Genomic DNA, 57,671 nt, shown 5'->3' on the forward strand with positions numbered 1-57,671 from the left:
GGTAAACACTTTGGGATGGTTGGATTAGGGCGCATCGGCCAGAAGGTGGCTGAATATGGTCAGGCCTTTGGTATGCAAGTGGGTGCTTTTGATCCTCTGACCCATAATTGGAAAGAGGACATATGGCGTGCGCCTTCTCTTTCCGAATTATTGAAATGGTCTGATGTTCTTAGTCTGCACATACCATTGAATGCCGATACCCATCAACTCATTGGAAAAACGGAATTGGCATTGCTGCCCCAAAATGCAGTACTGATCAATACATCACGCGGACAATTGATCGATGAGAATGCTTTGATCCAAGCGCTGGAAAGTGGCCGGTTGGGCGGTGCCGCCCTTGATGTCATCGCCAATGAACGCGATGCAGCCCAACGTAACAAAAGTCCCTTACTTGCATATGCCAACCAACACGATAATCTGCTTATTACTCCGCATATTGGAGGGGCAACCTACGAATCAATGGCCAAAACCGAAGTTTTTATGGCTCAAAAACTTGTCGATTTTTTATTGGCAAAAGAAAAATTACTGTAAGAGGTATTCATGCGAAAAATATGTGTTGTTATTACCGCCCGACCCAGTTATGCACGCATAAAAACGGTACTGGAAGCCGTTCAATCTCATCCTGATCTTGAGTTGCAATTAATTGTAGCTGCCTCTGCCTTGTTGGAACGCTATGGCCCGGTCATCGATGTTATTCGGGCAGACGGTTTTGAACCTAATGCGGTGGCGCATATGGTAGTTGAAGGGGAGAATCTGGTAACCACTGCCAAATCGACCGGTCTCGGTCTGGTAGAACTGGCGACGGCCTTTGACAACCTTAAACCGGACGTGGTTGTCAGTATTGCTGATCGCTATGAAACCATTGCAACCGCCATAGCGGCCTCCTATCTCAATATCCCGGTGGCACACGTTCAGGGTGGTGAAGTGACGGGTTCTATTGACGAGAAGGTGCGCCATGCAGTTACCAAACTGGCCAATCTGCATTTTGTTTCCAATGAATTGGCTGCCAAGCGAGTGGTCCGAATGGGCGAAGATCCCGAAACGGTATTTGTTACGGGTTGCGCCTCTGTGGACCTTGCTGCCCGGGTGCTATCAGAAGGGCTGGACGGTTTTAATCCCTTTGAGCGCTATGCCGGTGTCGGGCATGAATTTAATCCTGAAAAGGGGTATCTGGTCGTCATGCAGCACCCAGTGACCACTGAATACGAGGATTCATTGGACCAGATTACTGAGACGTTGACTGCCATTGAGGAACTTGCGCACCCGACCTTTTGGTTTTGGCCGAACGTGGATGCCGGATCAGATCGAATTTCGAAAGGCATTCGACATTTTCGTGAAACCCACGAAATCCCGTATATCTATTTTTTCAAAAATCTGTCACCCGAGGACTTTCTGCGATTATTGATTGGTGCAAAATGCCTCGTCGGCAATTCAAGTGTTGGTATTCGTGAAGCGTCTTTCCTTGGTGTACCGACAGTCAATATTGGTAATCGTCAGATCGGGCGTGATCGAGGACCAAATGTGATTGACACTGGATATTCCGCCGAGGCGGTAACTGATGCCATCAAACAGCATCTGGTCAATGGGAAATACAATACCTCCAGCCTGTATGGAGACGGAGCGGCCGGAAACAGAATTGCCGATTTGCTGGCAACTGTGCCGCTAAAATCTGATAAGCGGCTTGTTTACTAAGTAATACCTGATTTTTTTTTCACCATCGGATGAAACTATGGCGCTAAGTATAGATCAACAAATACAGGCCAAAATTCTTGCGGTCATTCCGGCTCGGGCCGGCTCAAAGGGCGTCCCTCGAAAAAATATTCGTCCAATCTGCGGCAAGCCTTTAATTACCTATACGATTGAAGCAGCGTTGCAAGTCCAGCATTTGTTTCACCGTTTGATCGTCAGCACCGAAGATGAAGAGATCGCTGCAATCGCCCGTCAAAATGGTGCCGAAGTGCCTTTTCTACGTCCGATTGAGCTATCAGGTGATGATGTTCCCACATTACCTGTCTTGCAACACGCCGTGCGTTTTGTGGAAAAGCAGGATGACATTATCCTGGACTGGGTACTTTTGCTTCAGCCGACGGATCCCTTGCGGCAGGCCGCAGACATCGAAGCAGCTTTGGAACTATCCCAGCAGGACCCCTGCGATTCGGTTATCAGCGTGGTGCAGGTGTTTTCCACCCATCCCATATTAATGAAGCGCATTGAAGACAACCAGCTTCTGCCGTATTGCATTGAGGAAAAAGAAGGCACGCGTCGCCAGGATTACAAACCAGCAGCTTATATGCGCAACGGAGCCATATACCTGACGCGACGAAAGGTTCTGATCGAGCAGAACTCGATCTGGGGTCAGGTCATCCGTCCTTACGTTATGCCGCCAGAACGGTCAGTGGGAGTGGATAGTGACCTGGACCTTAAGATGGTCGAAGTGATGATGCGTGAGAATCACAAAAAACCATAGCGGCAAAACCTTTTTTTCATTTAATAAACTAGTCATCTGCTTCCGGCAGCGGTGCAAAATAATGGTGCCGCTAAAAGAGTTATTTAGGCAACCAAATTTTTTAAATGATGAAAATAGTGCAAACGATCAACGTTTGAAACAATGTAACAAACGCCAGTGAAACGCGACGGCTGCGAAAGGATAAGAGATCGATATGTGCGGTATTGCGGTTGGCTGCGGTGATGGTTGGAATCGCAGGCAACTAGAAGATATGGTTGCCATCCAAAATCATCGGGGCCCAGATGATAGCGGGCTGTATATCGACGAGCGCCATCATATCGGTTTCGGTCATTCGCGCTTGAGCATCATAGACCTCTCCAGCGCAGGACATCAGCCGATGAATTCAGCCGATGACAGTTGCTGGATTGTATTAAATGGAGAGATATACAATTATCTGGAACTTCGTTCGGAGCTTAGGTCTTATCCCTTCAAAAGCCAGACTGATACTGAAGTTATTTTGGCTGCGTATCAGCGGTGGGGGACAACATGTCTTGAGCATTTAATCGGTATGTTCGCCTTTGCCCTTTGGGATAGGAAAAAGCGAAAACTATTTGTTGCGCGGGACCGATTTGGTGTCAAACCGCTTTACTGGTATGACATTCCGTATGGCGGTGTGCTTTTAGCCAGCGAAATCAAAGCTTTGCATGCTGCAGGCGTTGCCCGCAAACCGGATCCAATAACCTGGGCAACCTATTTGTCTTCTGGCATGTATGATCATGGATCTCGCACGTTTTGGTGTAATATTCAGCAAATTCCTCCTGGTGGATGGCTGGAATGGGATCTTGAGAGTGGTTATCAAATAGGGACATGGTATGATCCTGCGGATGCTGTCAAGGCCCTAGGGCCAGATGAACGAGCGGATAACGTCGTGATCGAAGAAACCATTGCCCTATTGGAAGAAACGATTGCACTGAGGTTTCGTTCGGATGTTCCCGTCGGTATTTGTCTATCGGGCGGTTTGGATTCTTCTCTTTTGTTGGGTTTGGTTAACCGATTTCATGGTATGGATTCGGCGGTCAATGCATTCACGTTTTATTGCGGGGATCCAAATTATGATGAAACACCGTGGGTCGAGCTGATGCTTAAAGATACCCAGCATCCTTGGCATCCCTGTCTGCTTGATGCTGAGATGATCCCGCACCTGGCGTCTGAAGTGCAGCAGTTTCAAGACGAACCGTTTGGCGGTTTCCCGACCCTGGGAATGGCACTGGTCTATAACCATGCGCGATCAAAAGGTGTCACCGTTTTGCTGGATGGAAACGGTATGGATGAGGGGTGGGCCGGATATGAATATTACCAAAAAAGCGCCAGCATCGATGCTGCCAAGGGACCTGTTCAGGGAACCCGATCCCCAACAACCCGGCCCGATAGCTTGCAACCAGAGTTTGCTGAGCAGTCTGAATCTTTTCAACCCCCAACGCCATTCGGCAACCCACTCAGAGATCTTCAGTATCGGGATATTCGACATGCCAAGATTCCGCGTGCCATGCGATTTAGCGATCGCGTTTCCATGATGTTCTCGCGTGAAGTTCGCGAACCGTTCTTGGATCATCGCATTGTGGAGTTGGGACTGCGACAACCCGAGTCGCGCAAGTTGAAAGAAGGACACGGAAAATGGCTCCTGCGCCAGGTTGCGCGAAACTTGCTTCCGGAAGGGGTGTATGAAGCACCTAAACGACCGGTGCAAACGCCTCAGCGGGAATGGTTAAGAGGGCCTTTGGCCGGATGGGCTCAAGAACTTATCGAAGACGGGCTATCCCATTGGGGGCGGGAATGGCTAAACGAAAAAAAAGTGCGTGCTGCCTGGCGTTCATTCTGTGAGCATGGCTCAGACAATAGTTTCCCCATCTGGCAGTGGCTCAGCATCGGACTGATGAGTCGGGCGAGTGACTAAAATGTATTCTAAATTTTCGCGCTACTTTTGAAAAAAGCGTTAGTCACGGGTCTACTTTAAAACTTTACCTCCTGCGCATTTTAATTCCTTTTATACAAGCAATTAGAATGCAACCGCACGATCCAGAACCTTTTGATATTCTTTGCCGGTTGCGGATTCGATCGCATTCAGTTCCTCTGCTGATAGCGTCTTGTATCGATTCAATGAACCGAGCATAATCCCGGGATTTTCAATGGTGAAACTGGTGTTTGCTGCAATCGGTTCATTATTAAATGTTGGCGTTAATAAGATCGGGTTAAAGTTGATGTTTAAAAAATCAGCTAGATATTGCATGACACGCTCTGTATGGCCGATTAAATCTTCGAAACGAATGATAGCCACCAAGGGCCCATAAAGCGCTTTATTTTGAACCATTGCCTGCGCATTTTGGATCCACTGACCCGATGCTTTTTCGATATCTTCATATTTCCCTTTTTTATCGTTGTGCCGATGCGCCGATGGGAACCAGTTTTTGGGGTCTCTGATGATTGAGACCAGACGGCCATCCGGATAATCTGCAAAAAAGGATTCAATGCTTTCGGGCACCATTGCCAGTCTAGGCGTAAATCCTGTGATATATTTTTTGGTCCCATAAGCGTTTTGGTAATTGAGCCAGGCACCGAAATAAGAGGTCATATAAGCGTTGAGGATCTCACGCTGGCTTATGGATCCGATGGAATCCAGGTATTGTAAAAATAGCATTCTTTGCAAAGAGGGCGGAAACATGAATGCAAATGTCTTTTCAGACTTATGCCCTTTTTTATAGCCTTCATTAAAGTGTTTTATCACATTGTCTTCAAAAAGCAGGTGGAACCATTGCATCGGGCGGTCATTGAGATTGATCGGCGGCCAGATGTACTTTTTGGGATGCCCAATCATTAACTCGTCCGGATGGGCATATATTTCCGGGTGACCATCAAAAAGCTGGCTGAGAAGCGATCCACCGGAGCGCTGGATCTGAGAGATAAGTGCGATGGGCGCCGTTATCGGTATCATATTGTCCAGACATACCTGATATAGCTGTTTTAAATGGGATCGGCTTTCACGCAGCGCGCCATGGCGCGTCTTCCTGTGAGACATCTTTTTTTTGTATTTTTTTAAAACCATAATAACATCATCTTTTAGCCATGAACTTTTGACAGAATTTTTTTTATCTCGCCGGGTTTATGCAATCTTAGGACGTCACGCCCGAATCCTTTGCAAAGCCTTGCCCAGTCATAGGCTGTCGCATACCCGAATTTTGAGGCATACGATCTCGTGATGTAGTTGACCAGATGAGCTTGATCGGCATCCAGCGAATCCCGCCATTTATCTGGATCGTTTTCCCGGATGCTCTGTAATACTAAATTATTATTTTTCCAGAATTCATGGTCTGATACAATCTCGTTGGGGGCAATGACATTTTCAAGTAATCGACGATCGTACGGAATATTTAAAAATTCACAAATTTTAATTAAAGAGGACTTATTATCAGCCGTTAGATCTTCATATCGAACGACGATGACGTTATCCTTGCTTTCTATTTTCAGGATCGCCGCGGAGATTTTATTGTATAGCAGCGCTAAGCGAATGAGCGACTTTTTTCGTTTTGGATGTTTCCTTAAGCGCGAACTGACGATATTTTTGGGCTCGCGGATCATGCAAATGAATTTGGCGCTCGGGTAATAGCTGCATATTTTCGAATAGAAAAATATATGCCTAGGCGTTTTTTCCAGAAAGGTATTTTTTTTATCCGGGTTGAACTGCCCAATCACGTATTCAAATACTTCTTTCTGGGAGTTTAAGTGCCGGAAAGCGTCTTCAGCCACCTCTATTCTAGCTTTGCGGTATAATATCCGACGAATGGTTTGGCAATCCTTCTGACTCAAGTCGTTTTCGCGAAGCCCATAAGTCGCCCTTGAAAAAAAATGGGTTTCAGGCATGGGAAAATAGTTGCCCGTATTGCTCAAAATCCCCTGAAGCAGGGTCGTTCCCGATCGGGGCATTCCCACAATGAAAACCGGGTCCGTATACGTCGGATCTATGGTATGTTGCGGCATCTGGTAATGATCTTATATCTCAAATTGATAAGGCGCGCTGGGGCGATCTCATTCCCTCGGGTGTCCATTAAGCCTGGCCAATCTTTAAAATAACTTTTAAATGCTGCTGTGATTTTGCCAGCTCCCATGCGGTCTTGAACTCGGATAACGGCAGCACTTTATCAGTAAAAGCGCTAGTTGCAATCTGCGGTAAAAGGTCGATGGCCATTTTAAAATGCCTGGCAGCGCTGCCCACCGAACCGACCAGCATTTTGTCATAGGCGACGATACCTTCAAACGTATACTCCTGACGGGCATAGGGCAAGCCCAGCAGGAGAATTCGAGCACCGGCCGGGCTTTGGTTTAAAATAGCATCCAACGCCTGTGGGTTACCGGTGACTTCTAATAAATTCTCAAATGCCTGTAGCTCTGACAAATCTTGTGATACGTGAATATCGGAATCGTTAAAATAATTGAGCCGGGTGCGATTGCGATCAAATACCGTTACATCATGTCCCCAGTGCGCAAGCACTCTAGCGCACAGGTGGCCCAGGGCGCCGGCGCCCACCACAGCACATTTTTTGGGCGACTTTTTGACTTTCCAGGTCCGTCGAAACCGTTTGAGACCTTTTAGGGCCACGGCCAGCGGTTCGCACAGACAGGCGGTTTTTAGGTCGAATTCCGCCGGAATCATATGGGCAAACCGCCCAGGAACGATAACATACTCGGCATAGCCGCCGTTGCGGCCGATAACGCCCAGTTCGGTCCGGTTTTGGCAGGCAATCCAATTTTCCGCCAGACACGCCGGGCAGGTGCCACAACTCTGAATACACTCCACAACCACCGCATCGCCAACTTTTACATGGGTGATATTGGATCCCACACTTACCACATGGCCACTGAATTCGTGTCCCGGAACTATGGGATATTTGGCCAGACCATTTTTGTAATATCCCAAGTGGCCTTCATAAATTTCGATGTCGGTGGCGCATACGCCTTCATAGGCTACTCGGATCAAAATTTCTCCCGGTTTAGGATTCGAAATTGAAATGTCATCAACGGATGCTCGCTTCGGTCCGTGGATGACGACCGCCTGACATGTTCGGTCAAAAAACATATCTCTCCTGACATTCTGGTTTTCAATAATAGAGCGGCTCAACAACCCTTTGATGGTGCCGATACTTTTGTTGGTCCGAAAGAAAAGGGTTTCCCGCGCAAGCTTGATCTTGTTGTTTAAGCCGACAGCGTTCTGATCTGATGAAGAAAAAATGTAACCCAGGTCAAAAAAAAGACGCGTGCTCTCCAAACAAGGGGTTGCCAATGCGTGCCAGATATTTTGGATCCCAATCCAGCGTGCGGCTGCCGCTTCCCGGAAATATCGTCGTCTGATCTGGCGCCAGTTTTCCTCATGGATGTGGTAAAGGGATGCTTCGGGTTCATACACGACCCGATAGTCTTTTTCCATCCAATATTTGGCCCACTCAATATCCTCAAGGCCCAACAGGTTTTCATTAAACTGTCGCTCCCGCCACAGGTCCTTACGAATGGCTGAATTGGCGTTGTTGGCAAAAAACCGCGGCGGGCGCAATACTTTTCGTTGCGGACCGAAAGTGCGCCGCATGTCTTGAATTTCGCCGAATTTAGAGCTGGATCCGCCCACCTGTCGCCCATACACCATAGCTGTTTTCTGATCACGCAGCGGTGCGATCAGTTTGCTGACCCAATGTTCATCAACCGGCAGCGTGTGAGCAGACGCAATGGCAATATATTGGCCGCAGGCCACTTCAATCCCGATGTTCAAGGAGTGGCCAAAGGTAAAATCATGGCTTTCAATGGGCAGCAGCATATCGGCCTTTTGGGCGGCAATTTCACGCGTCCGATCCCAGGAACCGGAATCGACAATGATGGTCTCAAAATCCTGTTGGGTTTGCAGGCGCAGCGCTTCCAGTAAATCCGGCAAATATTTTTCTTCATTAAACGTCCGGATGACAATCGATATTTCAGGGTCACGCATTCTATGCTCCTGCTGCTTTCAAGCCTTTAAGCAGGTTTTTAACCGTGTTCTCGTGGACGCGCTGCCATGCCTCCGGGCTGCTATTGGCATTGTGAGGCGCCAGAAGGCAGTTTTGCATGCTGCGCAATGGGCTATCGGGCGGCAACGGTTCGTCCTCAAAAACGTCCAGGGCGGCGCCGGCAATCTGGCCTGCTTGCAGGGCCTGAACCAGAGCGGGTTCTTCCACGACGGGTCCCCGGGACGCATTGACGAGATAGGCACCAGGCCTCATTAACTCCAGACGCTGTTTATTGATCAGGTGGTAGGAAGTTGGATTTAAATCCGGATTGAGGCTGACAAAATCGGCATGGTTGAGCAGCTCTTCCAGCGAAACCATTTCAATTCCCGTCTCTGACAGAAAGTCATCCGGCGGTTGTACGGGGTCATTTCCCATCACCCGCATCCCGAAAGCAATTGCACGGCGCACCACGGCTTTGCCGCAGTCGCCAACCCCGATTACACCCAGGACGCATTCGCGCAGGGATACCAGAGAAGGCTTTTCCCAATTTCCTTGGCGGATATCTCTATCCATCCATGGCAGTTTGCGGGCAAATGTCAGGATATATCCTAATACGGTGTCCGCCACGGGCTCTGAGAAGGCATTTGGTGTTCGATATACTGGAATGCCGCGACGCCGCGCTTCTTCCGAATCGATAGAGTCAATGCCGGTCCCCCATTTGGAAATGACCTTCAGGCGGTTGGCCGCTTCCAGCACGCGCCGGGTGATGCGATCATCACCACAGATGATACCGTCAATGTCTGCAATAGTTTCAAGCAATTCGGCTTCACTTAAGCGCTCGTTCACATCGGCGGCAATCAATTCAATCTCCTCCGCAGCCAGTCGTTGGCGCCAATCTTCAATGACCGGGATAAAATACGGTGCAGAAACCAAAACTCGCCATTTCACTTTTTTATTGAACCTCCATCAATGCGAATTGAGTTAAAACTTAATTCGCAGTTATTGGTTATTCGTTACAAGCCAGAAAAGCTTGATCATCGAAAGTATGTTTGAGATGTCGATATGCTATTTTGCTTTAGCTGATATTCACTCTATTAACGAATAACAAATCACAAGCCGCTTTTAATCGAATGTGATCAATCAATTGAAGATAGATATTTGTGCGTTAACGGATCTGTGCGCAACAAGCCTTCGACCAATTCCAGATCTGCCGGGTTATCCACCGCATGGGTGGCAAATGCGGTTTCAACCATTTTAACCCGATGGCCATGTTCAATGAAGCGCATCATATCAATGGATTCAGCCACTTCCAACGGTGTCGGATCGAGCCGAGTAAATTCCTGTAAGGCCGCCGCCGTAAATGGAATCACACAAACCTGTTTATAGGACGGTATGTGGTTAAAATCCTGCAGATGCTGCGTCGGTATCGGTTCACGGGACATATACAGGGCGTACCCCTGGTTGTCCATGACCACTTTGATGGTGTTGCGATCCTCAAATTCTGTTTGACTTTTAATTTTAGCCGTTAGATTCACGCAAGCTAGTGGTTCATGAACGTGCAAAAAAGGTGCAAGCGATTCTGCGATCATCTCAGGATACGTCATGGGCTCGTCGCCTTGAATCATTACCACCACATCTGCATCCATATCCGCAGCAGCCTCTGCAACGCGATCACTGGCCCGTTCATGGGTGGGGGAGGTCATCAGCGCGCGGCCGCCAAAAGCCTCAACGGCATCAAATATGTCTGTGTCGCAGGTGGCCACATATACTTCTTCGAGTGCATCGCATAAAATGGTCCTGCGGTAAACATGTTCAATCATGGGACGTCCGAGAAGGGTTGCCAGCGGTTTTCCCGGAAATCGTGTTGATCCCATTCTGGCCGGTATGATGGCAACGATTTTCATAGCCAATTTCCGCTTTTTCTAATGAAGGTTAAAATATTTTCTTAACAACTAAAAGGTTGCGCGTATTTCTGTTGTTTATTTTTCAATTAAGACCGCTCTGGCCGGTGCGCCCTCACTGCCGGCCAATTTAAGCGGAAGGCATATGAGGTCGTATCTCCCGGATCTGACCTGACGCAGATCAAGCCCCTCTAATATAATGATACCGGCATCCAATAAGGTTCGGTGTGTCTGCGGTTCAACATCGTCATACAGCTGAATGGATAAATAATCGATGCCAACAAGCCGGATACCCTGGTCGACCATCCAGTCTGCCGACGCAGCGCTTAATGCCACAAATTCCGGATTGAATTTATGGTCCGGATGGTCCCATAAGCGCGAATTCTTTGTTTTGAGGAGCAATCGTTGGGTACTGGGGGGCAGTTCCTGGGCGTCCAACTGCTCCGGTGTAATCACATCGATCTCCGGCAGTTCAACGACCACAGCCGGCCCCATCAGCACATCCAGCGGCAATTGTTCAACGCTGGCCCCGTTTTCCACAAAGTGAAGCGGAGCGTCGACATGCGTACCAGAGTGCACGCTGCAGACCAGCCGAGTGTCATTGCTGGTATCTCCTCTTGACAATGCATGATAGCGTTCCAAGACAATCTGACGATCGCCGGGCCACACTGGCAAATGGGGACTAAGGGGTACCGAAATATCAATAATTTTCATTCGACCTGATGCTCACAGTTTAAGATAAACTGCTGATAATCCTCTAAAACAGCTCTTTTTTTCTGGCCGCCGTATATGATTTCAGAAAGAAATTTTTGTACATTCTCATCTGAATAAGGCACCATTTTTTTGTCGGCCTGCAATGTTCGTAGCGCTTTTTCAAGTTCAGTTTCATCATTAATCTGCCAGCAGGCGCCCATCTCCTCGTACAGGGTCTTATTGCCGTGCAGGTATTTTAAGTACAGAACCGGTTTGTCCTGCACAAGGGCCTCGATCAGAATGCTGGAGGCTATCACCAGCGTAATATCCGCCCATTCACACAGCTCCACAGACGAGATATCGGCGACATTTTGCAGTGGGAGATTTTCGTAAAATCCGGCTTCTTTGCCGGTACGGGTATGCGGTTTGACCACCACTTCGATATCATCCAGTTGCGCCAGCAATTGAAATGTTTTCAGCATCCGTTGCACATCGATGCGGAAGGCAAAGCGGGTGGTCATAAAAACGACTTTTAGTCTGGCAGACCGTTGATGGCCATTTTTGAGCATTCTGGGCAGAATCTGCCTGTTTTGCGCCATCCATTCGTCACAATAGCGTGTGCTGCCAAGGGTAAAGATCTTGTTTTCCTGAACACCGGAATCCACGAGGTATTGTTTGCGCTGCGGGTTCTGGATAATAATATAGTCAAAGGCATTATATTTGGCATATCCGCGTTCCTTGGTGGCGCCTTGCTTATACAGGTCATTGCGATAGATAAAAACGCCGTGTGGCAGTGCAATGACGGGGATGGATGTTGCCTGTGCCGCCTCAAGCAAAGTGCCAACCACATATTGGCGCGGTCTGACGTGATCAAAACAAAGTACCTTGGCACGGGTGTGCTTTAAAAAACGCTGCGCCCATGCGTTTTGGTAAAAAGATGATTTTAATATGAGGTAGCTTAATTTCCCCATCTCGCGCGCACATTTGCCCAGTGTGTTGCGGATGACAACCGGCCCGCTGTGCTGATGCCGGGTGAATCTTTTTTGCAGCCGGTAACTGCCGATCATAACCGTGTGGATTAGCCGTTGGACATATCCCCATTGATCTTTAAGGGCCTCATAAAGATAGCCAACCGGAATGCCGTTGGTGCGCAAAAAGGCCAGGCGATAATCACTATGAATATCATATTCCGGATCAATACAATAGACAGACACCGCATAACCGTCCTGATGCATTTTCCATGCAATCGGCGTTATATGATCAATGTCATTAAAGGCTCTGATAAAGAATAGGTACATGCTAAATATTTTGTCATCTGTTTGATGACAACAAGGCGCGGTAGCTCTAAAATGGATTTGACCAAATTTGGCAAATGGCCTGAACTGCCTGATTTTAGCGGCCAATCTAACGTTATGGCCTCATTTTGTCAAGTATGGGACCATCTCTTGTAGGTCAAGAAAAATCAGTCGGATGTTCGGTTGAGTTCAACCCTGTTTAATTTTAGCTCGGCTTTGCCCATTGAGGGAATGATGCCGCTAATCTGGAGAGGAAGACCGCTGGTGGGTTCGATGAAGACGACGATGTCCCTGTGCAAGCCCAGAAAGGAAAAATTTTCGGCCTCCCCACGCTCTTCAAGCAGAGAAGTGCCCGATATGGCAAATTTGAGGGCTTTGACGGTGCCTTCTATTCGTTGTTCGCCGCTAGGTCCTTTTTCAGAATACTTTACCTTAATGGGCTGCAGGCCTTGATTGCGTATCTGAACTCGGTGTAGCTGCCTTTTGCCAAACGCACAAAAGGTAAACGGTGCGCTGTCATTTGCCACGGCCATCGAGTTGAGAATATAGATTAGGACAGAGCGCTCTGAAATTAATGAACATCTTTGCTTTTTGGGGTTATACGCATAAAAGCTGTCTTTGGTATCTGTCCATTGTTCGGGCGCCAGCCGGGCTTGATTTTTATTTTGGGGCTCAATCCGATGCCGATAAACCCCCTGTTCGGTAAACCGGTATGCTTTTTTAAAATCATCTTCGCCGCGCCGCATTCGGATACGGCCCAGCGCTGATGCGTCCAAAGGATCGAACCAGATCTGGTTTTCGATGTTGACTGCGGAACGAAATCTGGGATCGATGGTCGTATGGATGGTCAGTTGGGCCACTTTGGGGGACTGTGGATGAATGGGGTCGCCATGCGGCGGATTCAGCAGCACAGCCTTAAGCTCGGAAGCTGCAACAGTACGCAATCGGATATCACTTGACACCTCAACCCAGAATTTTTTGGCGCGAAACGACAAATCCGTCCAAAAAATCTTCTGGTCATCCAATTTGAGATCCGATTTGGGCTGTGCATGCGCATGACTGCCAGGGGCCAAAAGGCCGCCCATTACGAGACAAAAAACGATCAGGGTGTATCGTCGGTTAAAGCGCATCCGAGTTACTCCTTTTACGACTGGAATCGATCGGTCCTGACGACACCACCCCCATTTTGGTTCGGGCGCACAGGGTGTCAGAAAAATAGACGTTTGATAGGCAATTGTCGTTGACAGAATAACCCATTTATTTGGCTAACCATGAGCATTGACGAGCTGGGTCAAGCCCAGTTTGTCAAGGGTGCTTTGCTGCGGTTGCCCACTGTCCGGATCCCAGCCCATGGCCTGGCGGTATTCCCGGGCCAGGTTGTCGACGTCGATGGTCACACCGGCCACCGGGCCCTCTTTCTGGGGCGGCAACCCGACCATTCTGTCGGGTAATTTGATATCAGCAGGCATAATGCCTTCCCGCAGATTAAAGCATTGGCGCAGTGTCTGGATACGGGCACCGGTGGTCAGGACTTCATCCACATTCAGATTCCAGCCGGTGACGGCGTTGAAAAATTCAACCAATGGGTAGTTACCAAAAAACATCATCGGCATGATACACACGCCGGCGCTGGAGCCTACCTGAAGATAACGCGAGGCGGTGGCGCTTAAGGGACCTTTGCCGCTGTAGCTGTACTGATCGTATTGACCGATCTGCAACTCAGGGTAGGGCGCCCATTGTCCGGGACCGGCGTCGATGCGGGCCATGGGTGCTGCGGTATGACGGCCCGGGGTGGGATCACACACAAAACCGGTGCCGCGGCTGGGAAGATATAGGGCGTTATGCAAACCCGGTTCCTGACCTCCCACGTGCATGGCAAATGGGTCCGCTTTCTTGCCCAATTTCTCGGCTGCGATTTTAACGCCATCGGCCAAAATGTCACCAAATCCTTCACGGGCGATCATTTTGGCGGTCATCTCGATCATGGCTTCGGCATTGCCCCAGGTAAGCGCAATACCGTCCGTATCTTGTGTGCTAATAATCTCGTTTTCGAAGCATTCCATGGCAAAAGCCAGCGCGGTTCCTGTGGAAATCGTGTCCAGCCCGCTGCGGTTGCACATGTCGTTGAGTTTAATGATTGATTCAAAGTCATCGCACATGCACATGGTGCCAAAAGCGCCGATGGTTTCATACTCGGGTTTATGGGTTTCACCCACCGGGTACTTGCCTTTATCGACGTTGAAAATGCCGCCGCAGGCAATCGGGCAGTTGGCACAGCTATATTTGCGGTTCTGATAGGCGATAATGGCATCTGCATCTGCGATTTTTTCCAGATTCGGAAAGGACTGCTCGCCGGTATGTTGCCAATTTTTGACCGGGGTTACACCCGAGGCGACACCGCCACCCGTAATCCCGCAGGTGCCATGGTCCATCAGTGTTTGTGCAAATCCTCCCATTTCCTTCATTTCTTTGATGAAGGTTTTGCGCAATGCCGCCAGTGCGTCTTTGTCGGCGATGCGGGCTTTGCCGCTGCCGCGCACGGCAATGGCTTTGAGCTTTTTGGACCCCATGACCGCACCCACCCCGGAACGCGCAGCAATGCGTCCGGCGTCATTGACAATTCCGCTAATCAATGAAAGCTTTTCAGAAGCCGGGCCGATGGCGGCAATGCGTATCTTTTTATCACCGGCTTCCTTGCGAATGGCGTCTTCAGTGTCAACGGTATCTTGGCCCCAAAGATGAGCCGCATCTTTGATCTCAATGCGGTCATTGTTGACGGCTAAGTATTTGGGACCGCTTGCCTGACCGTTGACAAAAATGGCATCCCAGCCGGCGGCCTTCAACTCCGCTCCGAAATAGCCGCCGGAATTGGCATCGCCCCAGCCCCCGGTCAACGGCGATTTGCAAACAGCCATATAGCGCCCCCCAGTGGGTACTTTCGTACCCGTCAATGGGCCGGTGGTAAAGCCCAAATGGCTTTCAGGGCCCAATGGATCGATGCCTTTTTTCTGACGCTCAAACAAGATCCGGGCACCCAAGCCTTGTCCACCGATATAATTTCTGGCCAATTGTTCGTCTAGCTCGACAACCTCAATTTTGTCTGTGGTTAAATCGATAAAGCCTATTTTGCCTGCATATCCACCAGCCATTAATTGCCTCCTTTAAGGGTTTTAGTTTTGGTGTATGCTTTATAACCTTAAATGCTAGGACAGTCAAAATGTTTCCTTGCCAGATTCTGCAGGGTGATCCCACCTAATTTATATGTGGCCATTTTAATGTCTTGAGAACCGGAGTAAATGCTGATTAATTGACGGTTGTACGGGGATCACAAACTATCGACAACCAGCCTGCGATTTGAAACGCAGCAGAATGGGTGTCGGTGGGACGACAATACGGTCTTCCGGCCCTTGAACAAGAGGTTGGATAAAGGGACGTAAAATGGGATCCTGTCTTTTCCGGGTTACGCCGGATGGGGGATTTCCTTGGAAAAATAGGCCGGATTTTCACAGATACAACAGGTTCTGATAGGCGCTTCGGTGGCCACCGATCCGCAGGCATCGCAAACCCAAAACTGCAAACGATCCGTTTCAATGCGGTCGACCATCTTCGAGTAGAAAACCCCCATTGCATTTTTCATATCCACCAGCAGAGAATGGTGTTGTTTGCGGGAATCATAGGCATGCTGCGTAGCCGCCAGGGCATTGATATGACCTTCTTTTTTGATTTTGCGGAGCAGTTTAGGATAGCGTTCTTCGATTTCCTTTAATTCCAATCGAATGGCTGATTTCAGATTTTCTTTGGTGTTTTGGACCGGCAATTGATCTACCGAAACGTGATACTGGACATCGAGATCGAGTAAAATATTGTTAAAATTCCGGGCGGTGATAAATTCACACTCCGCAAATGTGCGAAACAGATGTGCTACTCCTGGAAGCTGGTCTTCAAGAGCTGTTTCGGCAAAAGCGGTATACAACTGGAAGGACTGAATTTCATCTTGATACCCCGCTTTGAGAACCTCGATGGTAATCGGATAATTCGCCATCGTCAAATGCGGTGACGAAAATTGCGAATTGGATGGTGTCTTTAGAAGGCGCCCGCATGATTCTCTCTGCTGGGCCTCATCGGCGCGAACGGTGTGAGGTGCCAGCGCTGTTACCAGTAGACCAGCTGAAATCATAAAAAATTTTCTTCTTGAAACCATTTGACTCCCCCCTTTGGGTGGATGGTGTGATCTCAAAGGGACATTTTATCCATTGACATATGTAAAAAAGCAATTACGTTGCCACTTCTTGCACCACATGCGGTTGATTACATTAAGTCTCTGAAATTATAACTTTAATTTTTTTAAATGCGTCAATCGGTGTTACCATATGGCAACTTTATGGGTGAAATGACAGTATGATGCCGTTATTTAACCCGTCTAATGATATGGGAGTCACTCGACATATTATTTACCATATTGGTAAAATTGGGATCCAAAGCCTTCTGTGCGAATTGAATCGATGCTGTTTTAAGGTATATGCCCCAAGGATTGGGGATATCCCCTAATTGTACCACCCTGTTTGCCGTTGCCGTTTGATAGGGTAATATTAAATATATAAAATAATTACAATAATTTATGATTTTTCTAAAGATGGGATGGCATGGCTTGGCAAATGATTTGCTCCTTTAAGCTATCACGAATTAACAATAGGTTAATTGCTGGTAATTCGAATCCAAAAAATTAGAAGGAACTGACAATGATGCAGAAAACATATACAAAGCTTGTGGGTTTAGGTTTGGTAATGGCATTAACCTTTGGTGTGGGCTTCAAGCTGGGGCAACACCGGGAAGTGATAACCGCATACACCCAAGCCAGCAGTGAGCGACAGGTGGCGCAAAAAGCTTTTGCTGCAAAAGTACCATCCAAACAGGTCGCGACGATTTTATTGATGCCCAAGTCTTACGTACCGTTGCTCGAGAAGTTCAAGCATCGCAAAATTGCCCGGGCGATTAATTTCATACCGGCGCATATCGGATGGGATGACGGACAAATGGTTGCCATCCCCCAAAGGGCGGTTCTTAAAGATACCGATTCCCGCGAAATGCCAGTTGTCAACCTATCCCATCGCACTAAGATGGCGGCCCCCAAGACCACGTCGGACAAATCTAAAATGACCCAGGGGGCGGCCTTTTTGTTTCTTTTAAAAGGTGCGGTAAATAATAAATTTAGATATACAGCCGGTCAATCGACGGTCCAAAAGGCCAGACTATAGGGCACCGCTGTCTGATTCAAGATACGGATTGAACAGTGCTTGACTACAGGCGATTATCAGGGTTGAAATCGGCAATCGAATCCGATACCACAATAAGTCTTCGACGCATTCGAATGAATAAAGATGTTCTCTAAAAAAGGAGGTATGGAATGGATGTTGAGCAATTAATTGCCAAGGGATATGAGCTGTTGACGGTTTTCGGCGTTAAGATTCTAGCGGCGCTGGCGGTGTTCATTATCGGTCGCTGGGTGGTCAAATATCTGAGGAGATTGACGCTCAGAGTCATGGAAAAACGCAACGTCGACCCCACCCTGACCAAATTTTTAACCAACCTGATTTATGTTGCCCTGCTGACATTTGTTATTGTGGCCGCCTTGGGCATGCTGGGAATTCAAACCACTTCTTTCATCGCGGTGCTGGGTGCTGCCGGTCTAGCGATTGGCCTCGCGTTGCAGGGCTCGCTGTCAAACTTTGCAGCCGGGGTGCTGATGATCATCTTTCGGCCGTTTAAGGTGGGCGATCTTATCGAAGGTGCTGGTGTTACCGGTGTGGTCGAAGAAATTCAAATCTTTACCACCCAGCTGGTCACACCGGACAACAAGACCATTATCATTCCGAATGGCCAGATGACAGGCGATACCATTACCAACTTTACTGCCAAAGGCACCCGTCGCGCGGATATGGTGATGGGCATTGGCTACGAAGATGATATCGACAAAGCACGTAATATCATTTTAGATGTGTTGTCGCAGGATGAACGGGTCCTCAAAGAGCCCGCCGTAAAAGTCGCTGTTTCTGAGCTGGCGGATAGCAGTGTTAACTTTACGGTCCGGCCCTGGGTGAAGGCTGGCGATTACTGGGGTGTAATTTTCGATGCCAACGAAACCATTAAGAAGCGCTTTGATGCCGAGGGCATCAGCATTCCCTATCCACAGCAGGATATTCACGTTTATGAGCACAAAGATTAACACTCAGTTGATTTAACCGCATGACTTTTGCCAGTGCGCCGGCCTGTATAAACCCAAGCAGTAAGATCATTCACATCATCCAAGTGGAATGCTGTCGGGATCTGAAGATAAAATGCTTTATATAGGCCGGCGCCTTAATCTATCAAACAAACCGGCTTGCAAAAGGTTTAGCGGTTCTTCTGAAACCTCTGAAGCCGCCCATCACTGCCAGATCACCTTAAAGGTGACAGCACGATTAAAGGAGCGGTCCTGCCCATCTGTTTCACTTCGTAAAGGTTTTGTGTCGCCGACACCTCTGGCTATAAAATTTTCATTCTTCAGTCCGTTTGAAAGTAATACGGCCAGAACGGTACCAGCGCGTTGCTGACTGACCTGCAGATTGAATTCATCCGTTCCGGTGCTATCCGAATGGCCGGTGATCTTTACTTGATAGCCCCCTTTCAGCGCCTTGGTCATCGCATCCAGTTTTTTCAACTGAATAATCAAGTTGTTGATTTTATTCTGCTGGCCGGGGACGAAGTTTTCGCTTCCATGCAGAAAAAATAAAACCTGCTGCTCAATTTGGTTCTTGATATCGTTTAAACGCTCGGCGTCCACATTGATGAGCTGATCATGCTGAAAATTGGAGATGGCGGGTATGGTGTTGACCTTTTGTTGCGCCTCCAGCAGCCATTGCTGCTTGGCGCTGCCGCGGGCGTGCAGGGTATTTCCTTCCAGCTCAAGATTTACTGTTTGTGGTGGTTGCAGATGGGTATCAATGTCGATCAGTTGGGAAACATCAAATGCGGCTATCCAGGCGACGGCGGAGACCTGTCGGCGGCTGGTTTCGATCCAGTCATGCAGCGCAGCCCCCTTGGCGTACAGGATGCCACCTTTAAAATCCAGGCTGACGGTTGCCGGCGGGTTAAGGGCCGTCTGCAAGCGTTGATGCGCATATTCAGGGTCGAGAGAATAATAGGGCTCCCAGTGAAACTGGACCTGTTTTGGTTGCTGATTTGCAGCATCCATTTCGACTGCGGGATCCGGTGCCAGCGGATCTTTAAGCCCGTAAATATGGTGTCGGCCGTCTTTGTGGATGACATTCGTGATGACGATCCCCGGCCGATCGCGCAACCCGGATAAATACTGTGACCAGCGGCGTTGCCCTTGGTAGCGGGACAGCATCCAGCCCCCCAGCAATATCAGTATAAGGGCGACGACCGCCCACAGCAGATACGATGGTTTTTGTTTATCTTTTTTAAACTGAGCTGATAGACAGTCTTCAAGAATATAGCGTGTTTCTTCAAATGGCGCCGGGTCTCCATCAAACGACACCAATGCTTCACGGTGCCTGAAATGAATTTCCTCCAGGGCATCCCTTAAAAAATTTTGAAGGTCTACCGGTGGATTGCCGCGAATCACAGCCGCTAAAAACGCATGCGGCCCGTGTTCGATCCAAACACTGCGCTCGCCGACGCGCAGTGTTTCAAGAGGTTCATCCGCGGGGCCGCCAAATGAATCCTGGACAAAATCCTTGATGGCGGTCAGCATGCTGGAGACCAGATCCGGGTCGTCGGCGATCACCGTCTTGGTGGCGACTTGATGAAGCACCAGGCCGGTTTCCCGATGGATGAGAAATACCTGTTCGACCTGATAGATCAATGTGTGCAGTAACACCACCTCGGCAAAAGATTTCTGAGTCCTGAGCGCCTCGAGTCGCCATTTGAGTCCATTGATGGATACGCTGTGTTCAAGGATCTGGTTAAAACTCTGCACCATCCCTTGAATGGCGGACGCGATGGCTCTGCGGATGGCCGGGCCCATAACCGGAAAAAGTGCATCGACCAGCGCCTTGCGGTCTCTTTTGATGGAAGATTTGATCGTCTTTTCGGTGATGGGTTCCAAAGCCATTTCAATCTTTTTATCGCGCTGCGAGCGTATAGAAATGGCTTCCGGCAAAACACGGCTGACGTCTTTGGCATGCAAATCGGGTGTGTCCAGGCGTCGTTGCAATTCATCCAGCTGCGCCTGAATGGGCTTAAGCAGAAGTTCACGCAGTTCGTCTAAGGCTTCCTCGGGCGTCTGGGAGCCCTCAGCCGCTTTTCCGCCCTGCTCGTCGCTTGAATCGCTCATGCTTCTAATCATCCGTTGCCGGGTCAAATTTCGCGGCCAATTCATTGGATGTGCGCACAGCCAATTCCATCAGCAGTTCAGATAGGGTTGTGCGTGCCACTTTATCTTCATTGAGCTCATTGTAGGCCCGCTTAAGCGCTTGGGCAGCTTCATCTTGCTTTTGAGAGATCTCATTGGATAAATCTTTGGATGCGTCTAGTAGACGCTGCCTCAGGTCACGGGTGTCTGTGCTCTGTTTTTCTTCCAGCTGTTCAATATTTTTTGATAGCGTTCGCGTTGAATCCTTAAACTCTTTGGATAATTTTTTAGTGGATGCATCGCGCATGGACTGCTCATTTTTGAGGCGATCGCTGAACGCTTCAACCTCTTTTTTGATAAAGGCTTCGATTGAATCCAAGCGTTTATGGATCGTGTCGCGCAATTCTGCATGCTTCTTGTGAAGGTCATCTTCCAAACGGGTGAACCTTTTGTCGTAATCCTGCATTTGGTTGCCAAAAATAATCTCTCTGATTTTGTCAACACTCTGGGCACCGGTAGTTTCCTGGGAGCCTTTCTGAGGACGGTTGCCCGCTGAGGATTCAGCAGAAGATTTATTCTTTGGAGATGATGGGCTGGCTTTTCTCTTGGCCTTTGTCACCGGTCTACTCCTTTCATTTTAAATTAGAAGCCGTCATAAAAAACGACCATCAAACCGTGCTTCGGCGCTTTCGTTATTCTTTAAACGCCTTCTAATCCAGATTAACCTTGTTGCCATCTTGATGCCTGAATTGGTATACGACTTCACTTTTATGCCAAAGATTAAACTTTTTCAAGGAAATTTAACCTGTTGTGAAGTTTAGAATTATCTGCTATTGAAAAAAAATATGCAGGGTAGGTGAAAACACAGTTACAGAGTGTTGCGAGCGCCTGACTGGCTGTCAGCTCCAGGCACGCATTTGCAGCGCACATGCTTTCTGGTTGGTGGCACGAGTCAACGGATTTACTTTCATGTAACGGGTGGTTCAATGGCTTCAGTGAAGAAAAAAATTTGCTTGTTGGGATCATTTGCAGTGGGTAAAACCAGCCTGATCGAACGGTTTGTCTACGACCGCTTCGATGATAAGTATCTAACCACCATTGGTGTTAAAATCAGCCAAAAAGCGCTGCCGCCGATTCAAACACCCAACAGCAACCAGATGATCCAGCATACATTTTTGATCTGGGATATTGCCGGCCTGGAAAAATTTGACAGCGTGGTAACCAACTACTTCCGCGGCGCAACCGGCGCCCTGATTGTTGCCGATTTGACCCGGGCGGAAACCATCGAACACTTCGGCCAGATATACGAGCGGTTTTCCGCCATCAGCCCGGATGCAGCTGTGATCGTTTTGGGGAATAAGCTGGACATCTTTGAAGAAGATAAACGAACATTGTCAGCCCTGAAAGCCAAAGCGGCGGAATACAAAACCGAATTGCTGTTGACCAGTGCCAAGACCGGTGAAGGGGTTGAGCAGGCTTTTATGAACCTGTCAAACAAAATAGGGTGCCGCGCTCATGAGTGATGCCTTAAAACAACTGCTGACCTACAAAAATTTGGGAACTGTTGTCTTTAACGAACAGTTCAATATCATCGAGATAGATACACTGGCAAAAGAATTATTCGTATTGATCGGGCTGCGCTTGAGCAAAGGTCATTTGCTCGATTTTTTCCCTGAATTGATCGGCAGTGAAGAATTTATCAAAACCATCATCCAGCAAAGAAAAAGCGATTTTCGATTGGATTTTGTCAACCGCTCCTTGGAAGGTGAAGATCCGGTCTTCTTTAATTTGCTAATTTTGCCGGACAAGCAAAAGAATCATGGACTTGTTGTAGTTGAAAACGTTACCGAGCAGGCACTCGCCGCCCAGGAGTTAAACCAGGATCGCTATGAACTTTTTCTTTACAAACGCGATCCGGAGTTTCGCAAAAAATTTCTGAGCGAAAGTATTTTGGGCGACTCGGCATCCATTCAAGGCATCCGCGAAACGATTCAAAAACTCAGCAAATTTCCCTCGGCAACGGTTTTGCTGATGGGGGAAACCGGATCCGGCAAAAATCTGGCAGCCCGCGTTCTGCACTATAGCTCGATGTCTGCTGATGCGCCTTTTGTCGAAATTAACTGTGCTGCCTTACCGGAACATCTGATTGAATCAGAGCTTTTTGGCTACGAAAAAGGGGCCTTTACCCATGCGGTCACCGCCAAGCGCGGATTATTGGAGGAGGCCCGGGGCGGTACACTGTTTTTAGATGAAATCGGTGAAATGCCGCTCAACATGCAAGCCAAATTGCTCAATGCGCTGGAAACCAAGCAATTCCGCCGTCTGGGCAGTACCAAATCCATTGAAGCCGACATTCGCATCATTGCAGCAACCAATCGCGATCTAAACAATGAGGTCGAAGCAAAGCGGTTTCGAGAAGACCTCTTTTATCGCTTAAATGTCGTCTCCTTAACCATGCCACCCTTACGTGAACTGGGAGCAGATATCATGATCATCGCCGAATATCTGCTGAAATTATTTAATGTTGAGTTCAAAAGGAACGTCAAAGGCTTTACCCAGGATGCGCGTCAACTTTTACTCAGTTACGCTTGGCCGGGTAATGTCCGCGAACTCAGCAACTGCCTGGAACGGGCCATGATATTTGCCGATCATGATACACTGGATGCTCATGAACTGGTGATCTCTGGAACGCAAGCCCGACAATCGAACCAGCAGGCCCACCAGTGGACCGTTCCGCACGGGGGCATCGTATTGGAAGAGGTGGAACGGCAATTGATTTTGTCGGCCTTGGAGCAGTCGGGCCATAATAAAAGCAAGGCCGCCCGATTGCTGGGTTTGACCCGAGATACCCTGCGCTATCGACTGGACAAATATCAGCTCTCATAATGGGGTTGCGGCAAATACCCCATCACTTTCAGCAATATCCCCCGCTTCAACCCTTTGCCGCTTCTGGCAGCAATCGCATATAAAAAAATATTAATTAATTACAATATGTTATAAAACAGAGCATTTGCGGATCAGAATGGCATGATACTTGTTTATGGTTATGTCCATGTGGAGCTGCTATGAAACTGATTTGCCCAAAATGCGGAAAAGTTCAGGATGTTAACAAAGATGAGATGATGGGCCGGTATATTGTTTGTCGACACTGCCGTTATGCATTTAAATGGGAAAAAAATCTAAAGCGCTCAGATGCGGATAAACCGCATCCCATTTAGCTTTCAATATATGCCTTAAATTTGGCGAGCCCCTCTTCGATCTCAGGTGTATCGATTCCTGAATAAGCCAGACGGATGTATGCGTTTTTCTCACCCTCTAGTGGCCGGCCAAAATGTAAGCGCGAGCAGAACGATACACCCGTTGCGCTCAAAACATCTCTTCGGAATTCCTCATAATCACTAAAGCCTTTTTGCTGCATGGCAGCGGTGACATTTGGAAACAGGTAAAAAGTGGCATTTGGACGGAAGCAATGGATGCCGTCTATGGAATTTAAGATGTCCACTGCGGTATCCCGCCTGTCTTTTAGCGTGTCGAGTATCTGTTGCGCTCCGGTTGGATCGCCGGTGAGCCCTTCAATAGCCCCATACTGAATAAAGTGATTCGGGCAGGATTCGTCATTGACATTTAGTTTGGCAATCACTTCGATAATCTCTTTGGGGCCGATGGTGGCGCCCAGACGCCAGCCGGTCATGGCAAACTTTTTAGAGAAGGTATACAGGATAACGCTGCGTTCAGCCATATCCGGCAAAGATGCAAAAGAGGTACTTTTGCCTTCATAACGGATGTCAAAATAGGCTTCATCGCTTAACACAAAAAGATTATGTTCACGCACCAGCGCGGCCAGCGCTTCCATTTCTGCGATCGAACATTCTGCGCCGGTGGGATTCTGTAAGTCATTGAGAATCAGTAGCTTGGTTTTGGGTGTAATTTTTTGAGCGAGCGCATCGATATCGATTTCAAAGTTATCTTTGCCTTCAAGATAGCTGTAGGGAACAGCGACGCCACCGTTGAACTCGATCTGTGATTCATAGATAGGGTATCCAGGGTTGGGATAGAGGACTTCGTCGCCCGGATTCATAAGGGTCAGGATAAATTTGCCGATCGTGGGTTTGCCGCCGGGCTGAATGGCGACATTTTCCATTGTGTAAGAAATCCCGCGCGAAGCACTGACGTCGGCTGCTAGAACTTCGCGCAACTGGGGTATTCCGGCATTGGGGCAGTAGCCGGTCTTGCCCTCTCGCATGGCTTTAATGGCGGCTTCCATTACATTGGCGGGCGTTAAAATATTCATATCGCCCAGGTGAAAAGGATATACCTTGTTGCTTTCAGCTGCAAAGGCAGCCGCTTCGGCCGACACCGCAAAAGCGGTTTCGGTACCCAACCTTTGAATACGTTTAGCGATCTTCATAATCATTTTCCTATCTGAAAAAGGATGTGGATGGCATCCGGTTGAAATGATAGGCGTAACCATAGACCAAAAAGAAAAATTCTTCAACCCGTCAGATTTGCCGTGCCCAATGGACGGCATCCACAAAGAACCGCGGGCCAAAACCGCTGGTATTTTAGGTTGTTGACGGATAAACCGATCGACTGCATAGGCCCGATCTCCAACTCGCAGCGATTATTTTTGATTCAAGTCCCGGATATGTTCGACCGATATTGTCTATAAGCTGTCGAAATTACATTATGATCTAAAATTGCACAGGAAATACGCGATGCTCAATACCCAGCTGTCTCATCAACCGATCTCAGTAATGACCGCGGTCAATTTTGGCCAGCTAAAGATCACCCGAAATATTGCGGAAACATTGGTGGCCTTCTCGGTGGGTTCCGGTATGGCCATATCCATCTATGATCCGAAAGCCAAAGTCGGCGGGTTGCTGAATGTTGTCTTACCCGATTCGTCGATGATGTCACCGTTGAAAGCCCAATTCCAACCGTTTATGTTTGCCGATACCGGTCTGGGCGCCTTTTTGAATGGGCTCAATGATATCGGGGCGCGAACTGAAAATTTAAAGGTGGTGCTGGCCGGTGGGGCACAGATCATGGACCAGACCGACGCATTTAATATCGGAAACAAAAATTTGCAGGCCGTCACCTCTTTCCTAAGGGAACGCAACTTGGCCATTCATTATGCGGATACCGGTGGGCTTTTTCTTAGAACACTGCGTTTGGATATGGGTAATGGAGATAGCCATATTCAAATTTTAGGTCAGACAGAGGTGACCGTATGACCAATATTGATGATATCATCAACGGTATCGACACCCTCAAGCCGATACCGCCAGTGGCGGCCCAGCTGATGACTTTGGCCGAAGATGAGCACAGTTCAATGTCTGACATTGCGGATTTGATTATTCACGATCCTTCGATCACCGCCAGCATATTGAAAATCTGCAACTCAGCCCATTTCGGGTTGTCTCGGCGGATTGACTCCGTGCGGGATGCCATCGTTTTGCTGGGATTGGATGAGGTGGTGGAGTTGGTGTTGCTCAATGCAACGGCGGCAAACTTCAGAGATGAACCTGATGGTTACGGACTCGGCGAAGGAGAGCTCTGGAAACATGCGGTTTTTTCCGCATATGCAGCCAAGGTGCTAGCCGAAATCCATGGATTTGCATCTCAGAGACATCTCATTTTCACAGCAGCGCTTCTGAAGGATATCGGAAAACTGATTATCGGCCGATTTGTGGCCTTTTCCTATGAAAAAATCCACATATTGGTCCATTCAAAAGGATACAGTTTTGATGAAGCTGAAAAAGAAGTCATTGGCATCAATCATGAAGAGCTCGGTGCCCGAGTGGGTCAACAGTGGCGATTTACGGATAACCTTATCTATATTATTCGCCATCACCATATGGCCGATAAAACCGCTAGAGACAACCCGGAAACCGCACTAGTGTATCTGGCGGATGTGATGTGCATGATGATTGGATTTGGCACTGGTGTGGATGGTCTTGCCTACCGTTTTTACAGTGAGGTCTTAGATCGCATGAAACTGGCCGAGAAAGATTTGCAAGACGTGATTTTCGATATTGGACAGCGCCGGCAAAAGCTTGATAAGCTGTTGAGCATGGTATAAGCCAAACCTCAGGTGCCTGCGGATTGGAAAAGCTCATCCAAACTCAATCGATTGACCGCATCGGTTATCAATTCTCCAATAACAAGTTCCGCATCCTTACTGCCGACAACCCGCAAGCGTTCAGCATTGCCGGTGATGGTCTGGCCGTTAACAAAGCGATTGTCTTTAAGAAGATTGGTCTGGTAAGTTATCTGAACCACCCATTTGCGCTTGACCAAATCGAGTTTGAATTCTTTTAAAATGATCTCTATGGTCGTCGGCTGAAGTTGATCTTCTGCAGCCACCTGGATGCCCGCATTTTCAAGTCTTTTCTTAAAGACAGTCTTGATCATTGAGCACAGACTAAACGCTCCCACCAGTTGCTCATTTTTATCGTCGCTGGCAACGATCAGTGCAAAGTTTCCTGAAAAGTCTTTTAGGGCTGCTTTGGCACTTTGGGTCACAATGGCCTGTTCGGTTCTTTGATCTTTGAAAGTTAGAGAAACCTCGGATTGATCAGCGGTCAGGCTTTCTATGGGTAATTGATAATTGACAACCAAATAATTTTTCGAGGTACAAGAACCAAATGCCAGGGATATGAAAATGACAATCGTCAATGTTTTGGTAAGGCAGCCAGTTGACATCATAGATGCTTCTCCTTTGAAAGAAAGCTTGTCGATACGACCCAATCCCCTGATGGCTTAAAATTATCGCCAATAGTCCTGAAACTGTCAAGGCTGAAATGGGTGTCCAAAGCGTTGCAACAGATCAATTTTATACGACATTCGACTATCACAAGCGCACCACGTCGAAAACACCCGTATCCAGATCAGCCACCAGCAGTTTATTGCGCAGGATTTCGGATTTGGCGTGAAGTATTTTTACAACTTCAGCACATTCAAGAGCGGCCAGAAAGGTCACCGAATAGGGTACCGTCCCAAGTGCTGCTTCTGCCCCTTTGGACGGCAGGTTGTCTTCTTCTCCATAAATAAGTGTTAAGCCTTGATCGTCAGGGAAAACGGTTGTCACCTGGCCGCACGCTCCGGCGACCGCAGCTGACACAAGTGGCGCTCCGATCTGTTTGCACAGCCGCTCTAAAATAAATCGCGTTTTTAAATTGTCTAGACAATCAACACAGACGTCCGAGCCTTGCAGCAGTTGCGCGCCATTTTCCGCATCCAAAAAACGGGAATGCGTGTTGACATCAAGGGAGGAGTTGATCGCTTTGATGCGCTGGTCCGCGGTCTCAGCCTTTGACTGGGTCATCCGGCCGGGCGTACTTAAAAATTGACGGTTTAAATTACTTTCTTCAAATGAATCTCCGTCGATGACATTCAATTTGCCAATGCCGATACGCGCCAGTATTTCCACCACGGCGCCGCCAAGTCCGCCGAGCCCGACAATACTGACGCTTGCTTTTAACAGCGTGATCTGGTCTTGGGGGCTGAATGTTTTCATATTACGCGCATACCGCTCGGGAATGGCGCCATTTTCAAGGGCGATGATTTCTATTTCGCGGCCACTGATACCCAAGGTTTTTGATAGCTGAGCAATGTGCTTGACGGAGATGCTGTTATAGGAAGTTTGGTCCGGGAATTTTTTAGGCTGGGCGCATTTTAGAATTCTCTTAATGGCATCCGCTTTCAACGTTTATCCTCCTCCAACAGGCGGAAAGATGCCGACCTTTTCACCACCGCTTAATACAGTGGACAGTTCTGCTCTGACACCATCGACGAAAACCAGTTTGATCAGATCTTGTGGTACATCCAGTTGCGATATCAACAGACCAACGGTGATGCCCGATTCTATTGCATAGTTGTCAGCAACGGGTGGCATAAACTTTTTAAGGCTGGCAAATAATTGGAGCTGAATATAGGTTTCTTTGGACATTTAATCTCAGTTGTATTAAAGCGGGTGTCGGAATCAAAATGGGAAAGTTATGAGATCCCGTAAAAGCATTAGCTAAATACTAGAACCAATCCTTTTGAAAGTCAAGTAAACAAAGGCTTCATTGGTGTTGTAATGATCCATACCCTTATCACAATCCTGCCTATTTTTATGATTATTCTGTTAGGCTGGTTGGCACGTGTGTTTGGCTTTATTCGGACGGAATTTATCGAGCCTGCCAATCGATTGGTGTTTTACCTCGCCATACCAGCGATGGTTTTCCGATCCATTTCCAAGGCATCGCTGGACCTTCAAATTGACGGCCAACTTGTGCTGTTGGTGATGTTGTCGATTTGTACGGTGTTTGCGGCGGCCTGGCTTCTGGCAATTGTGGTGAAGCTGCCGCAAGGTCACCGGGGGACCTTCATACAGAACTCATTTCACGGGAATTTGGGCTACATCGGTTTGGCGGTCTCTTTTTACTATCTGGGCAACGACGGATTTGTGCGGGCAAGTATTCTGGCCGGTTTCATGATGATTCTGCAAAATTTTCTGTCGGTCATTGCCTTGCAGGTCAATTCCCCCATCAGTAGCGCTTCGCCTAAATTAGGGGCTGTCATCCTGAAAATTATAGGCAATCCCATCATCTTGTCAGCGGCGGCTGGCATTATTGTATCTCTGACGGCTTTGCCTGTGCCGCAACTGGTGGGCCGCTGTTTGGACATCTTGAGCGATCTGGCGCTGCCTCTGGCCTTGTTGATTATTGGTGCATCCCTATCATTTGGAACGGTGTCGTCGCGTCTAAAAGCGGTGCTGTCAACCGGGATGTTAAAACTATTTTTTATGCCCGCTGTCGGCTGGCTGTTGTTTCGCCTGTGGGGTCTTGAGACGGAAGTGGTTCTGCCCGCGATCATACTACTGGCCTCACCGACAGCGACGGTAACCTATGTGATGGCCAGAGAGATGCATGGTGACAGCGAATTTGCGGTGGTCGCTATTTCAGTCAATACGCTGCTTTCAGCGGCCACTTTCACTTTCTGGCTGAGTATCGTGGGCCCATAACGATGGGCCTTTTATGATACCCTTTTTTGGGACTAAGACAGACAAAATGTTATTTGTGTGTTGTCGGCGGTTATTTTCCGGTGTAAAATACATATACACCTTATAAACGCGAATATGTTGCTTGCCGAAGCGTGTCATCGGAACCCGGCATCACCCAAATAGGCGCAGGGCCCCTTGAGATGGCCCCAACATATTCAGTGGACATCGATTATGAAACTGCCCTTTAAAAAAGCGCTGGTGACCGGAGGCGCTGGATTTATCGGTTCGCACCTGGTGGAAGCCCTGGCGGCAAACGGCTGTCAGGTGACGGTATTGGATAATCTGTCATCTGGTCATATGACCAATTTAAAGCATTTATCTGGGAAATTTGTTTTTCACAGGGAAGATATTCGGGATTCCGAAGCCCTGCTTGCCGCTGCTGAAAACTGTGACGTCATCTTCCATCTGGCTGCAGTCGTTTCTGTTCCGCTGACCATTGAAAATCCGGTCGACACTGCGGAAGTCAATGATAGGGGCTCTTTACTGGTTTTGGAGGCCGCCCGCAAACAACAGGTCAAACGGGTTGTTTTTTCCAGTTCCTGTGCCATTTACGGCGATGATCCACAGCTGCCCAAACGTGAAGACATGCCGCCAAAACCGATGAGCCCGTATGCGGTTCAAAAACTGGCGGCTGAATACTTTACCAATGTATATTATGATCTCTTTGGTCTTGAAACGAGTGTCCTGCGTTATTTTAACGTATACGGCCCCCGACAGGATCCGTCATCACCGTATTCGGGTGTGATCTCGATTTTTATGACCAAAGCCTTGCGGGATGAGGCCGCCGTCATTTACGGTGATGGCAACCAAAGCAGAGACTTTATTTATGTGACCGATGTCGTCAAAGCCAACTTGCTGGCCGCAACGGCCCAAGGTGCCTGCGGTCAGGTCATCAATATTGGCGCGGGCCGTTCGGTTCAGATTAACGCACTCTGGCATGCGATTTGTGCTTTGTCCGGTCGGCAACTGGAACCAACCTATGGGCCTCAAAGACCGGGCGATATCGTCGAATCCTTAGCGGCCATGAAAAAAGCCAAACAACTGCTGGCGTTTGAGTGTGACGTCTCCTTTGAAAAAGGACTTGAGAAGACCTTTGAATGGTACCGCAGCCAACAGTAAAAAAGGTGTCAGTGTTCGTGTATCAGGGTTCGGTTGGTTTCAGGTGTCAGGTTTCAGTAAACAGGCCATGGCTCATAGCGCACAGCTCATAGCCTGATTTCCAAACTTCAAATTTATAACTATGAACTATCAGCTATCAGCTACGAGCTATTGGTTTTTGACACCTGAACCGCCAACGGCGGAACTTTAGAGACTGACACCTGAACACTGAAACCTTATATTTTCTGACTCCCGAAATCTGAAATTTAAAGAATGGAGCAAGATATGGAACTAAAGTACGAGAACGTACTGGTCACCGGTGCGGCCGGCTTTATCGGGTATCACCTAGCCAAGCGGCTATTGGCCAACGGCTGCCGGGTCGTGGGTCTTGATAATCTGAACCCGTATTATGACGTGGCGCTTAAAGCGGCCCGGCTTGAGGAACTTAAAAGCGAGTCAAATTTCACTTTTTTTAAGTTTGACCTGTCCGACCGTAAGCAACTGGAAGATATTTTTAACGGGACTGAATTTGATGTCGTGGTCAATCTGGCCGCCCAGGCAGGGGTCCGCTATTCCCTTGAAAACCCGCACGCATATGTGGATTCAAACCTGGTCGGGTTTGTCAATCTACTTGAATGCTGCCGACACCATGCGGTGCCGCATCTTGTGTTTGCATCTTCCAGTTCAGTCTACGGCGCCAACACCACCATGCCCTTTTCCGTGCATGACAATGTCGATCATCCCGTCTCTTTATACGCCGCCACCAAAAAAGCTAACGAATTGATGGCGCATACCTATAGCCATCTGTACGGGCTACCCTGTACCGGATTGCGGTTTTTTACGGTTTATGGTCCCTGGGGCCGCCCGGATATGGCCCTTTTTCTATTTACCCAGGCCATTTTGGAAAATAAACCTATTCAGGTATTTAATCATGGCAAGATGCAACGTGATTTTACCTATATTGACGACATCATTGAAGGGGTGGTGCGGGTGATGGGCCGGCTGCCGGAGGCCAATCCGAATTGGCAGGGGGACGCACCGGATCCGGGCACCTCTTATGCACCCTATAAAATTTACAATATCGGCAACAATCAACCGGTGGAACTCCTCAAATTTATCGAAGTCATTGAAGCCGCCCTGGGCAAAAAGGCCAAAAAACAGTTTATGGATCTGCAACCGGGGGATGTTGTGGCCACTTACGCGGATGTGGATGATTTAATGCAGGATGTCGGATTTAAACCCGCAACGCCGATCGAAAAAGGTGTAGCGCTTTTTATTGAATGGTATCAGCGATTTTACAGTATAAAGTAAGATTTATTATTTTTCTATGATTATAAAATAAAATTATTATTATTTTATATAAATAATTTATTATTTAATATAATTAATATTATAAAATGTAATGTAAGAATTAAATTATTATAACATGATTGTATCTAAATACGCTGGTTGAAGGGTTTTTCGCTCTTGATAGCGGCACTCACCATAAAAGGGCTATCGTATCATACGATAGCCCTTTTTATTACTGGTACGCCCGGCTGGATTCGAACCAGCGGCTTTCAGCTCCGGAGGCTGACGCTCTATCCTCTGAGCTACGGGCGCCTGTTGAGGACTTTGATAAGCATTCCCTTTTGCCCAATTTCTGTGTCAGACTAAAATTTTAATCCTCGACATACTTAAAGTATGCCTCCGGTATAAAATTTTGGTCTTCCTTGAACTTGGACAAAATTGAACGCTTCTAAAAGCCCTAAAAAATAATTATTTTATCCTTATTCAGAAGTCAAGGTCAAAGCTGTTGCTTTTATTGCGCAGTTGTCGTCTCTATCTATTAACGTGCATCAACATTTTAACGTTAACTTTTGATGGATTTGAGCAGGCCTTTTTCGATGGCTGCTTTGACTTCGCCGACCACGTACAAAGAGCCGGCAATGCAGACAACGTCATCGCGACCGGCTGTTTCGATGGCATATTTGGCTGCTGCGGCCGTATCGGGTATGATCCTGACATCGGTAATGGATTTTTTAGCGATCGTGTAAAGCTTTTCCGGGGCCAGTGCCCGACCGGTTTGGGCGCGGGTAATAATTACCCGGGAACATAGCGGCAGCAAACTGCTGAGCATCGAGCGATAGGGCTTATCGTCCAATATGCCGACAACAAGCGTTATTTGGCGTTTGTTCAGGTGTTGCGCCAGAAATTTGGCCAGATTGCGTGCCGCTGCCAAATTGTGGGCGCCATCCAGAATGACCAGGGGATGTTGGCAGACCATTTCCAGCCTACCGGCCCAGCGCGTGTTTGCCAGACCCTTTGTAATACTACCTAATGTTATGGTGGCCTTATCTTTTATGAGCACCTCGCAGGCAGCCAGGGCCAGCGCAGTATTTTGAACCTGGTAGCGTCCGAGCAGGGGGGTCTGCATATGGCGCCAGCTATTTTCGAGGCCGTGATAGGAAAAGCCGCCCGATGAATTTTGCCTGACCTTGAAATCCTGGCCCAGCATGAATAGGGGGGCAGATTGTTTGCGGGCAATGCGTTGCACAACCGATCGGGCTTGCTTTTGTTTTACACCACTGACAACCGGTGTTGACGGCTTGATAATGCCGGCTTTTTCGCGGGCAATCTCCGCCAGGGTGTTGCCCAGATAATCACGATGCTCCATCGATACATTGGTGATGATGGATATGGCCGGCTGTATGACATTGGTGGCATCATAGCGCCCGCCCATGCCGGTTTCAATTACCGCCCAATCGACCCGATGTTGGCCAAACGCATGTAAGGCCATGGCGGTGGCAAACTCAAAAAACGTGGGGCTGCGCTTTCCATGATGCACACGTTTGACGGCCCGATAAAATTTGATTACCTCGTTGTTTGATATCTGACGGTTGTTGATACAGATGCGTTCATTAAAGCGCACCAGGTGTGGTGAGGTATATAGGCCGACTTTGTATCCGGATGCAAATAGAATCGAGGAAAGCGCTGCGGCAACCGAGCCTTTGCCATTGGTTCCCGCCACGTGAATACAGGCGTAACTGCGATGGGGGTTACCAAGGCCTTTAAGGATGTCTTGAATCGTTTCCAGGCCGAGGATAATCCCGAAACGTCTCAGACCATACATGGTCTCCAGACAGCGCTGATAGGTGCGTTTTGATGTCATGGCGATAAAAAAACCCGGCAGAAATTTCTTCTGCCGGGTTTCCCGTTTATCTGAGTTGGGTCCTAACGTCTGCGGTATTTGGCTGCACGGGCAGCAGCCAATCTTTCTCTTCTTAAGGCTTCGCGCATCTTGCGGCGTCTGTATTCACTCGGCTTTTCATAATTCTTCTTGAGCTTAAGCCGTTTGAACAGACCATCATTTTGAATCTTCTTTTTTAAGATTCGCATGGCCTTTTCAACATCGTTGTCGATGACCCTGACTTCAATATCCTTCAAATTCCTCGCCCCCTTTTACAGTCCAATTTTATTGGTAAGTTCTTGAAATTATCAATTTTCGAATATTTTGGATTAAACAATTTTTTATATATTGTATGTCTTCGTTTTGCAAGAGAAATTTAACTAAACCTAGATAAAAGTCTAAAGCATTATCCGTAGAATGCAAACTTTGAGCTTAAAAGCCCGCCAATATTGTCTTGACACGAGCCCCGCCTTCGGCATACTCTGCCGTCAAAAAATGGTTACCTCTTTGGTGTATGAACCCATTATTTGAGAAAGAAAGGAGAACAGCACATGCGATTGATCTTATTGGGCGGACCCGGTGCAGGAAAGGGCACCCAGGCGAACTTTATTAAAAACCAATATCAGATTCCGCAGATTTCAACAGGTGATATGTTGCGCGCCGCAGTCAAGGAAGGCAGCGAGATGGGCTTAAAAGCCAAGGAATACATGGATGCCGGCAAACTGGTCCCGGATGATGTCATCATCGGTTTGGTCAAAGAACGCATTGTTCAGCCGGATTGTGAGAAGGGCTTTCTTTTTGATGGGTTTCCCCGAACCATTCCGCAAGCAGACGCGATGAAAGAAGCCGGAGTGCCCATTGAGGCTGTGGTGGACATTGATGTGCCGGATGAAGAAATCGTCAAGCGCATGAGCGGTCGCCGGGTACACTTGGCCAGTGGGCGGACCTATCACGTGGTGTTCAACCCGCCACGTGAACCGGATAAAGACGATGAAACCGGGGAGCCACTGATTCAGCGCGACGATGACAAAGAAGAAACGGTGAAAAAACGTCTGGATGTTTATCACGCCCAAACGGAACCGTTAATTGGCTATTATAAAAACTGGGAAGAATCCGGTGAACCTGCCGCGCCCAAATACTTTCGCATCGAAGGGGTTGGCAAGGTCGAAGAAATCCGAGACCAAATTTTTGCTACGCTGGACCATTTAAAATAGCTCTCTGTAGAGGCTCCCCTTATGGGTTTAACATTCTGTGAGTCTAAAAAAAGCTGCTATATCTAGTGTGTCAGGTGTTCCGCCGCAGGCGGATTCAGGTGTCAGTATGGATTGAGCTGACATCACTTACCTTCAGATGCTCAACACTGACACCTGACACCTGAAACCCCAATCACCACATTTGACACTGGCTATTTTTTCTTAATTGACTCCTGATTTCGAATTAGCTCTCGCACCAAACTAACCGCTTGCTCTCGTGTCATATTACGCATTGACAACCGCTCTTCTTCGACCCGATCTAAAATGGTTGCAAACAGCGGAGAGGGTTTAAGCCCAAAATCAGTGATCAGGTCTTGACCCGTGATCAGCGGTGGCCTGGCTGCCTTGGGTTTAAAATCTTTTTCAAAATCAAACATCAATTGTTTCAAAAACGTGATGAAGGCACTGCTCTGCTGGCTTGGCTTTCGCGTTTTGCCCAGCATATCCGCTGCGGCCATCACCAGCAACTCGGGCAGATATGGGCCGCATTTCATAAAAAACCGCGTCACTGCGCGGGATGTCGCCTTTTGTTCCCGCAGCGCCACATAAAGGTGCCGAGGGCGCGGATGATGTGTCACTAGAAAATGGGTTGTGTCGCTGAAACGATGTGAACATTTTAGTCTTCGGCAGATATGTTCTGCCATCTGTGCGCTGCGGCGCTCATGACCGTAAAAATGAAACATGCCCTCTCGGTCAACGGTCTGCGTAGACGGTTTGCCAATATCATGCAGCAGCATGGAAAATTTAACCAGCGGGAATTGCGCTTTGGCGATGTGATGGGTGAGTTGGGCACCATCGGCGGCCTTTGATGGGGACATGGGTGTCAGCAACTGTTCCAGGTGCAAAAAAGCCTGCAGCGTATGATCAAACGCGCTAAATTGGTGATGTCGATTTTGCCGGCAGTTTTTTAAATCCGCAAGCTCGGGCAGTACGGCTAGCAGCAGATGATTGTCGGCCATCTGGCAGAGATAAGGGTGGGATCTAGCGCATTGAAGCAATTTAAACAGTTCATCGCGTACCCTCTCGCCTGCGGATTGACGGATGAGAAGTGCATTTTTTTTGATGGCGGCGATTGTCCCTGATTCGATCTCAAATTCAAATTGCGCCCCAATTCGATAGGCTCTGAGCAATCGGACTGGATCCCGTTTAAAAATATTTTCTGATACCATGCGAATGATCCCATTCGTCAGATCAAGCTGAGCGTTCATCGGATCGATCGTCTGCTGAGCCGACAGGTCATAGGCCAGGGCGTTGATAGTGAAATCCCTTGCCATCAGATCTTTTTCAATTGACGCTTCTTTGACCTGGGCGATATCAACGATGGCTTTATCGCTGACCACCCGAATGATCATCTGATCGGCTTTGCCGATTTTAACAACACGGCCATTCGTGCGCCTTTCAATCAAGCGCGCAAATTCGAATGGATCTCCGAGCACGGCAACATCATAGTCGACCGGAGAGCGGCCGCAAAGCATATCTCTGATCGAACCACCGACCAGGAATGCACCGGGTGTTTGCGGAAAAATTTTGGGATCAATACGAATCATCATTTAAAAATGGCGGCAGGTTCCGCTATCGGTTTTAAAAATCGGACAAACTGCTTGACATGATTGCTATTATGATATAATTTTTAAAGTAGCTAATCTCAGGCATAACCCGCCAGATAGTGAGGATGTCTAATTAGAATCTTCTAGTTTAAAGTCACTGTACACTCATAATCCTCCTTAAAAATCGATATGGATCCAATCCATTGGCCTGCTGTGTAGGGACGCCTATATTTATATCAGATACTCAATGTCGCTAAGTGACAACGCCACTCAAACGGGTGATATCAAATGTAACCCGCCTTGTGCTTAATGATAAGGCTCGCGCAACACAACGCGTTTAGTGATAAAGCATTGAATATCTTTCCGATGTGCCGATTGTCAACCGCAAAGACATAACTGCGACTTAGATTGCTTTCGGCCAGCGGTAGAAATGCCTACCTGAATCATAACATAAAGGGGAAAAAGTTAGATGAATATTGTAGAATTAAAAGAGAAGAATATCAGCGAACTGACGCAAATGGCCAAACGGTTTAAAATCGATGGCGCTGCCGGCATGCGCAAACAGGAGTTGATGTTTGCCCTGCTGCAACACCAGATTGAAAAAAACGGTTTCATCTTTGGTGAAGGAACGCTGGAAATTTTACCCGACGGATTTGGCTTCCTCAGGTCACCGGATTCCAATTATCTGCCCGGACCAGATGATATCTATGTCTCGCCGTCCCAGATCCGACGATTCAACCTGAGGACCGGCGATACGATTTCCGGACAAATTCGCCAGCCTAAGGAATCGGAGCGCTATTTTGCCCTGCTTAAAGTTGAAGCGGTTAATTTCGAAGATCCGGAAGTGGCCCGCGATAAAATACTTTTTGATAATCTCAAACCGCTATATCCGGATCGTAAGGTCAATCTTGAAAATGATCCAGAAAATTACTCCACGCGCATTATGGACATGATGATACCGATCGGCTTTGGCCAACGGGGTCTGATTGTCTCTCCACCCCGCTCCGGCAAAACCATGCTGCTGCAAAGTATTGCCAACGCCATAATTGCCAGTCATAAAGATGTGGTGCCGTTCGTATTGTTGATCGACGAGCGTCCGGAAGAGGTCACCGACATGGAGCGCACGGTGGCTGCGGAAGTGATCAGTTCTACCTTTGATGAGCCGGCCGAACGACATGTTCAGGTCGCTGAGATGGTCATTGACAAAGCCAAACGCCTGGTTGAACACAAAAAAGACGTGGTTATCCTACTCGACAGCATTACGCGCTTGGCCAGGGCCTACAACTCGGTCGTACCGCCCAGCGGGAAAATATTATCCGGTGGTGTGGACTCCAATGCCCTGCAACGGCCCAAACGATTCTTTGGTGCTGCACGAAATATTGAGGAGGGGGGCAGTTTAACCATTATTGCCACGGCGCTGGTTGATACGGGCAGCCGAATGGATGAGGTTATTTTCGAAGAATTTAAGGGAACCGGCAATGCTGAAATTCAGCTGGATCGTCGCCTAGCAGACAAACGCGTGTATCCGTCCTTTGACATAAAACGCTCAGGCACCCGCAAAGAAGAGTTGCTGCTCAAAGAAGAAATCTTAAACCGGGTATGGATATTGCGCAAGCTGCTGACATCATTAAATACGGTGGACAGTATGGAATTTTTGCTCGATAAAATGCAAGGGACCAAGACCAATAAAGAGTTTTTAGATTCAATGAACGCATAACCACAATTTGGGGTTGCCAAAAGGAAACCTTTCGGCTATACAGCGTATTTTTACGTAATTAGTATTTAGGGTTTAATTTATGCATAGTATGTTAATAATCTGAGGCAACCTATAAACTGGTTAGTCCGATACCAAACACCAAAAACCAAACACCAAATACCAAACACGAGATATATTGATAGGGGATTGAGATAAAATGAAAGCAGACATTCATCCAGAGTATCACAAGACCACCATTCAGTGCGCCTGTGGAAACGTTCTGGAGGTCGGATCGACCAAGGCGGACATCCGGGTTGAAATTTGCTCACAATGCCATCCGTTTTTTACCGGTAAGCAAAAATTGGTGGATACCGCCGGTCGTATCGAACGTTTCCGCAAAAAATACGAAAAGTTTCAGCAACAAAAAGAAAAGCCCAATTAGCAGCCCCCGCCTGCAATAATGCTGCTAAGCTCGCGGGCGTTTGTTTACCGGACGCACACCGGCTTAGCCGCATTAAGACACACTGTTGCCGTGCTGGCATCATGACAGGCGCTTCCACCGCCCATTTCCTGCAAAAAAATCACCTGTTAGCGCAAGAAGCCCGTTACACATATTTTACGGTCAGTCATCATCGCCGGCCGGCATAAAGATGCAGGCCTCATAAAATGCAAGCCGTTGCTGCCCGGTGATGCCGCTTGCTGGTCGGAAGATCCTTGAGGTTAACAACACAAAAAGTTTGGAAGCGTTAATATGCTTGAACAATTAAAAGGGGTTGAAGAAAGATTCTTAGAGATTGAAAAGCGGTTGAGCGAACCGGATACCGTAAAGGATCGCCAGGTTTACCAGGTACTTACGCAGGAGCACGCTGAGTTAAATAAAATTGTGACGGTTTACCATCAATACAAAGAAACCTTGCAGGGAATTGAAGAAAGTACCGAGCTGCTGCAAGACTCGGATCCAGATATCAAAAATTTGGCGCGTGAAGAGCTTGCGAATCTCAATCAACAGCGAGATCATTACGAAGCGGACCTCAAACGGCTGCTGTTGCCCAAGGATCCCAATGATGACAAAAATGTGATCATTGAAATCCGGGCCGGTACTGGCGGCGAAGAGGCAGCGCTGTTTGCCGGCGATCTTTTTCGAATGTACGCACGCTATGCAGAAGGCCGTCGGTGGAAAGTCGAGGTTATGTCGCAACACCAGACCGGCGTCGGCGGAATCAAAGAAATTATTGCATTGTTTCAGGGCAAAGGCGCATACAGCAGTTTCAAATTTGAAAGCGGTATTCACCGCGTTCAACGGGTTCCGGCCACCGAAGCGCAGGGGCGGATTCACACTTCTGCGGTTACCATTGCGGTATTGCCGGAGGCCGAAGAGGTGGATGTAAAGATTGACCACTCCGAGCTTAAAATCGATGTCTATCGTTCCACAGGCCCGGGAGGTCAAAGTGTTAATACAACGGATTCAGCCGTCCGCATCACCCATTTGCCCACTGGCTTGGTGGTCACCTGCCAGGATGAAAAATCTCAATTAAAGAACAAAAATAAGGCCTTAAAAGTGCTGCGCTCACGACTGCTGGATCAAATCACTCAGGAACAGAATGCCAAACGATCTGAAACACGCAAAAGCCAGGTGGGTAGCGGGGATCGCAGCGGTCGCATCCGAACTTACAATTTCCCCCAGGGGAGAGTGACGGATCATCGCATTGGACTGACCCTTTATAAGCTCGAGGATATCTTGCAAGGAGAGCTCAGCGAGCTCATTGATCAACTGACGACTTATTTTCAGGCACAGGCCCTGCAAAATGCACAATCAAATACAACCCCCGCGACCTGAATGGACCATCCTAAAGCTGCTTCAATGGGCCACCACCTACTTTAAGTCCTACCATATTGACAGCCCACGGGCCACTGCTGAAATCCTCTTGGCGAACGCCCTGGGGACCGAACGGCTGGCGTTATACTTGAATTACGATCAGCCCTTGAATGCAGAAGAGCTCAACCGCTTCAAAACGGTTATCAAACGCCGGATTAAGCGGGAGCCGGTGGCCTATATTCTGGGGTACAAAGAATTTTGGTCATTGGCGCTAGAAGTCAACCAGCAGGTTTTAATACCCCGCCCGGAAACCGAATGCCTGGTTGAAAAGGCGCTGGACAACCTCAAGACGCCATCAGATTCAGAACGCCAACTCATCCTGGAACTGGGTACCGGCAGCGGAGCGGTCCTTTTGGCTCTGGCTTCTGAGAATGCGCGACACACCTATTGGGGGACCGATATTTCCACGACGGCAATTCAAGTTGCCCAACGAAATGCCCTTCGTCATGGACTGAGCGCAAATATCCAGTTTATGGTTGCGGATTGGTTTGCGCCATTTGCTGCCCGTACAGAGTTGTTTGATATGATCCTTTCCAATCCTCCCTATATCAGGACTGGGGATTTAGGACGGCTTCAGCCCGAAATCGAGACCTTTGAGCCCCGCTTGGCCCTTGATGGTTCCAAAGACGGCCTGCGATGTTTGCGTCATATCATCCAAACCGCCCATCACTATTTGAAACCCGGCGGAATGCTCCTTTTGGAGATGGGATATGACCAAAAGGCGTCCTTAGCGGACATAACAGATCGTTGTGGTCAGTATGATAATGTTGTTTTTTACAAGGATTATAGTGGATTGGACCGCGTTGTCCGCATGTGCAAAAACACACGCTGATGGCGCCACCATATCAACGCTTTTGGCAAGGCCGGCGGATAGAAAACACGCCAAATGGGTTAGGATTCGCCGTGTAGAGCAGCCCGTTTCATTGGTAACTTGATTTTTGGCTAATAGGCTGTCTTTAAATCCGATCTTATTCTCGCGGTCGGTCTCATGCCAGATTCAGATAAACGAAAAAACTGTTGCGGTGCTGAACTTTATTTGCTATTTGAAATGGATTTTTTACTACACACGTCGCCGGATCTGTTGTCCGGTGCTTTCATCGAAAGTGGGCGGCAGGGTTGACGGCGGCGGAGGAAAAACCAATTGATGAAGGGAGAAAGAAAATGGCTTATGTTAGCATGAAAGAATTGCTGGAGGCCGGTGTGCATTTTGGCCACCAGACCAAACGCTGGAACCCCAAAATGAAGCCTTACATATTTGGGGCCCGAAACGGCATTTACATTATTGATCTTCAAAAAACCGTCTCGATGTTTAAGACCGCCTATAATTTTGTCCAGGCGACCGTTGCCGAGGGCAAATCAGTGCTTTTTGTTGGTACGAAGAAACAGGCACGGGAATCCATTTACGAAGAAGCCAATCGCAGCGAAATGTTTTACGTCCACAATCGCTGGCTGGGCGGTATGATGACAAATTTCCAAACGATTCGCCAAAGCATCGATCGATTAAATTATCTTAATGAAATCCAAAATGACGGCTCCATCAACATGTTTCCCAAAAAGGAGCGACTGAAACTGGCCAAAGAGCGCGTCAAGCTGGATAATAACTTGGGTGGGATTCGCACCATGAATGATTTGCCCGGTGCTATTTTTGTCGTCGACCCTAAAAATGAAATGATTGCCGTACGGGAAGGCAGACGGCTTAATATTCCCATTGTCGCAATTGTTGATACCAATTGTGACCCTGACGAGATTGATTATATTATACCGGGCAACGATGATGCGATTCGCGCGATTCGCCTGCTGACCTCCAGAATTGCCGATGCCTGTATCGCCGGCAAAGCGGCTTTCGAAGAAAAAATGCAGGCCGAAGCTGACAAGGAAGGTGAAGAAGAGTCTGAAATTGCCGCTGCCAGCGCCGAATTACAGCCGGGTGAGCGCAAAGTTATATCCGACGGGACCCAAGGCCCGGTGGTGGAAATCATTCGCAAAACAGATGCCGAACAGCCGTTTGAGGTGGATGAGACCGAGGCAACTGTCGATGAAGATTCGAAAACCAAAAAACCCATCGATCAAATCGATACAGAGGCAGCAGGAGAGTAAAAATGGCAACTATCAGCGCGGGTATGGTAAAAGAGCTGCGGGAAAAAACCGGAGCCGGTATGATGGATTGCAAGAATGCCCTGACAGAAGTCGACGGTGACATCGAAAAGGCAGTCGAATTTTTGCGGAAAAAAGGTTTGGCCACCGCCCAAAAAAGAGCCGGCCGTGCGCTAAATGAGGGCATCATTCAATCTTACATTCACATGACCGGAAAGCTGGGTGTTTTGGTTGAAGTCAATTGTGAAACTGACTTTGTGGCGAAAAATGAAGATTTTCAAGAATTTGCCAAAAATATTGCCATGCACATCGCAGCCAGCAATCCATTGGGCATCACACCTGAAGATGTCCCAAATGATGTCATTGAAAAAGAAAAGGAAATTTATCGAGCCCAGGCCCTTGAGATGGGCAAGCCCGAAAATGTGGTCGATAAAATCGTTGAGGGAAAACTCAATAAATTTTACGAGGAAAGTTGCTTGCTCAATCAGCCCTATGTACGCGATACCAACATATCCATCGCAGATCTATTGAATGAACAGATCGCCAAGATTGGTGAAAACATTTCGATCAAACGATTTGTGCGCTACCAGATTGGAGAATCCTAAATCGTGAGCCAACCTTCGTACAAGCGAATTGCCCTTAAACTCAGTGGCGAGGCGCTCATGGGGGATGAAGATTTCGGCATCAGTCCGGACATGTTGAAGTACGTGGCCAGCGAGATTAAGTCCGTTGTCGATCTGGGGGTGCAAATCGGCATTATTGTTGGTGGCGGTAACATTTTCAGAGGTGTTGCTGCAACCTCATACGGTATGGAGCGCGCCTCCGCCGATCATATGGGAATGCTGGCCACGGTGATCAACAGCCTGGCGTTGCAGGATGCATTGGAAAAAATGGGTCTTGAAACCCGTGTTCAAACGGCCATCTCCATGCATGAACTTGCCGAGCCATATATTCTGCGACGGGCGCTCCGTCACCTGGAACGGGGGCGCGTGGTGATTTTCGGGGCCGGAACCGGCAACCCTTACTTTACGACCGATACCGCTGCCGTATTGCGGGCCCAGGAGATCCATGCCGAAATTCTACTTAAAGCCACCAAGGTCGATGGGCTGTATGATTCGGATCCGGTTGTGAACAAAAATGCTCGGATTATCAAAGATACCAGTTACATGAAGGTTCTCGAGAAACAGCTCAAAGTGATGGATATGACGGCCATCTCGCTCGCCATGGATAACCAACTGCCGTTGGCTGTATTTGAGCTCAAAACCAAGGGCAATATCAAGGCCGTTGTTTGTGGCGACAATATTGGTACGCGCATCTCTTAACACCTTCCGGCGCATGGTCTTCCAACCTTCCACGCACAATTGGGTTGATATGGTCTGTACATTATTGATATAATAATTATTTTTAATAGCAACCTCACCTAACAATCGCCTTTCAGGCACCATTGAGGTATAGTCATGATTGATGATATCTATCAAGAAACCAATGAGAGCATGGGCAAGTCGGTGGAGGCACTGAGCAGGGAGCTAAAACGGGTCCGCACAGGGCGTGCCTCGTTATCGATACTTGACGGAATCAAAGTCGACTATTACGGCTCCCTGACGCCGCTCAATCAAATGGCGACGCTGGCCGTGCCTGAGAGCCGCCTGATAACGATCCAACCGTGGGATGTATCGGTAATCAAGGATATTGAGAAGGCGCTTTTAAAATCCGACTTAGGACTCACCCCGGCCAATGACGGTAAGCTGATCCGCATCTCCATACCGCCTCTTACCGAGGAACGCCGCAAGGAGCTGGTCAAGGTTGTTCATAAAATGGCTGAGGATTACAAGGTTTCAGTTCGTAATGCCCGGCGTGACGCCAATGAATTGATAAAAAGCTTGAAAAAAGATGGTGATATATCTGAGGATGACGCCTTCAAGTCCCAAGATGAGGTTCAGAAAATAACCGATGCCCATATCAAGAGCATCGACGAATGTTGTCAAGAAAAAGAGAAAGAAATCCTTGAATTCTAGTTCTTCCTCAGACCGCTCCGAAGACCTTGATAAAAAGAAGCTGCCTGCTCACGTTGCCATCATCATGGATGGCAATGGGAGATGGGCGAAAAAGCATCTTTTATCCCGCATCAAAGGACATGAAAAAGGGGCAGAAGCAGTTCGAACCGTTGTGCGCGCCAGCCGTGAACTTGGCATCGCCCATCTGACGCTCTACGCATTTTCGACCGAAAACTGGCAGCGGCCTCAAAAGGAGGTCAATGCCCTGATGACCCTCCTGACAAACTTTTTAAAATCCGAACAGAAGGAACTTGCTGCGAATGACATCCGTCTGGCAGTGATTGGACAAATAGAGCGGCTACCGGGCAAAGTTCAGCAGGCGTTGCAGGAGACCATGGAACTAACGCAGCACAACTCTGCGCTACAGCTGAATTTGGCCCTAAGTTACGGCAGCCGTGCGGAAATCGTACGCATGGCCCAACTGATCGCTCGTAAAGTGCAAAAAGCGGAAATAGATCCGGCTGCTATTGATGCCGAAACTGTTGCCGCCCATCTGTTTACCAAAGATATGCCGGATCCGGATCTTTTGATTCGGACGAGCGGAGAGGTTCGCATCAGCAATTTCTTGCTGTGGCAGATTGCCTATGCTGAGATCTATATCACGCCGACGCTCTGGCCTGATTTCAGCAAAGAAGAATTTATCGAGATCCTAATAAACTATCAGCAGCGGGAACGTCGTTACGGTCAGGTTTAGTGTTAGGTCCCACGCAAACATTACAAGGGAGGTTTCGGGTATCAGGTGCCACCTTCTTTAGCTTCTGGCTTCTCGCTTCTTGCTTCTGGCTTGAAGCCGGTAATCAATTTTTTTTCAGCCAGTAACCAGGGGCCAGAAGCCAGCAGCCAGGTACTGACACCTGACACCTAAGGAAAAGATGCACCTTAAGCGTTGGATTACAGGACTGATTGCGCTGCCCATTCTCATTTTTCTAATTTATAAAGGCGGGGCTGCGTTTTGTTTGCTCATCAGCGCCGCAGCGGTGACAGCGCTTTGGGAATATAATCGTATCGTGCTGGACGACGCGCTGGCTCCCGTCTCCGGTATCATTACGGGGTGGGGCTACTTGCTGGGGGGTGTTATCGCTTGGGCGGCATATTGGGTGGGGCCGGAGCTGATTCTGAGCCTCGTGGCCCTGAATCTGGTAGTGGTTGCGCTAATCTCGATGTTTCATTTCAAGACCGACCCGGCGGTTTTGAAGGTGATTGTGCGTCAGCTTCAGGGCATCATTTACATACCCGTCCTGTTGGCCTTTTTGGTGCTTATCCGGGCAGACGATAATGGCATGAACTGGATCTACCTCCTATTGGCAGTTGTTTTTGCCGGTGATACCAGTGCCTATTATGTCGGGTCCTACTGGGGTCGGCACAAATTAAGCCCGGCCATCAGTCCTGGCAAAACCATTGAGGGATCTGTGGGCGGTCTGGCTGCCAATCTGGCGGTCGGCGTCATCGCCAAGATGCTGTTTTTTCCAAGCCTGCCGTGGGCGCCGAGCATCTTATTCTTTCTTGCCGTCGGTATAGCGGGTCAAATGGGAGACTTGTTTGAATCGGAGATGAAACGGTTTTCCGGGATCAAAGACTCCAGCGGTATATTGCCCGGGCATGGGGGCGTTTTAGACCGCATTGACGCCCTTTTGTTTGCATCTCCGGTGGCGTATGTGTTTATCCGGTTTATATTTTAATCAAGGAATTATCATAAACAGTAATATTTTAACCTCAAAGCTGTCTCAAAATTAGTAGATAACGTTTTCCGGTTAAGCCGGTTTAGACCGTTGAGCCCGTTAAAAAAAGAAAAGGTCTGTTTTTAATTCTAACCGGCAAACGGGCTAACGGGTAACGGGCTCAACCGGTATTTGTTAGATGCGTTTTTGAGAACAGAACTTGGTAGACAATAGACAGAGAAATTAATGAAACACCTCTCCATACTGGGATCAACGGGTTCTATTGGCCGCAATGCCCTAAAGATAGTTGAGATGTTCCCGCAGCACTTTTCGATCAAGGCTTTGGCGGCCAAAGCCAATATCGATTTGTTGGCCAAACAAATTGAGCAATTTGTTCCCGAACTGGCGGTTGTCTATGATGCTGAAAACGCTCAGCAATTAAAGCAAAAACTGGGGGCCGCAACTACAACTGAGGTTCTTTATGGAGAAGAAGGCTATCAGGCGGCAGCCAGTGCCGACGGAGTGGATATGGTTCTTACGGCAGTTGTCGGTGCCGCTGGCTTAGGGCCGACCCTGGCAGCCATCGAAGCCGGCAAAACGATTGCACTGGCCAATAAAGAAACCCTCGTGATGGCTGGCGAGATTGTGACAGCCAAAGCCGCTGAGCATGGTGTCCACATTCTGCCGGTAGACAGTGAGCATAGTGCTATTTTTCAATGCCTTGAAGGTCATCGCAAGGCGGATGTGGCGCATATCTTACTAACCGCCTCGGGCGGTCCATTTTTGAATCTGCCGTTGGATCAATTTTCCCAAATCTCAACGGCCCAGGCCTTAAATCATCCCAATTGGGATATGGGGCCCAAAATTACGGTTGATTCTGCTACGCTGATGAACAAGGGCCTGGAAGTCCTTGAGGCCAAAGCGCTTTTTGATGTTTCTGAAGACATGATTGAAGTGGTTATTCATCCCCAGAGCATCATCCATTCGATGGTGGCCTACCAGGACGGCGCAGTGATGGCGCAGCTTGGCATACCGGATATGAAGGCGGCAATCGCCTATGCGCTGTCGTATCCTAAGCGGCTCGACCTGAATCAGCCGCTGCCGGATTTTTCCGGTCAGCAGGATCTGACTTTTCAAAAGCCGGATCTGGAAAAATTTCCTTGTCTGGCACTGGCATTCCAGGCTTGCAAGACCGGCAAAACCGTGCCGGCCGTTTTAAATGCTGCCAATGAAATCGCGGTCAACGCGTTCTTAAATCAGCAAATTCCGTTCACCGCGATTGCCAAGGTTGTCGCCATGACGATGGAAGCGCATGATGTCCATGCCAACCCGGCGCTTTCCGATATCCTCGCAGCTGACCAAGACGCGCGACAGAAGGCCGCAGCTTTCGTAAAAAATTTTCAAATTTAAGCGAATTTCACATATGCAGTGGTTGTTCTATAAATCTTAAATTTGAATCGATCGACCAATAACCAATAACCACTAACCAATAACTAAGATTATGGGTATAACATTACTTTCGTTTATCATTGTTCTTGGCGTTCTCATATTTTTCCATGAATTCGGACATTTTTTGATTGCCCGGCTTTTCGGTGTCGGGGTTGAAAAGTTCTCGCTGGGGTTTGGGCCCCGGCTGATTGGAAAAACCATCGGCCGCACCGACTATCGTATCTCAGCCATCCCCCTTGGCGGTTATGTCAAAATGATCGGTGAGGAACCGGATGCCGAGGTGTCGCCGGAGGATATGGCCATTTCTTTTACGCATAAACACGTCCTCAAGCGAATGTGCATTGTCGCCGCAGGCCCCATTTTCAACATCCTGTTGGCGGTGATCATTTTTTTCGCGATGTTTTGGATTTCAGGCGCCATGATATTAAAACCGTCTGTGGGGGAGGTCAGAGACGGTTCGCCAGCGCTATCCGCCGGTTTAAAAGCGGGTGATCTGATCACCGCCATTGACGGGGCGGTGGTTTCCAACTGGGAAGATATGACGGAACTTATCGGTGCCAGTAACGGAAAAACGCTGGAAATAGCGGTTCAACGAGGAAACTCAAATACGGTGGTCCGGGTCACACCTGAGCTGGTTGCGGCCAAAAATCTATTCGGTGAGGATATCCAGCGATTTATTATCGGTATCAGCGCTGCGGGTGATTTTGACACCCGAGAATTGAATTTGTTTCAGGCGCTAGCAGAAAGCCTAAAGCAAACCTATACCATTGTCGAATTAATGGTGATCATTCTTGGCAAACTGTTCACCGGTGACATATCTGCTGATACCATTGGCGGTCCGATCATGATTGCGAAAATGGCCGGGGACCAGGCCAAAGCCGGCATCAGCAACTTGATATCCTTCATTGCTTTGATCAGCGTCAATTTGGCGATCATCAATTTGGTGCCGATACCCATTTTGGATGGCGGCCATTTACTTTTCTTTTTTATTGAACTGATTAAAGGCCGTCCGGTTAATTTGAAAATCCGCGAGGTAGCACAGCAAATCGGTTTGTTTATTATTCTTCTGCTGGTCATTCTGGTCTTTTACAACGATATTTTCAGGTACAAAGATAATATTCTTGAATTTCTCAAGGGGATTTTTTAGTTGATAGTGACCAACTGGCAATCTTTAGAAAAGCCAAGCCTGATAAACGTGTTTGGTATTTCGTATTTAGGATTTCCACGATTTCATGCAATTTGTTAAGCGCTGTAAGAAACACCAAACACCAAGCATCCGTTACAGTTAAGCCTTCTCAAATGAAAAGCCTTTGATAACCCGTTAACCATTTGCCACCAGGATTAAAGACAGTTATGCCAGCCAGACTCGAAATTGCCTTGAAGGATCACCTGCTCGATGCTGAAGGCGAAGGGATTCGGCGCAAAGCCTCCGATTACTTCGGCCTGAAGCTTTCACGGGTGCGCTCGGTTCACATTCTGACCATTGATGCCGATTTGAACCCGGAGCAACTCAAACAGATTCAAAGTGATATTTTCACCAATCCGGTAACCCAAATTTCTTCTTTTGAGCCATTGGCGGTTCCTTTTGACTGGACCATTTGGGTCGGCTACCGGCCCGGCGTGCGTGATAATGCGGGCGCTACCGCTGTTGAAGCCGTTGAAGATTTGCTGGGGGTGTCGCTGGCAGCCGATGCCGCCATTTACACATCCAGACGCTATTGTATTCAAGGCGGTGGTCTGAGTGAAAATGATCTGCACAAAATTGCCGGTGAATTGCTGGCCAACGATATTATTCAGCAATGGGAAGTCATTGCTAAAGCGGATTGGGACCCGAAAAACGGGATTGGGATAATTTTGCCAAAGGTGCGGCTGGACCATATCCCAACGCTTGGCACCATCCCTATCGATAGCGATGAAACCCTGGCCCGTATCAGCACTGAGCGAAATCTGGCCCTGAACCCCAATGATATTCCTGTCATTCGGGCGTATTTTATGGATCAAAAAGTGCAGGCGGATCGTGCCCGGGTGGGGCTGGCCGATCCGACCGACGTCGAACTGGAATATATTTCCCAGGCCCGCAGCGATCACTGCAATCACAATACTTTTCAAGGCCTGTATCACTATCACGATCTAACAACCGGCAAAACCCAACGGGTGGATAACCTTTTTAAAACCTGCATCGAAGCCCCCACTGTGGCCCTTAAAGCACAAAAGCCCTGGGTGATCTCCGTGCTGTGGGATAATGCCGGTGCCGGTCGATTTGACGATGATCATTATTATGTCATTACCGGCGAAACCCATAATTCGCCATCCAATATGGAGGCATATGGTGGTGCCATCACGGGAATTGTCGGTGTTTATCGCGATCCACTGGGCACCGGTAAAGGCTCTCGTCTGCTGATGGGCAGCTATGGGTATTGCGTTGGACCGCGAGACTACGCGGGTGATCTAAAGCCGCAACTGCATCCCCGCCGTCTGCTGGACGGTGTTATCGAGGGCGTGCGTGACGGTGGTAACAAAAGCGGTATACCGACAACTTTTGGACAGGTGATATTTGATGCGGGGTACCTGGGGAAATGTCTGGTGTTTGTCACCGCAGTGGGTATCATGCCGGCCCAAATAGGCGGTAAACCGGCTGAGCTGAAACGGACCTCACCAGGCGAGTGGGTGATCATGAGTGGCGGCCGGGTGGGCAAAGACGGTATTCACGGTGTTACCGCAGCCTCAGAGACGTTCTCGGAAAACACGCCGGCCGGGCATGTGCAGATTGGAGATCCCTATACCCAGAAAAAAATGCACGATTTCCTGCTGGAGGCCCGTGATAAAGGGCTGATACAGTTTATTACCGACAATGGCGGCGGGGGCTTGTCTTCCTCGGTTGGTGAATCGGCGCGTTATGCCAACGGTTGTGAAATCGAACTTGAAAAAGTGCCCCTTAAATATGAAGGTCTTGACCAGTGGGAGATATGGGTGTCCGAATCCCAGGAACGCATGACGGTGGCCATTCGTCAACAGGACCTGGATGAATTCATGCAGCTTTCCAAGAAACATGCGGTTGAAAGCACCGTTATCGGCCGATACGCGGATTCCGGCAAGCTTCACATTTCTTATGCCGGCAAGACCTGCGCCTATATCGAACTGGACCTGCTAAAATCCGGTTTTCCCCAATGGGAATTTGAGGCCGAATGGATTTCGCCGCAGCAGCGCGGTTTGTGCGAGCCGGTGATCAACAGCCCGCAGGATGTCAATCAGCTGCTGCTGGATATGCTGGCGCGGCCCAATATTTGCTCAACGGAATGGATTATTCGGCAATATGATCATGAGGTCCAGGGCACCAGTGTGATTAAGCCACTGGTGGGCGCCGAGCGGGATGTGAATAGTGATGCCTCGGTAACGCGACCGGTACTGCATTCTGCCAAGGGATTGGCCTTTACCCAGGCCCTGCTACCGGCGTATTCAGCTATCGATGCCTACCACATGACCAGTTGCACTATTGATGAAGCCGTCAGACGCTTGATCGCCGTGGGCGCTGATCCGGACCACATCGGTGGGGTGGATAATTTCTGCTGGCCCAGCATTCAATACCACCCGGTCGATAACCCTGATGGCAAATTCAAGGCCGCCCAACTGGTACGCGCTTGCTGGGCCCTGCGGGATATGTGTGAAGCATATGAAATCCCACTGCTGTCAGGTAAAGACAGTATGTATGTGGATGGGCACCTGCCTGGACGCTACGGTGAAATGCATAAAGTCTCTGCCCCCGAAACACTTCAATTCTCGGCCATATCCGTTGTTGAGGATATCCAGCACTGTGTATCGATGGACAGCAAAGTGCCAGGTGATCTGATCTACGTGCTCGGTACCACCCGTAATGAACTCGGGGGTTCAGAGTATTACGCCCACTTTGGTCAGATCGGGTTGAATGTGCCCCGGGTGGATACTGAAAATTTTAAGACGGTTTATCGGGCCTTAAACCAGGCCATCAAGCACGGTTTGGTCGCCTCGGCTCACGGTATTTACCGCGGCGGCTTGGGGGTGCACTTGGCAATGGTGGCCATGGGCGGCAGTCTGGGGTTGCAGATTGATCTGCAACAGGTGCCGGCTTCGGGCGTAGATAATGATCCCGCACTATTATTTTCAGAATCTGCCGGCCGTTTTATTGTCACCATTGATGCGCAACATCGTCAAGATTTTGAAAAACTGTTTGCGCCCTCAACCTGTGCCTGCATCGGAACTGTGACCGCAGAGCCGCAACTGAACATCAACGGTCTGGAAGCAAATACCATCGTTTCGCTGGCTGTGAGCGCTTTGAAATCGGCCTGGAAAAAGCCGTTTGGGGACCTCATCTAAAGCAAAAAAAGGTTCGGATGTTCAAGGTTCTGAGTTCAGAGGTTAAAGAGACCCTATGTGCCGGTCACCAAATGGCTGCTGGCTTCTGGCAACTGGCGATTGGCTAAACCGATTCGTACGATATTCAGAAAAAGCAAGGTGCCAGAAGTGAGAAGCCAGTGGCAAAAATAGCTACCACTTTGATAACGGAAAGTATTGGAGAACACCCATGCGTGATGTGAACGTGATGGTTCTGGCCGGTTACGGCCTAAACTGTGACAATGAGACGGCTCATGCGTTTGCGCTTGCCGGAGCCCGAACACAGATGGTCCACATAAATTCACTGATTAATGGGGACGCCCATCTGGAAGATTTTCAGATTATGGTCTTTATCGGTGGATTTAGCTGGGCTGACGATCACGGGGCCGGTGTGGTCCAGGCGGTTCGACTCAAAACCCATATCGGTCAGCAGATCCTGGAATTTGTCGAACAGGGAAACCTGATTCTGGGTATATGCAATGGGTTTCAAGCGCTGGTCAACTTCGGCCTTCTGCCGGGCTTCGATCATGACTATACCCAACGCTGCTTGGCGCTGACCTTTAATGATTGCGGCAATTTCAGAAATCAATGGGTCCACTTAAAGATCAACCCCGCTTCACCCTGTGTGTTCACCCAGGGTATCGCGTCGGCCGAATTCCCGGTACGCCACGGGGAAGGTAAATTTTATGCCGATCAAGATACCCTCGCCCGTTTGTTGAAAGATAACCAGGTGGCGCTTCAGTACTGCCGGTCCGATGGGCGTCTGGCTGAAGGACGCTTTCCCGATAACCCCAATGGGTCTCTGCATGATATCGCCGGTATCTGCGACCCCACCGGGCGCATTTTTGGTCTGATGCCCCATCCGGAAGCCTATAACCACTGGACCAATCATCCCGATTGGACCCGCAGCCGTGAAAAGGCCAGGCGGCAGGACCTGTCACCGCAGGACCACACCACCGTGGGCATTCGCATGCTGCAAAATGCCGTCAATTATGTTCGCAGCGCTTGATAACCATTTTCATGCCCTAGAGACACCTTTTATATTACTTTTCCGAATTTACAATTACGTTGATGTAATTCAAAGCACGTCATTCCTCCTATTTGGCGGTTTTCTTTTCCTCCCAAACTGTGCGGGTTCCCATTTTATTGCATTTGTGCACCTTCACATCTGCAAGGACTATCACACTTAATCTTTATTTTTCAGTCTCTTACAGCATTCTTTTATTTGGAGCGCAGTCAGCGATATCCTTCCTTTGCATTTCTGTCATTAGCAAGTCTTAGCTGGCACAGGTTTTGTATCATGCTGGCCGGAGGAGAATAAAATGATGCAAAGAAATTCAGGTTTGACTGCTTTGGAACTGGCGACCACCATTGCGATTGTGGCTGTGATCGCTGCTTTGGTAATGCCGCCCTATCTTAAATGGAACCGCGCGCGCCGCTTAGAAGGTGCCGTTGTTAATTTGACATCGGATCTTGAAATGGCCAAAATACGCGCCATTCGTGAAAATGCGTTTGTCGTGGTTGATTTTGATGCCGACAGCTACACGATGTTCGTTGATACGGGTGATGGTGTCGGCGGACCGCCCAACTGGAATCAGGATACCGACGAAAGACAAATTTTAAACCGCAAAATGCCTGCCGGTGTGCAAATCGACACTGGTAGCCTTAGTTTCCCGACGGTCAATGATAAAATGAGATTCAATGCCCGGGGGATACCGCCCGATCTGGTCTTGCCTGAAATTATACCGGTGGCCAATGCCGCTAAAGACCGGCAGGTGTCCATCAACCGTCTGGGATTCATCAGTATACAATAAAGGAAAACCACAATGAGAATCAGAAGGATTCATAAAGTTGCCCAAAACGATAGGGGATTTTCGTTGATTGAACTGCTCATCGCCATGTGTGTCATGGCGCTGGGCATGCTGGCGGCCGCTTCTATGCAGTACTCGGCCGTGCGCAACAACACCACCGGAAACACTTCCACCCAGGCCAATATGCTGGCCAAAGCGACACTGGAAATGCTTAAAGGCCAGGATATCGAATCAACGGCGCTGGCGGTCGGGGACTATGTTGATCCTTCCCCGGTTGATGCCGACGGCAATCCGGGCGGCATTTATAACCGCTCCTGGCGGATTGATCCCTTGGGGGCTTCGACGCGTCGCATCAGCGTGACGGTGGCCTGGACCAGATTTGGCAGCACCCGGCAAGTTACGATGCGCACCAATACCATGGGGAGCGGCGTATGAGCACCGATCTTATTCGCACAAAATCCAGCGCTGACCGGATTGCCGGTTTTACCTTGATTGAAGTACTGCTGTGCATTGCGATCCTTTCAATTCTGTTTGGAACGGTCTTTCGCTCATTTGCGAACGTCAACCGTTCCTATACCAATGAAAATGTCAAAGCCGGTGTTCAGCAAAAAGCACGCATTGGCATAGATTTGATGGCGCGTGATATCCGTCTGGCCGGATTAGACCCTCTGGGTGATGCCAACGCCGGTTTTAATGCGGCCAATACCGACACGAGCAGCGTTCAGTTTACAGCCGATCTGAACTATGACGGCGATCTGGATGATCCATTTGAAGATATCAGTTATACGTTAAGCGGCAATTTACTTCAGCAAACCAGCGATCCGGGAGGCGGTACGGTAACCGCCACCCTGATGGATAATGTCACTGCGCTGACCTTTACCTATTTGGACTCAGAAGACAATATCCTGCCGCTGCCAGTAGCCACCGATCAGATTCGAACCGTCGTCATTTCACTGACCGTCCAACGGCCTTCCGGTCCGAAGGGGCAGGTCAGCCGGACGTATAGCACGCGGGTCAGATGCCGTAATCTGTAGCCAAGAAAAGAGAAAATAATGATACTGCTGCGATCACTGAAAAACACCATACACAATGAAGACGGCTTTGTGCTGGGGACCGCCATTCTGATTTCAGCCATTTTGCTGCTGGCCGGTGTGCTGGCGGTGTGGACCTCCAATACGGAAGTGACTATCGTCCGCAACGAAGGCCAGATGATCCGAGAATTTTACGATGCCGAGGCCGGGGTGGTCGATGCCATTGAAAATTACAACACGGGCTCGACCACCTGGATGACCAATGATTTTTTGTCCGCTGACCCGACAATTGCCGGCAATGCCGTCACATCCAATGATCAAGGCGGAAATGCCATTGCCACCGTTGAGGTGCGCTGCATCGAACCCAGTGCAACGCCCATATCGTCGTTCAGCGATGCGGCCAACACCATCCCCCAGCAGCCGCATATCGGTTCACCGCCTCCCGGATCGGGATACAGTCTGAAGTATTTTGAAATCCGTCGTTACAGCTTAACGGCGACATCAGCCAACGGCAACACCCAGGTTCAAGTGGGTGCTTGGAAGGTATTCAATAAATTTTAAGGTGATGACGACATCATCGAAACGCAGGCAGCAAGGAATTCAAGACAGGGAGATAGCAGGCATGAAGAAAGCCGTTTGGGTTGCAATGATATTGATGGTGATTTCGACCATATCTGGTTGGGCCGACGATACGGAGATCTATGGAACGGTCACCAATCCGGATTTAGAGCCCAACATCCTGATTGTTTTTGACTCTTCGGGCAGTATGTCCACCGAAGATGTGCCAGGCACACCTTATGACCCGGCAACCGTTTACGCGGGGTCCTACAGCACGGATGCGGTGTACGAACGCTATTGGAGCTGGGGCAGCTGGTCCTTTCAATGGCGTGTTTTTGCAGACGATGTGGCAGATCTGAATTGTACCTGGATAAAGGATGATCTGCTAGCACAGGGCTATGCTTACGGCCGTATCTATTCATCCAGTTATGCCTGCGGTGGTTCTCGTCGACGCTTGCGCATGGGCAATTTTATGAATTATGATGAATCCGGAATAGGGGAGACCAAAAGCCGGATCGAAGTCGCCCAGCAGGTGATCACCGATCTGGTTAACAACACCACCGGGGTGCGCTTCGGTCTGATGAAATTCAACTGGGACCAGGGCGGCCAACTGGTGGCGCCTTGCGGCACTGACAAAAGCACGTTGATCACCGAAATTGGCAATATTAACGCCGATGGCTGGACACCCTTGGCAGAAACCCTGGCCGAAGCCGGGCTTTATTTCGCGGGCATGAGCAGCTGGTACAACACCGGTGTCACCTATACGTCCCCCATGCAGGAAAGATGTCAGAAAAATTACATTATCGTCATGACCGACGGTCAGTCGACCCAGGATATCGATTCCCGGCTGACGGGCACGCCGTATATCAACGGCGATGTCATTGGTGATTACGACAACGACCACAGCGGCTCGGAGGCTGATTACGAGGATGACGGCTCTGACTATATGGATGATGTGGCCAAATACCTTTATGAAAATGACTGTCATACCACCCTGGGTGATGGGACGACTTTTGACAAGCAAAAGATCGTCACTTACACCATCGGGTTCAAAACCTCACATGCCTTGCTGCAAAACACGGCCGCCAATGGCGGCGGGGAGTATTTTACGGCCGATAACATCTCGGAGCTGGCCATGGCCTTTGATCAGATTTTGTCGGCCATCTCCGAAGAAAATGCAGTCTTTGTGGCCCCGGTGGTTCCCATCAGCCGCATGAACCGGACCTATGCCGGCGACAAGATCTACCTGGGATTCTTCAAGCCCCAGCAGAGCGGACGCTGGATTGGCAACATCAAGCGCTACGGTTTGGACAGCAGTGGTATTTTGTATGATGCCACCGGCATGGAAGCCTGCACATCCGACGGTTTGATCAAAAACAACACCCTTTCTTATTGGACCATACTGGGCGCTGACGGTCCGGATGTGGAAAAGGGCGGTGCTGCTGAAGTTCTCGATCTGCTGATTGACAGCCCTGCGGCCCGCCATCTGTATACCTATACGGGTCTGGCTTCGGATTTGACCCACTCGGCCAACGCCTTTGAGGACGCCAATGTGAATATCACCCTCGGCGACCTGGGGGTAGCGACCAGCACCGAAAGAACAGATTTGTTCAATATGGTTCATCAGGGCAGACTCGGTGACATCATACATTCTGAACCGGCTGTGGTGCATTATCCGGATCCGGACGGCAATCCGGCCACCGATGATGCCAAAACCATTATTTTTTCAGGCTCCAACGATGGCGTTCTACATGCTTTTGATGATGATGACGGCAGTGAACTTTGGGGATTTGTTGCCCCCAGCCAGCTGGGTCGTCTGAAATTACTCAATAATGATGACCATGACTACTTCATCGATGGTTCCCCCTCTGTGTACTATGGTTCCAGCCAGAAGATCATGATCGTCGGCGAACGCCGTGGCGGTCACAATTACGTGGCCCTGGATATCACCGCCCATGACGCTCCGGCCTGGTTGTATTCCATCGGGGCCACTGCACTGGATCCCAACCCTACCAATAACCCGGACACCGATAGTTACGAGCTGCTCGGCCAATCGTGGAACCGGCCGCAAACGGTCACTGTGGCGACCGATGTGACCACCAGCGAGACCGGCATACCCCCGACCTGCAGTGTAACGGTCACCAACGATGTGCAGGATGTGTTTTTAATCCCCGGCGGCTATGACAACAACCAAGATCTGGACACCCCCGGTGCAACCGATGCGGTCGGTCGGGCGCTTTTTGCGGTGC

General features: G+C 48.8%; 52 protein-coding genes and 1 tRNA gene (1 of these 53 running past the window's edge). 33 read left to right on the top strand and 20 right to left on the bottom strand.

All coding sequences use genetic code 11. From position 1 onward, the window contains the following. From QNJ26_05845 to asnB, 4 genes are all read left to right on the top strand, one after another. Positions 1-531, top strand: a 531-nt coding sequence (locus QNJ26_05845) for an NAD(P)-dependent oxidoreductase (GenBank protein ID MDJ0985048.1), incomplete at its 5' end; no start/stop codon positions are given. Between the two features lie 9 nt (positions 532-540). Beyond that, positions 541-1,692, top strand: coding sequence for a UDP-N-acetylglucosamine 2-epimerase (gene neuC, locus QNJ26_05850; GenBank protein MDJ0985049.1), 1,152 nt, complete (start codon positions 541-543; stop codon positions 1,690-1,692). Between the two features lie 37 nt (positions 1,693-1,729). Continuing rightward, positions 1,730-2,467 (top strand): acylneuraminate cytidylyltransferase family protein, encoded by a 738-nt coding sequence (locus QNJ26_05855; protein MDJ0985050.1) that lies wholly within the window; start codon positions 1,730-1,732, stop codon positions 2,465-2,467. A 193-nt stretch (positions 2,468-2,660) separates the two neighbouring features. Next, positions 2,661-4,400: an asparagine synthase (glutamine-hydrolyzing) gene (gene asnB / locus QNJ26_05860; GenBank protein MDJ0985051.1), complete on the top strand. Its 1,740-nt coding sequence runs from the start codon at positions 2,661-2,663 to the stop codon at positions 4,398-4,400. A 102-nt stretch (positions 4,401-4,502) separates the two neighbouring features. Here asnB and QNJ26_05865 read toward each other — a convergent pair whose 3' ends face one another. From QNJ26_05865 to QNJ26_05910, 10 genes are all read right to left on the bottom strand, one after another. Beyond that, positions 4,503-5,546 (bottom strand): sulfotransferase, encoded by a 1,044-nt coding sequence (locus QNJ26_05865; protein MDJ0985052.1) that lies wholly within the window; start codon positions 5,544-5,546, stop codon positions 4,503-4,505. A gap of 14 nt (positions 5,547-5,560) precedes the next feature. Next, a complete protein-coding gene (locus tag QNJ26_05870) occupies positions 5,561-6,478 on the bottom strand; it encodes a sulfotransferase (protein MDJ0985053.1) in 918 nt (305 codons plus the stop codon). Positions 6,479-6,545: 67 nt separating this feature from the next. Continuing rightward, on the bottom strand, positions 6,546-8,471 hold the full coding sequence (locus QNJ26_05875; protein MDJ0985054.1) for an alcohol dehydrogenase catalytic domain-containing protein: 1,926 nt from the start codon (positions 8,469-8,471) through the stop codon (positions 6,546-6,548). 1 nt (position 8,472) lies between these two features. Further along, positions 8,473-9,417: a phosphoglycerate dehydrogenase gene (locus QNJ26_05880; protein ID MDJ0985055.1), complete on the bottom strand. Its 945-nt coding sequence runs from the start codon at positions 9,415-9,417 to the stop codon at positions 8,473-8,475. A gap of 188 nt (positions 9,418-9,605) precedes the next feature. Then, on the bottom strand, positions 9,606-10,373 hold the full coding sequence (locus QNJ26_05885) for a 3-deoxy-manno-octulosonate cytidylyltransferase (GenBank protein MDJ0985056.1): 768 nt from the start codon (positions 10,371-10,373) through the stop codon (positions 9,606-9,608). Positions 10,374-10,448: 75 nt separating this feature from the next. Continuing rightward, complete coding sequence (locus tag QNJ26_05890) at positions 10,449-11,084, bottom strand: cyclase family protein (protein MDJ0985057.1); 636 nt, start codon at positions 11,082-11,084, stop codon at positions 10,449-10,451. Continuing rightward, positions 11,081-12,298: a hypothetical protein gene (locus QNJ26_05895; protein ID MDJ0985058.1), complete on the bottom strand. Its 1,218-nt coding sequence runs from the start codon at positions 12,296-12,298 to the stop codon at positions 11,081-11,083. The genes QNJ26_05890 and QNJ26_05895 overlap by 4 nt, the downstream gene beginning before the upstream one ends. Before the next feature lie 227 nt (positions 12,299-12,525). Further along, on the bottom strand, positions 12,526-13,488 hold the full coding sequence (locus tag QNJ26_05900; GenBank protein ID MDJ0985059.1) for a hypothetical protein: 963 nt from the start codon (positions 13,486-13,488) through the stop codon (positions 12,526-12,528). A gap of 135 nt (positions 13,489-13,623) precedes the next feature. After that, positions 13,624-15,507 carry an aldehyde ferredoxin oxidoreductase family protein gene (locus tag QNJ26_05905; GenBank protein ID MDJ0985060.1) on the bottom strand — a complete coding sequence of 628 codons (1,884 nt, stop codon included), beginning with the start codon at positions 15,505-15,507 and terminating at the stop codon, positions 13,624-13,626. Between the two features lie 311 nt (positions 15,508-15,818). Then, positions 15,819-16,559, bottom strand: coding sequence for a ferritin family protein (locus tag QNJ26_05910; protein ID MDJ0985061.1), 741 nt, complete (start codon positions 16,557-16,559; stop codon positions 15,819-15,821). A gap of 538 nt (positions 16,560-17,097) precedes the next feature. On the opposite strand from QNJ26_05910, the gene QNJ26_05915 reads away from it, so the two are divergent. Beyond that, the gene (locus tag QNJ26_05915) at positions 17,098-17,613 is read left to right on the top strand and encodes a hypothetical protein (protein ID MDJ0985062.1); all 516 of its coding nucleotides are present in this window, start codon (positions 17,098-17,100) and stop codon (positions 17,611-17,613) included. Between the two features lie 149 nt (positions 17,614-17,762). Further along, complete coding sequence (locus QNJ26_05920) at positions 17,763-18,581, top strand: mechanosensitive ion channel (protein MDJ0985063.1); 819 nt, start codon at positions 17,763-17,765, stop codon at positions 18,579-18,581. 201 nt (positions 18,582-18,782) lie between these two features. Here QNJ26_05920 and QNJ26_05925 read toward each other — a convergent pair whose 3' ends face one another. Together QNJ26_05925 and QNJ26_05930 are read right to left on the bottom strand one after the other, a co-directional pair. Beyond that, positions 18,783-20,693 carry an OmpA family protein gene (locus QNJ26_05925; protein ID MDJ0985064.1) on the bottom strand — a complete coding sequence of 637 codons (1,911 nt, stop codon included), beginning with the start codon at positions 20,691-20,693 and terminating at the stop codon, positions 18,783-18,785. A gap of 4 nt (positions 20,694-20,697) precedes the next feature. Next, positions 20,698-21,330: a hypothetical protein gene (locus QNJ26_05930; GenBank protein MDJ0985065.1), complete on the bottom strand. Its 633-nt coding sequence runs from the start codon at positions 21,328-21,330 to the stop codon at positions 20,698-20,700. A 367-nt stretch (positions 21,331-21,697) separates the two neighbouring features. Between QNJ26_05930 and QNJ26_05935 the strand changes: the two genes are divergently transcribed. Then, the gene (locus tag QNJ26_05935) at positions 21,698-22,234 is read left to right on the top strand and encodes a Rab family GTPase (protein MDJ0985066.1); all 537 of its coding nucleotides are present in this window, start codon (positions 21,698-21,700) and stop codon (positions 22,232-22,234) included. Beyond that, entirely contained in the window at positions 22,227-23,597 is a 1,371-nt protein-coding gene (locus tag QNJ26_05940) for a sigma 54-interacting transcriptional regulator (protein MDJ0985067.1), read from the top strand. The genes QNJ26_05935 and QNJ26_05940 overlap by 8 nt, the downstream gene beginning before the upstream one ends. 328 nt (positions 23,598-23,925) lie before the next feature. Here QNJ26_05940 and QNJ26_05945 read toward each other — a convergent pair whose 3' ends face one another. Next, the gene (locus QNJ26_05945; protein ID MDJ0985068.1) at positions 23,926-25,119 is read right to left on the bottom strand and encodes an aminotransferase class I/II-fold pyridoxal phosphate-dependent enzyme; all 1,194 of its coding nucleotides are present in this window, start codon (positions 25,117-25,119) and stop codon (positions 23,926-23,928) included. Between the two features lie 307 nt (positions 25,120-25,426). Here QNJ26_05945 and QNJ26_05950 point away from each other — a divergent pair, with 307 nt between their 5' ends. Further along, positions 25,427-25,945, top strand: coding sequence for a chemotaxis protein CheD (locus QNJ26_05950; protein MDJ0985069.1), 519 nt, complete (start codon positions 25,427-25,429; stop codon positions 25,943-25,945). Next, on the top strand, positions 25,942-26,793 hold the full coding sequence (locus QNJ26_05955) for an HDOD domain-containing protein (protein ID MDJ0985070.1): 852 nt from the start codon (positions 25,942-25,944) through the stop codon (positions 26,791-26,793). Before QNJ26_05950 ends, QNJ26_05955 begins: the two co-directional genes overlap by 4 nt. Positions 26,794-26,801: 8 nt before the next feature. Here QNJ26_05955 and QNJ26_05960 read toward each other — a convergent pair whose 3' ends face one another. From QNJ26_05960 to QNJ26_05970, 3 genes are all read right to left on the bottom strand, one after another. Then, the gene (locus tag QNJ26_05960) at positions 26,802-27,419 is read right to left on the bottom strand and encodes a hypothetical protein (GenBank protein MDJ0985071.1); all 618 of its coding nucleotides are present in this window, start codon (positions 27,417-27,419) and stop codon (positions 26,802-26,804) included. Between the two features lie 145 nt (positions 27,420-27,564). Further along, positions 27,565-28,419 (bottom strand): HesA/MoeB/ThiF family protein, encoded by an 855-nt coding sequence (locus tag QNJ26_05965; GenBank protein MDJ0985072.1) that lies wholly within the window; start codon positions 28,417-28,419, stop codon positions 27,565-27,567. Positions 28,420-28,422: 3 nt separating this feature from the next. Continuing rightward, positions 28,423-28,662, bottom strand: a complete 240-nt coding sequence (locus tag QNJ26_05970) for a MoaD/ThiS family protein (GenBank protein ID MDJ0985073.1) — start codon at positions 28,660-28,662, stop codon at positions 28,423-28,425. 132 nt (positions 28,663-28,794) lie between these two features. Between QNJ26_05970 and QNJ26_05975 the strand changes: the two genes are divergently transcribed. The 3 genes from QNJ26_05975 (at position 28,795) to QNJ26_05985 (ending at position 32,169) form a co-directional block, all read left to right on the top strand. Next, positions 28,795-29,721 carry an AEC family transporter gene (locus tag QNJ26_05975; protein ID MDJ0985074.1) on the top strand — a complete coding sequence of 309 codons (927 nt, stop codon included), beginning with the start codon at positions 28,795-28,797 and terminating at the stop codon, positions 29,719-29,721. 210 nt (positions 29,722-29,931) lie between these two features. After that, entirely contained in the window at positions 29,932-30,879 is a 948-nt protein-coding gene (locus tag QNJ26_05980) for an SDR family oxidoreductase (protein ID MDJ0985075.1), read from the top strand. 264 nt (positions 30,880-31,143) lie between these two features. After that, positions 31,144-32,169 (top strand): NAD-dependent epimerase, encoded by a 1,026-nt coding sequence (locus QNJ26_05985; protein ID MDJ0985076.1) that lies wholly within the window; start codon positions 31,144-31,146, stop codon positions 32,167-32,169. Positions 32,170-32,384: 215 nt separating this feature from the next. Here the strand turns inward: QNJ26_05985 and QNJ26_05990 are convergent. The 3 genes from QNJ26_05990 to rpsU form a co-directional block, all read right to left on the bottom strand. Beyond that, positions 32,385-32,460 (bottom strand) — tRNA-Arg (locus QNJ26_05990). A gap of 250 nt (positions 32,461-32,710) precedes the next feature. After that, a complete protein-coding gene (locus QNJ26_05995; protein MDJ0985077.1) occupies positions 32,711-34,009 on the bottom strand; it encodes a folylpolyglutamate synthase/dihydrofolate synthase family protein in 1,299 nt (432 codons plus the stop codon). A 62-nt stretch (positions 34,010-34,071) separates the two neighbouring features. Beyond that, the gene (gene rpsU, locus QNJ26_06000; protein ID MDJ0985078.1) at positions 34,072-34,284 is read right to left on the bottom strand and encodes a 30S ribosomal protein S21; all 213 of its coding nucleotides are present in this window, start codon (positions 34,282-34,284) and stop codon (positions 34,072-34,074) included. Positions 34,285-34,578: 294 nt separating this feature from the next. Between rpsU and adk the strand changes: the two genes are divergently transcribed. Then, positions 34,579-35,241 (top strand): adenylate kinase, encoded by a 663-nt coding sequence (gene adk / locus QNJ26_06005; GenBank protein MDJ0985079.1) that lies wholly within the window; start codon positions 34,579-34,581, stop codon positions 35,239-35,241. Between the two features lie 191 nt (positions 35,242-35,432). Here adk and QNJ26_06010 read toward each other — a convergent pair whose 3' ends face one another. Further along, positions 35,433-36,830 (bottom strand): HD domain-containing protein, encoded by a 1,398-nt coding sequence (locus tag QNJ26_06010; GenBank protein ID MDJ0985080.1) that lies wholly within the window; start codon positions 36,828-36,830, stop codon positions 35,433-35,435. Between the two features lie 466 nt (positions 36,831-37,296). On the opposite strand from QNJ26_06010, the gene rho reads away from it, so the two are divergent. From rho to QNJ26_06105, 19 genes are all read left to right on the top strand, one after another. Next, positions 37,297-38,544 carry a transcription termination factor Rho gene (gene rho / locus QNJ26_06015; protein ID MDJ0985081.1) on the top strand — a complete coding sequence of 416 codons (1,248 nt, stop codon included), beginning with the start codon at positions 37,297-37,299 and terminating at the stop codon, positions 38,542-38,544. Between the two features lie 196 nt (positions 38,545-38,740). Next, on the top strand, positions 38,741-38,965 hold the full coding sequence (gene rpmE / locus QNJ26_06020) for a 50S ribosomal protein L31 (protein ID MDJ0985082.1): 225 nt from the start codon (positions 38,741-38,743) through the stop codon (positions 38,963-38,965). A gap of 309 nt (positions 38,966-39,274) precedes the next feature. Further along, positions 39,275-40,360, top strand: coding sequence for a peptide chain release factor 1 (prfA, locus tag QNJ26_06025; GenBank protein ID MDJ0985083.1), 1,086 nt, complete (start codon positions 39,275-39,277; stop codon positions 40,358-40,360). After that, positions 40,329-41,231 (top strand): peptide chain release factor N(5)-glutamine methyltransferase, encoded by a 903-nt coding sequence (gene prmC, locus QNJ26_06030; GenBank protein MDJ0985084.1) that lies wholly within the window; start codon positions 40,329-40,331, stop codon positions 41,229-41,231. Before prfA ends, prmC begins: the two co-directional genes overlap by 32 nt. A 329-nt stretch (positions 41,232-41,560) precedes the next feature. Next, the gene (gene rpsB, locus QNJ26_06035) at positions 41,561-42,496 is read left to right on the top strand and encodes a 30S ribosomal protein S2 (GenBank protein MDJ0985085.1); all 936 of its coding nucleotides are present in this window, start codon (positions 41,561-41,563) and stop codon (positions 42,494-42,496) included. A gap of 2 nt (positions 42,497-42,498) precedes the next feature. Further along, the gene (tsf, locus tag QNJ26_06040) at positions 42,499-43,098 is read left to right on the top strand and encodes a translation elongation factor Ts (GenBank protein ID MDJ0985086.1); all 600 of its coding nucleotides are present in this window, start codon (positions 42,499-42,501) and stop codon (positions 43,096-43,098) included. Further along, entirely contained in the window at positions 43,099-43,815 is a 717-nt protein-coding gene (gene pyrH / locus QNJ26_06045; protein ID MDJ0985087.1) for a UMP kinase, read from the top strand. A 135-nt stretch (positions 43,816-43,950) separates the two neighbouring features. Next, positions 43,951-44,508 carry a ribosome recycling factor gene (gene frr, locus QNJ26_06050; GenBank protein MDJ0985088.1) on the top strand — a complete coding sequence of 186 codons (558 nt, stop codon included), beginning with the start codon at positions 43,951-43,953 and terminating at the stop codon, positions 44,506-44,508. Then, on the top strand, positions 44,498-45,241 hold the full coding sequence (locus QNJ26_06055) for an isoprenyl transferase (protein MDJ0985089.1): 744 nt from the start codon (positions 44,498-44,500) through the stop codon (positions 45,239-45,241). The genes frr and QNJ26_06055 overlap by 11 nt, the downstream gene beginning before the upstream one ends. Before the next feature lie 178 nt (positions 45,242-45,419). Continuing rightward, a complete protein-coding gene (locus QNJ26_06060) occupies positions 45,420-46,226 on the top strand; it encodes a phosphatidate cytidylyltransferase (GenBank protein ID MDJ0985090.1) in 807 nt (268 codons plus the stop codon). 225 nt (positions 46,227-46,451) lie between these two features. Next, positions 46,452-47,615, top strand: coding sequence for a 1-deoxy-D-xylulose-5-phosphate reductoisomerase (locus QNJ26_06065; protein MDJ0985091.1), 1,164 nt, complete (start codon positions 46,452-46,454; stop codon positions 47,613-47,615). Positions 47,616-47,706: 91 nt separating this feature from the next. After that, on the top strand, positions 47,707-48,801 hold the full coding sequence (gene rseP / locus QNJ26_06070) for an RIP metalloprotease RseP (protein MDJ0985092.1): 1,095 nt from the start codon (positions 47,707-47,709) through the stop codon (positions 48,799-48,801). 206 nt (positions 48,802-49,007) lie between these two features. Continuing rightward, complete coding sequence (locus tag QNJ26_06075) at positions 49,008-52,004, top strand: AIR synthase-related protein (protein MDJ0985093.1); 2,997 nt, start codon at positions 49,008-49,010, stop codon at positions 52,002-52,004. Positions 52,005-52,212: 208 nt separating this feature from the next. Continuing rightward, entirely contained in the window at positions 52,213-53,031 is an 819-nt protein-coding gene (gene purQ / locus QNJ26_06080; protein ID MDJ0985094.1) for a phosphoribosylformylglycinamidine synthase I, read from the top strand. A 313-nt stretch (positions 53,032-53,344) separates the two neighbouring features. Continuing rightward, positions 53,345-53,836, top strand: a complete 492-nt coding sequence (locus QNJ26_06085; protein MDJ0985095.1) for a GspH/FimT family pseudopilin — start codon at positions 53,345-53,347, stop codon at positions 53,834-53,836. Between the two features lie 12 nt (positions 53,837-53,848). Further along, positions 53,849-54,268, top strand: a complete 420-nt coding sequence (locus QNJ26_06090) for a prepilin-type N-terminal cleavage/methylation domain-containing protein (GenBank protein ID MDJ0985096.1) — start codon at positions 53,849-53,851, stop codon at positions 54,266-54,268. After that, the gene (locus QNJ26_06095) at positions 54,265-54,867 is read left to right on the top strand and encodes a prepilin-type N-terminal cleavage/methylation domain-containing protein (GenBank protein MDJ0985097.1); all 603 of its coding nucleotides are present in this window, start codon (positions 54,265-54,267) and stop codon (positions 54,865-54,867) included. The genes QNJ26_06090 and QNJ26_06095 overlap by 4 nt, the downstream gene beginning before the upstream one ends. A gap of 18 nt (positions 54,868-54,885) precedes the next feature. After that, complete coding sequence (locus tag QNJ26_06100) at positions 54,886-55,425, top strand: hypothetical protein (GenBank protein MDJ0985098.1); 540 nt, start codon at positions 54,886-54,888, stop codon at positions 55,423-55,425. A gap of 61 nt (positions 55,426-55,486) precedes the next feature. Continuing rightward, positions 55,487-57,671, top strand: the 5' portion of a protein-coding gene (locus QNJ26_06105; protein MDJ0985099.1) for a PilC/PilY family type IV pilus protein. Its footprint extends 941 nt past the window's final position; 2,185 of the gene's 3,126 nt are visible here — the first part of the coding sequence; it begins with the start codon at positions 55,487-55,489; its stop codon lies beyond the right edge, outside the window.

The sequence above is a fragment of the Desulfobacterales bacterium genome (assembly GCA_030066985.1).
Taxonomy (GTDB): domain Bacteria; phylum Desulfobacterota; class Desulfobacteria; order Desulfobacterales; family JAHEIW01; genus JAHEIW01.

Excerpts from the sequence above, each read along its gene's own strand:
- QNJ26_06075 (MDJ0985093.1), top strand. The coding sequence starts at position 49,008 with ATGCCAGCCAGACTCGAAATTGCCTTGAAGGATCACCTGCTCGATGCT.
- QNJ26_05905 (MDJ0985060.1), bottom strand. The coding sequence starts at position 15,507 with ATGGCTGGTGGATATGCAGGCAAAATAGGCTTTATCGATTTAACCACA.
- rho (MDJ0985081.1), top strand. The coding sequence starts at position 37,297 with ATGAATATTGTAGAATTAAAAGAGAAGAATATCAGCGAACTGACGCAA.
- QNJ26_05925 (MDJ0985064.1), bottom strand. The coding sequence starts at position 20,693 with ATGAGCGATTCAAGCGACGAGCAGGGCGGAAAAGCGGCTGAGGGCTCC.
- QNJ26_05955 (MDJ0985070.1), top strand. The coding sequence starts at position 25,942 with ATGACCAATATTGATGATATCATCAACGGTATCGACACCCTCAAGCCG.
- QNJ26_06065 (MDJ0985091.1), top strand. The coding sequence starts at position 46,452 with ATGAAACACCTCTCCATACTGGGATCAACGGGTTCTATTGGCCGCAAT.
- QNJ26_06090 (MDJ0985096.1), top strand. The coding sequence starts at position 53,849 with ATGAGAATCAGAAGGATTCATAAAGTTGCCCAAAACGATAGGGGATTT.
- QNJ26_06095 (MDJ0985097.1), top strand. The coding sequence starts at position 54,265 with ATGAGCACCGATCTTATTCGCACAAAATCCAGCGCTGACCGGATTGCC.
- adk (MDJ0985079.1), top strand. The coding sequence starts at position 34,579 with ATGCGATTGATCTTATTGGGCGGACCCGGTGCAGGAAAGGGCACCCAG.
- rpmE (MDJ0985082.1), top strand. The coding sequence starts at position 38,741 with ATGAAAGCAGACATTCATCCAGAGTATCACAAGACCACCATTCAGTGC.
- QNJ26_05895 (MDJ0985058.1), bottom strand. The coding sequence starts at position 12,298 with ATGCATCAGGACGGTTATGCGGTGTCTGTCTATTGTATTGATCCGGAA.
- prmC (MDJ0985084.1), top strand. The coding sequence starts at position 40,329 with ATGCACAATCAAATACAACCCCCGCGACCTGAATGGACCATCCTAAAG.
- QNJ26_05995 (MDJ0985077.1), bottom strand. The coding sequence starts at position 34,009 with ATGACATCAAAACGCACCTATCAGCGCTGTCTGGAGACCATGTATGGT.
- QNJ26_05975 (MDJ0985074.1), top strand. The coding sequence starts at position 28,795 with ATGATCCATACCCTTATCACAATCCTGCCTATTTTTATGATTATTCTG.
- prfA (MDJ0985083.1), top strand. The coding sequence starts at position 39,275 with ATGCTTGAACAATTAAAAGGGGTTGAAGAAAGATTCTTAGAGATTGAA.
- QNJ26_05970 (MDJ0985073.1), bottom strand. The coding sequence starts at position 28,662 with ATGTCCAAAGAAACCTATATTCAGCTCCAATTATTTGCCAGCCTTAAA.
- QNJ26_05935 (MDJ0985066.1), top strand. The coding sequence starts at position 21,698 with ATGGCTTCAGTGAAGAAAAAAATTTGCTTGTTGGGATCATTTGCAGTG.
- frr (MDJ0985088.1), top strand. The coding sequence starts at position 43,951 with ATGATTGATGATATCTATCAAGAAACCAATGAGAGCATGGGCAAGTCG.
- purQ (MDJ0985094.1), top strand. The coding sequence starts at position 52,213 with ATGCGTGATGTGAACGTGATGGTTCTGGCCGGTTACGGCCTAAACTGT.
- QNJ26_05885 (MDJ0985056.1), bottom strand. The coding sequence starts at position 10,373 with ATGAAAATCGTTGCCATCATACCGGCCAGAATGGGATCAACACGATTT.
- QNJ26_05875 (MDJ0985054.1), bottom strand. The coding sequence starts at position 8,471 with ATGCGTGACCCTGAAATATCGATTGTCATCCGGACGTTTAATGAAGAA.
- QNJ26_05945 (MDJ0985068.1), bottom strand. The coding sequence starts at position 25,119 with ATGAAGATCGCTAAACGTATTCAAAGGTTGGGTACCGAAACCGCTTTT.
- rpsB (MDJ0985085.1), top strand. The coding sequence starts at position 41,561 with ATGGCTTATGTTAGCATGAAAGAATTGCTGGAGGCCGGTGTGCATTTT.
- QNJ26_05950 (MDJ0985069.1), top strand. The coding sequence starts at position 25,427 with ATGCTCAATACCCAGCTGTCTCATCAACCGATCTCAGTAATGACCGCG.
- QNJ26_05940 (MDJ0985067.1), top strand. The coding sequence starts at position 22,227 with ATGAGTGATGCCTTAAAACAACTGCTGACCTACAAAAATTTGGGAACT.
- asnB (MDJ0985051.1), top strand. The coding sequence starts at position 2,661 with ATGTGCGGTATTGCGGTTGGCTGCGGTGATGGTTGGAATCGCAGGCAA.
- QNJ26_05980 (MDJ0985075.1), top strand. The coding sequence starts at position 29,932 with ATGAAACTGCCCTTTAAAAAAGCGCTGGTGACCGGAGGCGCTGGATTT.
- QNJ26_06060 (MDJ0985090.1), top strand. The coding sequence starts at position 45,420 with ATGCACCTTAAGCGTTGGATTACAGGACTGATTGCGCTGCCCATTCTC.
- QNJ26_05890 (MDJ0985057.1), bottom strand. The coding sequence starts at position 11,084 with ATGAAAATTATTGATATTTCGGTACCCCTTAGTCCCCATTTGCCAGTG.
- QNJ26_05920 (MDJ0985063.1), top strand. The coding sequence starts at position 17,763 with ATGGATGTTGAGCAATTAATTGCCAAGGGATATGAGCTGTTGACGGTT.
- QNJ26_05960 (MDJ0985071.1), bottom strand. The coding sequence starts at position 27,419 with ATGATGTCAACTGGCTGCCTTACCAAAACATTGACGATTGTCATTTTC.
- QNJ26_05915 (MDJ0985062.1), top strand. The coding sequence starts at position 17,098 with ATGATGCAGAAAACATATACAAAGCTTGTGGGTTTAGGTTTGGTAATG.
- QNJ26_05855 (MDJ0985050.1), top strand. The coding sequence starts at position 1,730 with ATGGCGCTAAGTATAGATCAACAAATACAGGCCAAAATTCTTGCGGTC.
- QNJ26_05910 (MDJ0985061.1), bottom strand. The coding sequence starts at position 16,559 with ATGGTTTCAAGAAGAAAATTTTTTATGATTTCAGCTGGTCTACTGGTA.
- rseP (MDJ0985092.1), top strand. The coding sequence starts at position 47,707 with ATGGGTATAACATTACTTTCGTTTATCATTGTTCTTGGCGTTCTCATA.
- QNJ26_06010 (MDJ0985080.1), bottom strand. The coding sequence starts at position 36,830 with ATGATGATTCGTATTGATCCCAAAATTTTTCCGCAAACACCCGGTGCA.
- QNJ26_05900 (MDJ0985059.1), bottom strand. The coding sequence starts at position 13,488 with ATGCGCTTTAACCGACGATACACCCTGATCGTTTTTTGTCTCGTAATG.
- QNJ26_05870 (MDJ0985053.1), bottom strand. The coding sequence starts at position 6,478 with ATGCCGCAACATACCATAGATCCGACGTATACGGACCCGGTTTTCATT.
- QNJ26_06085 (MDJ0985095.1), top strand. The coding sequence starts at position 53,345 with ATGATGCAAAGAAATTCAGGTTTGACTGCTTTGGAACTGGCGACCACC.
- QNJ26_05985 (MDJ0985076.1), top strand. The coding sequence starts at position 31,144 with ATGGAACTAAAGTACGAGAACGTACTGGTCACCGGTGCGGCCGGCTTT.
- QNJ26_06100 (MDJ0985098.1), top strand. The coding sequence starts at position 54,886 with ATGATACTGCTGCGATCACTGAAAAACACCATACACAATGAAGACGGC.
- tsf (MDJ0985086.1), top strand. The coding sequence starts at position 42,499 with ATGGCAACTATCAGCGCGGGTATGGTAAAAGAGCTGCGGGAAAAAACC.
- neuC (MDJ0985049.1), top strand. The coding sequence starts at position 541 with ATGCGAAAAATATGTGTTGTTATTACCGCCCGACCCAGTTATGCACGC.
- QNJ26_05865 (MDJ0985052.1), bottom strand. The coding sequence starts at position 5,546 with ATGGTTTTAAAAAAATACAAAAAAAAGATGTCTCACAGGAAGACGCGC.